Source organism: Streptomyces sp. NPDC006384 (assembly GCF_042870695.1).
In the GTDB taxonomy this organism is placed as follows: domain Bacteria; phylum Actinomycetota; class Actinomycetes; order Streptomycetales; family Streptomycetaceae; genus Streptomyces.
Genome location: NZ_JBIAHR010000005.1, coordinates 282447 through 338668 on the forward strand (window position 1 = coordinate 282447; position 56222 = coordinate 338668).

Genomic DNA, 56222 nt, shown 5'->3' on the forward strand with positions numbered 1-56222 from the left:
GGCCGCCGTCCCGGGCGGGAACGAGACCGCCGCCGACGGACCGGCCTCTGTGGGCGCCGCTCCCTGGCCCGCGGAGGTCGCCGCGGGGGCGGGCGTGGCGGGGACCGGTTCCCCGGGCACGGAGACGGACGGGGTGGGCACCGGGCCGGGGACCGACGGCGACGGTACGGCCGGGCGCGGGGCCGGCGGAGCGGCCGGGCCTGCGGGCCGGTCGGCGGCCGTCCACGGGACCGGCAGCGTGAACAGCACCGCCGCGGCCGCGCAGACGGCGGCGGCTCCGGCGGCGGTCCGCAGCAGACGGCGCCGGGAGGCGGCCCGGCGGATCGCCTCGTAACGGCCGGGGGGCGGGCCCAGGTGGTCGGCGCCCGGACGCAGCACCACCAGGAGCGGGTCGTGCGGATCGTCGTACGCCGGCTCCGGGCCGTCCGGGTCGTCGTCAAAGCGTGTGGTCAAGGCTTCTCCTCAGATGGGCGCGGAGCAGTTCGCGGGCCGCGTGGAGATCGGCCTTGACGGTTCCTTCCCTGCGCCCGGTCAGCACGGACACCTCCCGGATCGGCATGTCGGCGTAGTAGTGGAGGAGGATCGGCACCCGCAGTCGCTCCGGCAGGGACTGCACGAGCAGGCGCACCGAGGGGTCGGTCTGCTCGGTGTGCGGGCGCACGGCGGCCTCCGCGGTCACCCGGCGCACGGTCCGGCGTTCGCGCTCCAGTCTGCGCCAGTGGTCCCGGACCAGGTTGGCGGCGGTGACGTAGAGGAAACCGCGCGGCTCCTCGACGGACGTCCAGCGGGCCCAGAGCCGGGTGAACGCCTCCGAGGCGATCTCGTGGGCCGTCCCGTCGTCGTCGACGAGCCGGCGGCACCAGCCGGCCAGGCGCGGGTAGAGGGCGGCGAACAGTTCGGACGCCGCCCTGTCACGGGACCGTTTCAACGCTCTCCATCGTCGTCGTCGTGGGCCGGGGACCGGCCGGGGCGGGGGGCGCCGGTCATGCCGGCGGGGGTGCCGTGGCCGTGCCGGTCAGCTCGGCGAAGGCGATGACGTTGTCCCGGTAGCCGTCCCCGTCGTGCGGGCCGCCGCACGTGATGAGCCGCAGCTCCGGACGGTCCACGTCCCCGTAGACGTCCTCGGTGGGAAACCGTTTCCTCTCCACCGTCCGTACGGACGTCACGGTGAACACCGCGACCGTGCCGTTCTCCAGGCGCGCCTCGATCCGGTCGCCGCGGCGCAGCCGCGCGAGGTGGCGGAAGACGCCGTCCCCGTGCGGGCCGACCGTGACGTGGCCGAGGACGACGGACGGCCCGACCTGGCCCGGCGTCGGCGAGTGCCGGTACCAGCCCGCTCGGTCGTCGTCCGTGACGGGCGGCACCTGCACCGTGCCGTCCGGTTCCAGCCCGAGGCTCATGACAGGCGTGTCGACGCCGATCGCCGGGATGCGCAGACCGGCCGGGACCGAGCGCGCGAGGGGACGCGCGGGCCCGGCGTGGGGCTCGGGCGCCGTCGTGCGCGCGGAGGAGGCGGGCGGTGCGGAGGATGCCGGCGGTACGGGCGCGGCGCTCCCGGCTCCCCGGCCGCCGGCGCAGCCGGTGAGCAGCGCGGTCAGCGCGAGGGAGGCCGTGAGGGCGGTGAGGGCGCGCCTGGAGAGCGGGGTCACGCCCCGGTCGCCCGGCGGCGGCGTACGACGAGGGCGACCGCGCCGCCCGCGCCGAGCACCGTGGCGGCGCCCGCGCCGACGAGGGTGCCGTCGGTTCCGGAGGACCGCTGCGCGGTGACCCCGGTGTCGGGCGCGCCCACGGGGACGGTGGAGACCTGGCCGCCCTCCGGCGGTGCGGCCGGTGCGGCGGCCGGGGAGCTGACGGACGGCACCGGCCGGGGCTGCTCGCCCGGCACGGTGCCGGGGCTCGGGGTGCCGTCGGCCGGGGAGCTGGGAACCGCGGTCGGGGCGGCGGACGGGGAGCTGGGAACCGCCGCCGGGGTGCTGGGCACCGCGGTCGGGTCGTCCGCGAACGCGGGGACGGCGCTCGCCAGTACGGCGGTGCACGCGAGTGCCAGGGCGCTGAGGAGGGTCCTGCGCATCGGGTCGCTCTCTTTCGTCGGTCGGTCCGCTCTCCCGTCCGCCGTCCGGCGGGCGGGGACGCGTGTCGCGTGGGGTGCGGATCGAGCGGAGAGACGAGGCGGCGGCCCGGCGGGTTGTAAAGAGAGGGCAAAGTCGCCGGTGTCCGGGCATACGTATGAGGGCCCGCACCTCACGGTGCGGGCCCTCATGCGGTACGCGCGTGTTACGCGGGAACGATGTTCTCCGCCTGCGGGCCCTTCTGGCCCTGCGTGACGTCGAAGTTCACCCGCTGGCCTTCCTGGAGCTCGCGGAAGCCCTGGGTGGCGATGTTCGAGTAGTGGGCGAAGACGTCGGCGCCGCCGCCGTCCTGCGCGATGAAACCGAAGCCCTTTTCGGCGTTGAACCACTTCACGGTACCGGAAGCCATTTTTTACTCCTAGGCAGTGCTGGAGGCCCACACCGTGTGGGCCTTCCCATCGCTGCGATGATCACCTGCCCGGAAAAACCGGTAACGCAAAGGGCAACCACAACTGCAACTGATATCGACTCTAGCACGAATTGCACCGGCGGCGCGGGGGGAAATCGCCGCGAAAATCACCGCGGGCAACGGAATACACATTTCTTTCCCGGGCGCCCTGCGTATACCTGTCGCGGCGAATGCAGATATGGGCCGTTTCCCGGCTGATGACGCGAGGGCGACGGCGTGACACCGCCGTCGCCCTCTTCGTCGTCCGCCGCCGTCAGGTCACGACGCCACCGGCGCCGGTCCCACCAGTTCCGTCAGGACGTCCTCCATCGTCACGAAGCCCAGGACCGTGCCCGTCGCGCCGGTGACCGCGGCCAGGTGGCTGTCCTCGGCGCGCAGCGCGGTGAGGGTGTCGTCGAGGGGGGTGTCGATGCGGACCCGGGTGACCCGGTGCAGGGCGCCGCGGGGGAAGGGGCGGTCGCGGTCGGCGACGCCCAGGGTGTCCTTGATGTGCAGGTAGCCGAGCACGGTGCCGCCGGGTCCGGTGACCGGGAAGCGGGAGTAGCCGGCCTCGGCGGCCACCCTCTCCAGCTGGGCCGGGGTGACGGTGTGCGGGACCGTGCGCATCTTCGGGACCGGGACCAGGATCTCGCCGACCGGGCGGGTGCCCAGCTCCAGCGCGTCGCGCAGGCGTTCGCCGTCGGCCGGGGTGAGCAGTCCGGCCTCGCTGGCGTCGACGACCATGCGGGCGAGCTGGTCGTCGGTGAAGACGGCCTCGACCTCGTCCTTCGGCTCCACCCGCAGCAGCCTGAGCAGCGTGTTGGCGAAGGCGTTGATGCCGAAGACGACCGGCTTCAGGGCCCGGGTGAGGGCGACCAGCGGCGGGCCGAGGAACAGCGCGGTGGTCGCCGGGGCGGCCAGCGCGATGTTCTTCGGGATCATCTCGCCGATCAGCATGTGCAGGTAGGTCGCGAAGGCCAGGGCGATGGCGAAGGCGACGGGGTGGACCAGCGCGTGCGGCATGTGCACGGCCTCGAAGACCGGCTCCATCAGGTGCGCGATGGCCGGTTCCGCGACCGCGCCGAGCACCAGGGAGGAGACGGTGATGCCGAGCTGGGCCGTCGCCATCATGGCCGACAGGTGCTCCAGGCCCCACAGGGTCATCCGGGCCCGCTTGTCGCCGGCCTCGGCGCGCGGCTCGATCTGGCTGCGGCGCACGGAGATCAGGGCGAACTCGGCGCCGACGAAGAACGCGTTGGTCAGCAGCGTCAGGGCGCCGATGAGGAGCTGGACGGCGATCACCGGGCCACCTCCGGCTCGCGCCGCGCCGTCCGGTCGGCGGCCGCGGACTCCTGCGCGGCCCGTGCCGCGCCGTCCCGTGCTCCGTCGTCCGGTGCCGCGCCGTCCGGTGCCGCGCCGTCCCGCGCGGGGGCGGTGAGGCGCAGCCGGTCGGCGCGGTGGTGGCCGACGTCGAGGACGTCCAGGCGCCAGCCGTCCAGGTCGACGGTGTCGCCCACGGCGGGAATGCGTGCCAGGCGGGTGGCGACCAGGCCGGCCAGGGTCTCGTAGGGGCCGTCCGGCGCGGTCAGGCCTATCCGCTCCAGGTGGTCCAGGCGGAGCGAGCCGTCGGCCTCCCAGGCCGCGCGGCCGTCCGCCGCGGCGGGGGCGGGCAGCAGGTCGGGGGTCTCGACGGGGTCGTGCTCGTCGCGCACCTCGCCGACGACCTCCTCCACGATGTCCTCGACGGTCGCCACGCCCGCCGTACCGCCGTACTCGTCGATGACGACGGCCATGGTGCGGGTGGCGCGCAGGCGCTCCAGGAGGCGGTCGGCGGGCAGGCTGTCCGGCACCAGGAGCGGCGCGGTGGCCAGCTCGGTGACGGGGGTGGCCGCCCGGTGCTGCGGCTCCAGGGCCAGCACGTCGCGGATGTGCACGGTGCCGACGACCTCGTCCAGGCTGTCCCGGTAGACCGGGAAGCGGGACAGGCCTGTGGCGTGGCTGAGGTTCGCGGCGTCGGCGGCGGTGGCGCGGGCCTCCAGGGCCTTGACGTCCACGCGCGGGGTCATGACGTTCTCCGCGGTCAGCTCGCTCAGGTGCAGGGTGCGGACGAACAGCTCGGCCGAGTCGGCCTCCAGGGCGCCCTCGGCGGCCGAGTGCCGGGCGAGCGCGACCAGTTCCTCGGGGCTGCGGGCGGAGGCCAGCTCCTCGGCCGGTTCCAGGCCGAAGCGGCGGACGAAACGGTTCGCCGTGTTGTTCAGGTGCCGGATGAAGGGGCCGAAGGCGGTGGTGAAGCCGCGCTGCGGGCCCGCGACGACCTTGGCGACGGCCAGCGGGCGGGAGATCGCCCAGTTCTTGGGGACCAGCTCGCCGACGACCATCAGGACGACGGTGGAGACGGCCACGCCGAGCACGGTCGCCACCGTGGAGGCGGCACCGCCCAGCCCGAGGGCCGTCAGCGGGCCGCGCAGCAGCACGGCGAGCGAGGGCTCGGCCAGCATGCCGATGACCAGGGAGGTCACGGTGATGCCGAGCTGGGCGCCGGAGAGCTGGAGGGTCAGGCCGCGGACGGCCTTCAGCGCGCCGTCGGCGCCGCGCTCGCCGGACTCGGCGGCGCGCTCCAGGTCACCGCGCTCGACGGTGGTGAGGGAGAACTCGGCCGCGACGAAGAGGGCGCAGGCCAGGGTGAGAAGGAGGGCCAGCAGGAGCAGCAGGACCTCGGTCACCGTGCCACCCCGCTTCCCTCACGCGCGTCCGGGAAGGGCTGCGGGCCGGCCGGGAGAGGGCCGGTACTGGGGGGCTCCATTACGGAACGGGACTCCTTAACGGGGTCGGTGGGGCCGGGACGACCGGCCGCCCGTGGACTGTCCCCCTCATGGTAAAGGACAGGCAAAACGGGCGGCCAGGTCTCACCGGTGCTTCTGCTCGCTGTGGTGAACGGCCGGACGGTGCCGCTTGTTCCCCGGTCCCTGTTCCCCGCGGGCGCGCGCGTACGCGCGCGCCCGCCTCCCGGCCGGCGGCCCGCCACCGGGCCCGGTCGACCTGTGAAGCCTCGCTGCCGTAGATTCCGTCCGGGTCCGGGCCACGGGCCCGGACCGCACGCCACCTGGGGAGCGCCGTGTTCGGACTGAGCGAGCTCGCGATCATTCTCGTCGTCGTCATAGCCGTACTCGCCGTCAGACGGCTGCCCGGTCTGGCCCGCTCGGCGGGCAAGTCGGCGCGCATCCTCAAGGCGGAGGCCCGGGCGGCGCGGGAGGAGCGGGAACCGGGGACGCCGCGCGTGATCCCCGGTGAGACGGTCCGGCGCGAGGAGACCGGCGGCCCCGGGCCGGCCGGGGACGGCGCCCGGGCCTGACGTCCCGGCCGGGGGCCGTCCGGCGGGCGTGCTCAGCCGTCGTTGTCCCGCCAGCGGCCGCCGCTCGGGGCCGAGTCGAAGCGGGTGGCCGCCGAGGCGTTGCCGCTGAAGTCGTTGCCGGAGACCCGGCCGCCGGTCCAGGTGGCCTCGGGCGCGATCCACAGCGCGTGGGTCTGGGTCCGCGGGTGCCGGTCGCAGCGGATCCGGTTGCCGTGGACGTAGGGGTGGGTCACGGCCGCCGCGGCGGTGAGGCCGGCGCGCGGCGCCGGGGAGCCCGGGAGGGCGTAGGCGGTGCCCGGTGCGGGGACGCCGCCGGGCCAGGCCGTGTCCGCGCCGGGGCGTTCGGGGGCGAGGGTCAGTTCCGTGGCGGTGTTGTCGATGACCAGGGCGGTGCGCTCCCCGGCCGTCAGCCGCTTGCCGCGGTGGCCGCCGGGGAGCCAGTCGGCGTTCTCGTCGGTCATCGACAGCGGGCCGAAGCGGACGCCCTCGCCGCCGCCCTCCGTCGCCGGTGCGGCGCGGCGGCCGTTGTCGCGGACGCGGTTGCCGAGGAACGCCGGTTCGCGCAGCGGGGCGTCGACGCGGATGCCGTCCAGGCCGTTGTCGTGGATGTCGTTGGACTCCAGGACGATGTCGACGGCCGGTTCCTGGTCGCCGCCGGCCAGGTTGTGCTGCCAGTAGCCGTGGCGGCCGTTGCCGCTGACGCGGTTGCCGCGGAAGGCGTAGGGGCCCGGTGTGTTGCCGAGCGCGACGCCGTCCTCCGCGTTGCCGTCGACGACACAGCCGGTGACGATGCCGCCGCGGCCGCCGACGCTCGTCGTGCCCTGCGCGGACACGTCGAAGCCGGCGGTGTGGTTGCCGATCATCGTGCAGCCGGTGACCAGCAGCCCGTCGGCGCCCCAGTCGGAGATGCCGTAGCGGTTGTCCTCGGTGTGACAGGCGGTGATCCGGATGCCGCGGGGCGGCGTCCAGTCCTCCTTCTGCAGCTCCAGGAAGATGCCGTTGGTGCCGTTGCCGACGGCGGTGCAGGCGGTGATCGCGAGCCGTTCCACCGGCCCCCATCCGCCGACGCCGATGCCGATGCCCGCGCCGCCCATCTTCTCGCCGGGGTCCTGCCGCCCGCACCGCTCGGCCAGCACGTCCTCGACGACCGTGTCCTGGAGGAAGTCGCAGCCGAAACCGGTGGCGGCGGTGTCGTGGATGTACAGGTCGGTGAAGCGCCCGCGCAGCACGTACTGCAGGCCGAGGCCCTTGGCCAGCACGTCGTACTCGGGTGTGTGCACCCCGGACCCGTCGATCTCGAAGTGCGCGAAGGTGACGTCGGCGATGTGCCGGTCCCGTCCGGCGCCGTGCTGGGCGGTGGTGAACCACGCCAGCGGGACGGGCTGTCCGGGGGCGCCCGGGTTGGCGAGCACGAAGCAGGTCGCCCCCCGGCCGGCGCCGATGAGCGAGACGCCGCTGCGCCAGAGCACCGGCCGGTCCCGGACCAGGTGGCGTCCGGCGGGCACGAGGACGGTGCGCGGCCGCCCGTCCGCCGCGGTGGCCTCGCCGAGCGTGTCCACCAGCCTCTGCAGGGCCGGCCCGTCGTCGGTGATGCCGTCCCCGACGAGGCCGTGCTCGTGGGCGTCGGCCGTCAACGGCGCAGTCATACGCGCGCTCCTTCCGCCAGTGACGCTGTGGCGCTCGCCGCGGACCGGGTACCAGCCCGCGGCGGGCCTCAATCACGGCGGCCGGTGACACCACGGCCGTGCCACCACAGCTGGTGACGCCATGGCCGGTCGGCGAAGGAAACAACGTGGACAAAACAGACGCTTTATCCCATTTGGGGGTACATAATCAGAACATGAGTGCGGCAATGTACGAACTGCTGGCAGCTTCGGACGCGGTCAACATGACCGCGGCCTTCATCGGCGGGCTGGTGGTGGCCGGGGCGCTGATCCTGGCCGTGCGGCTCGGCATGAGCTCCATGGAACGGGAGTCGCCCCGCCCCCGGGCCGACGAGCACCCCCACCTCCCCGCCACCGGTCCCGTGCACGAGGAACGGGAGATGAGGGAGCCGGACGAGGTCCCCCTCTGCGCGGACGGGAGCCCACGGCTGATGCCGTACCAGCTCCACCACGCGGGCAGCAGGCGGGGCGTGGACCAGAACCGGCGCCGCTGGGTGCCCGGTTCCAGCGGGTCCTTCGGGAGCGGCAGCCCGGGACGCGTCTGACCGTCCCCGAAGCGGCCGCCACGGGCGGGCGGGTCCGGCGGCAGAACGCCGGGCCCGCCCGCCCTCATGCCGTCGCCCCGGTCACCTCACCAGCCACGCCGTCGTGTCCGGCCCCAGGCGGCCCTCCTCCAGCGGCACGCTGGTCAGCACCGTCTCGCCCGCCGGCAGGTCGACCGGCCGGTCCGACAGGTTGGTCACGCAGCGCCAGCCGTCCGAGCGGTCGAACTGCAGCACCCCGGGCGGCACGTCGTCCGCCCAGGTCAGCGACTCGCCGTCGAGCAGTTTGCGGCGCAGGCGCAGGGCCGTGCGGTACAGCTCCAGGGTCGAGCCCTCCACCCCGTCCTGGGCCTGGACGGAGTACTCCGCGAAGCGCGGCGGCTGCGGCAGCCAGGCCGCGCCCGCACCGAAGCCGTACGACGGTCCGCTCGTCGTCCACGGCAGCGGGACCCGGCATCCGTCGCGGCCCTTGCGGACGTGTCCGGTCTGCTCCCAGATGGGGTCCTGGAGGACCTCGGTGGGCAGGTCGGCCACCTCGGGCAGGCCCAGCTCCTCGCCCTGGTAGACGTAGGCCGAGCCGGGCAGCGCCAGCATCAGCAGCGTCGCCGCGCGGGCCCGGCGCAGGCCGGCCCGCTCGTCGATCGCCGGGGCCCGGCCGCCGGACAGCAGCCAGGCGTCCGGGTCGGTGCCGGGCGGCAGGACCAGCCGGGAGGCGTGGCGGACCACGTCGTGGTTGGAGAGCACCCAGGTCGCGGAGGCACCGGCGGCGTGGGCGTCGGCGAGCGAGCCGGCGATGATCTCGCGCAGCTCGTCCGCGTCCCAGCGGCCCTGGAGGTACTCGAAGTTGAAGGCCTGGCCCAGCTCGTCCGGGCGGGCGTACAGCGCGCGCCGGGCGCCCGGGACCCAGGCCTCGGCCACCGCCATGCGGGGCGGGGAGTAGGCGTCGAGGATCTTGCGCCAGTCGCGGTAGATCTCGTGGACGTCGTCGCGGTCGTAGAAGGGGTGGGTGCCGGGGGCGAACGCGGCGAGCGCGGTCTCGCTGCTCAGTTCGGGGGCGCCGAGGTCGCGCAGCGGTTCGGTGAGGTCCTTGGCCAGGGCGTGGGCCACGTCGACGCGGAAGCCGTCGACGCCGCGGTCGCACCAGAACTTCAGCGTGGTGCGGAAGTCGGCGCGGACCTGCTCGTTCTCCCAGTTCAGGTCGGGCTGCTGGGGCGCGAACAGGTGCAGGTACCACTGTCCGTCGGGCACCCGCTGCCAGGCGCTGCCGCCGAAGACGGACTGCCAGTCGGTGGGCGGGAGTTCGCCGTGCTCGCCGCGGCCGTCCCGGAAGACGTACCGGTCGCGGGCGGCCGAGCCGGGGCCGGCCTCCAGGGCCTCGCGGAACCAGGCGTGCCGGTGCGAGGTGTGGTTGGGGACCAGGTCGACGATCACCTTCAGGCCGAGGCGGTGGGCCTCGGCGGCCAGGGCGTCGAAGTCGTCCAGGGTGCCCAGGCGCGGGTCGACGTCGCGGTAGTCGTCGACGTCGTAGCCTCCGTCGGCCAGTTCGGAGGGGTAGAACGGGCTGAGCCACAGGGCGTCGACGCCCAGGGCGGCCAGGTGGGTCAGACGCTGGGTGATGCCGCGCAGGTCACCGAGCCCGTCGCCGTCGGCGTCGGCGAAGCTGCGGGGGTAGATCTGGTAGATGACGGCCTGCCGCCACCAGTTGGGGTCCTTGGACGACAGGTCGGGCGTGCTGGTGGTGCTGCGTACGGTCACGCGGTCTCCTTCGCGATGCGTGCGGGCGACACGAATAGATCTGTCCACATCACCCGAAAAGTGAACCCGCGGGGCGCTGGACGCGCCGGTGACCGGGTTCCGTTCCGTCCGTCACCCGCACCCGTCACCCCTCACCCGCCGTCTCTCCCCCTCACCCGTCGCCGCCGAAGCGGCGGCGGTGGGCGAGGACGTCGCGGGCCGCGGCGTGGGCGGTGCGGTCCCGGGCGAAGGCGTCGGCGCGCAGGCGGGCCAGGGCCTCGTCGGCGCCGACCCCCAGCTGGGCCATGATCATGCCGACGGCCCGGTGGACCTCGTCGTGGTCGCCCGCCAGCCCGCTCAGCCAGGACTCCTCGCCGCCCCCGGTGCCGTACTCCTCGTCGCGCGGCAGCGCCGTCAGGGCCGCAGTCATCGCGCCGGCCAGCAGCCGGGCCGTGTCCAGCTGGTCCCGGGTGAGCCCGCCGGGGGTGTCGCGGTAGAGGTCGAGGGTGCCGACGGAGACTCCGTCGTCGCCCAGCGGCACCGCGTAGACGGCCCGTACGCCGACGGCCGTCGCCTGCTGGGCGAAGACGGGCCAGCGGCACGCGTCGGCGCCGGAGCGCAGGTCGCGGACGAGCACCGGCGTGCCCGTCTCGGCCGCGTGGACGCAGGGCCCGTCGCCCAGGGTGGCCTGGATCTCCGCCAGGCAGGAGGCCCGGTCGCCGCTGGCGCACAGCCGGACCGGGTGGCCGTCGCCACCGCGCAGCGACGCGCTCGCGCCGGTCACCGGCAGCAGTCCGACCGCGATCGCGCACAGCCGCGCCGGCACCTGTGCGGGAGGGGTGCCCCGCACCCCGTCGGCGATCGCCCCGGCGGCGCCCCCGCCGTCCGGGGGCCACCGGGATCCGTCGCTGGGCCGCACGTCCACCGCCTCCTTCGCTCACGCGGCCGGACGCCCGACTACCCGCGCCCGACCGGCGAAAACCCGGCGGCACGGCCGGGCAGGGGCCCGGGTCAGCTCTGGGTCTGCAGGCGGCTCAGTTCCCGCCGCACGTGGTCCAGCGCGCCCTCGCGCCGGCCGGGGACCCGGCCGCGCAGCACGGCGAGCGCGGCGCCCAGTTCGCGGGCGGGCGCGGTGTCGCGGATCCGGCCCCACTGGTGGTGGGCCCGGTCCACGGCGGCCTCCACGGCCGGCGTCCCCGGTTCCTGGCCGGCGCGCAGCCGGTTCTCGGCCACCGTCAGCCAGGCGCGGCAGCTGCGCACCGGGTCCCCGGCGAACATCGCCAGGTCGGCCCGGACCTCCGCCCAGTGCAGCGCGTCCTCGGAGGCGGGCCCGTGGGTGAGGGCCGCGGCCCGCTCGTGGCGCTCGGCGAGCGCGTCGGCGTCCGCGTGCCGTCCCGACCGCACGGCCGCGGCGATGACGGCGTGCGGGTCGCCGGCCACCGGTCCGGGCGCCGTCAGCACCAGGTCCGCGCCGCCGCACCCGCCCTCGGCCGCGCAGCGGGCCAGCGCCTGCTCGTGCAGCCGGTCCGGCGGCGGCCGGTGCCCGCTGCGCAGGATCGTCGCGACCGCGCGCAGGTACGCCGGGGCGGCCACCGTACGCCGCGGGGGCGGCGGTGCGATGCGGCCGTGGACGGCGTTGTTGCGCCCCGAGTCCAGCGGGCGCGTCCGCAGCCACTCCCAGGTCTCCCGGTCGGCGTGCAGGTCCAGCAGCAGCGTCGTCGCGCCGCTCGGCCGCAGCCGCAGTTCCTCGCGGATCCAGTGCCAGGGCAGGGCGGTGTAGCGGACCGTGGAGGGGGTCGTACGGGCGAGCGCCAGGTGGGGCAGGCGCTGGCGCCGGTCCAGCTGGAGCTGCCCGGCGACGTACACGGTCAGCGGGCCGGGGGCCGCCGCGGCCGCGCGCAGCCGGGTGAGGACGGTCTGCGGGTCCAGCGGGTCGGCGAGTTCGACGACGTTCGCGGTGTCGGTGCCGGCCAGCACGGCGGGCGGCACGGCCGCGAGGACGGGGAGCACGGAGGCGGCGTCCACCAGGCGTCCCCGGCCCGCGGGCGACGCCGCGAGCAGCAGCACGGTTCCGGGCATGTCCCCTCCCCCTGTCGATCACGTACGGCAGCACGTTAACCGCTGCGACCGCGCGGCGGGGCCGCTCGGCCGTTCAGCCGCCGTACCGCGAACACCATGGTGTCGTCGGCCAGCCGTCCCCCGCAGTGGCGCAGCGTGCCGTCCCGCACGAGGGCCACGAGCCGTCGCGGCGCGGTGTTGCGCGGGTCGGCGGCGACGGCGCGGGCCACCTCCTCGCCGTGCTTGTAGAAACACCCCTCGGCGTCGCGGGCCTCGGTCACCCCGTCGGTGACCAGCAGCAGCGTCTCGTCCCGGGCGAGGGCCAGCCGGCTCACCGGGGCCGGCGGCCCGGGGACGAGTTCGGCCATGCCCAGCGGCAGCCCGCCGGCCGCCGGCAGCTCCCGTACGCCGCCCGGCCCGACCGCCAGCGGCGGCTCGTGGCCGAGGACCACGGCGTCCACGGCGTCGGGCAGGTCGTCGGAGAAGCCGATCAGCACGGCGGTGGCGAAGCGGTCGCCGCTGGACCGGCCGAGAGCGGCCGTGTGCTCGCGGTGGCGCACCATGCGGGTCTCCAGGCGCTCGGCGACCGTCGAGAGGTCCGTCTCGTGGTAGCCGGCCTCCCGGAACGTGCTGAGCAGCGCGGCCGCGGTCTCCACCGCGCCCAGGCCCTTTCCCTGGACGTCGCCGATGAGGACACGGGTGCCGTGCGGGCCGGGCTGGATGTCGTAGAAGTCGCCGCCCACGCGGGCCTCGGTGTCCGCGGGGAGGTAGACGGCGGCGTGGTCGAGGCCGCCGAAGCCCTCCGGGAGCGGGCGCAGCACGGTGCGGCGGGTGGTGTCGGCGGCGTCCTGCACGTGCAGCATGTGCCGCTCGCCGGCGACCCGGACCGCGGCGGCGACCACGGCGATGAGCCCGCCGACGACGACGAGGATCAGTCCCGGGGTGTCGGTCCGGTCCTGGTGCTGCCAGGTGGTGTCGGCCAGGACGAAGACGGCGACCGCGAGCGCCGCGAACACCGCAGTCCCCCACACCCCGCAGATCGAGGCCGCGATGCCGGGCACGAGCACGGTCCAGGAGATGATCTGGAACGCGCCGGTCAGGTTGTCGCCCGCGACGATGCCGGCGAGCAGCAGCAGCGGGACCAGCCAGGCGACGCTCCGGCCGTGCACGCTCAGCAGCTCGCGCCGGGAGACGGCGTCCCCCTGGCCCGCGGCCCGCAGGAGCCGGCGGAACAGCCGCCACCGGCCGCGCACCGGCCCTTCCGCACGCCCCGTACCGCGAGCCCTCACGGGCCCCAGCGAAGCACGGGCCCCCGCCGCCCGCATCCCGGCCCGTCCTGATTTGCCACCCGCTCCTCCCCGGTGTGCCCTGGTAGTCGGGGGCGAGGAGAGAGGAGTGCTCTCATGGCTCACGCGGTATCCACGCGGGGCACGTCCGGCCGGTCGACGGCGACGTGCCCGCCCACGACACCCGACGTCTTCGGCCCGCGCGTCCACCTGGTGGCGAGGTGGGCGGTGCCCGTCCTGGCCGGGCTGGTCTACGGCTACTGGGCCGCGGCCAACCGGCGCCACGGCGGCCCCGTCACCGGCTGGAACCTGCTGTTCGGCTTCATGACCGCGCTCGCGTTCGTCGTCCTGTTCGCCGTGGTCCGGGCGGTGGCGGCGCGGCTGCCGCGCGAGGGGCGCGCGGTGCTGTGGGGAGCGTTCGCCGGCAGCGCGCTGGGTTTCCTGTACGCGCAGAGCGGCGTCGCCATGTTCACCTGCATCCTGGTGTCGCTGATCCTGGCGGCCGCGGTGACCGCCGCGATGTTCTACCGCTCCTACACGTGCGAGGACGCCGAGGGGAACCGCATCACCTGAGGAGGCCGGTGCCGAGGCCGGGGCGTCCTCCGGCGCCGGCGGGGCGCGACGGGTGAGTCGGGTGAGTCGGGTGAGCCCGGCAGAGCCATATGCAGGCATCCCGCTCGCCCGCCGCGCCCGCCGGTCCTTGTCTGGAACGCGTGTCCCCACCACGTCCGCGGAGCGCCCTGTCGGCCGTCCTGACCGTCCTCGCCTGCCTGCTCGCACCGTGCGGCACGCTGGCCGTCTGGGCGGTGCACGGGCCGGCCGACACCAGCCGGTACGTGGCCGCCATGGCGCCGCTCGCCGCCGATCCGGACGTACGGGAGGCGGTCGCGGACGCGGTCGGCGACGAGGTCATGAACGAGGTGGGCGCCGGACCGCTGCGCTCGGCCGTACGCCCCTACGTGCGGGAGGCGGCCCGCTCCTTCACCCGCACCGCGGCCTACCGCGCGGGCTGGGAGGAGGCCAACCGGTCCGTCCACGACGCCGTGCTGCGCGCCCTGCGCGACGAGGGTGCCGCGGGCCGCCCGGTCACCGTCGACCTGGCCCCCGTCGTCGCCCGGATCCGCTCCCGCCTCGTCAGCGACAACGTGCCGCTGGCGCGGCGCATCCCGGTACGGGACACCCGGGTCACCGTGCTCTCCGCCCGCGAGGCGGACCGGCTCAGGGAGGGCTACCACGTGCTCGACGTCGCCGCCTTCTGGCTGCCGCTCGCGGCCGTCGTCTTCGCCGTCGCCGGGATCGCCGTCGCCGTCCGCCGCCGGCGCGCGCTCGTGGCCACCGGCATCGGCACGGCCCTCGGCGGTGCGCTGCTCGCCCTCGCCGTCCTCGCCGGCCGCCGGCTCACCCTCGCCGGGCTGCCCGGCGCGGTGGACGACCCGGCCGCCGGTGCCGTCTACGACGCCCTCACCGCGACCCTGCGCACGGCCTCCTGGCTGCTGGTCGGGCTCGGCGCGACGGTCGCGGCCGCCACCTGGCTCACCCGCCGCCACGGCCCCCTGCCCCGCCGCCGCCGGCCGCCCGCCGGGGCCGCCGCCGGCACCGTGGACACCGCCGACACCGCGGACGCGTAGCCGGAGGGCAACTTTCCGTACGCGGCGGGCGTTCCCGGAGGGGGATCCAGGCATCGCACCGCGAGCGGAAGGCCGGGACGTGGAGACCGACACGGTGATCGGCGGACGGACGGACGCGCACCGCCGGCCGGGGGCCCGCCGGGACGGGCGGCGGCTCCGGCGGCGGTTCGGGGCCTGGTGCGCCGGGCTGCTGTTCGCCGGGACCGGCGCGGTCGTCGGCTGCCGGGCGGCCGACGTCGACGGGGTCACGCCGGTGCCGCAGCTGCTCGCCTTCCTGCCCTGGCTGCTGGTGCCGACGGGAGCCGGGCTGCTGCTGACGCTGCTCGCCCGGTGGTGGGCCGGTGCGGTGTGGGGGGTGGCGCTGCTCGGGCTGCTGGCCTGGTTCACCGAGCCGTACGGCAAGGAGAGCGAGCCGTCCGGGCCGCCCGTCGCCGAGCTGCGCGTGCTGACGTCGAACGTCGAGTTCGGCCGGGGCACCGGCGCGCTGATCGACGCGGTGCGCCGCGAGAAACCCGACCTCCTGTTCGTGCAGGAGTGCGAGTACGCCTGTGACGCGGCCCTGCGGCGGGAACTCGGCGCCGGCTATCCCCACCGGGCGGCCGTCGAGGGCGGCGGCTCCGAGGGGTCGGTCATCCTCAGCCGCTTCCCGCTCACCCCCACGCCCGGCGTCCCCGGCACGATGGGCATGCCGGGCGCGGTCGCCGACGTGCGCGGCCACGCCGTACGCCTCCAGCTCGCCCACCCCATGCCGCCGCTGCCGGACCAGGTCGGGCTGTGGCGCGCCGAACTGGGCCGGCTGCGCGACGCCGCCGGCGAGGACGACGGCACCCCCACCGTCCTCGCCGGCGACTTCAACGCCTCCCAGGACCACGCCGTCTTCCGGCGCATCCTCGACACGGGGCTGTACGACGCGGCCCGCCTGGCGGGGGCCGCCCGTACGGCCACCTGGCCGGCCCGGACCGCCCCGGCGTTCGGCGTGCAGATCGACCACGTGCTGGTGTCGGAGGAGTTCGCCGCGCGCCGCGCACGCTTCCTCGACCTCGCCGACACCGATCACCGCGCGCTGGTCGTCGACCTCACGCTGCACGCGGGCGGCTGATCCCCGGGGGGGTGTTCGGGTGGCACCCCCCCGGGGCTTCCGGGGCTCCCGGAGGTCCCGAGGGTCCCGGGGCGCCTCAGACGCCGATGTCGCGGCCGTCCTCGCGCCACACCGCGACGACCGCCGGGCGCACGATCCTGCCGGGACCGTCGGGCCAGGAGCTGGCCGGCCGGTCCACCGAGGCGCCGTCGACCTCGCCCGGGTGCTGGACGGCGACCAGCACGCGCCGGTCCTGGATGATCGGGCCGCAGGTCTCCGCGCCGATCGGCACGGTCAGGAACTGCTTCAGCTCACCGCGCCGGTCCCCCTTGGTCGCCACGCCGAAGAGACCGTCGTGGGTGCCGAGCGCGTTGCCGTCGGTGGACAGCCACAGGTTGCCGTGGGGGTCGAAGGCCACGTTGTCCGGGCAGGAGATGGGGCTGACCCGGTCCTTCGGGAAGCCCGCGAAGTAGGTCGCCGGGTCCTCCGGGTCACCGGCGACGAGGAACAGCGACCAGGCGAAGCTGGTGGCGTCGGCCCGGTTCCAGCGCTCGGTCAGCTCCAGGACGTGGCCGTGCTTGTTGCTCCGGCGCGGGTTGGCCTCGTCGGGGCCGGCGTAACCGGTCTTGCCGCGGTTGGAGTTGTTGGTGAGGGCGACGTACACCTTGCCGGTCTGCGGGGACGGCTCGATGTCCTCGGGGCGGTCCATCTTGGTCGCGCCGACCTTGTCGCCGGCGAGGCGCGTGAAGACGCAGACCTCCTCGGCCGTCATGCCCTCGACGTGCGAGACGGCGCCCTCGGAGGTGGCGGTGACCAGCGGGATCCAGCGGCCGCTGCCGTCGAACTCGCCGTCGCGCGGCAGCTTGCCGGTGCCGTCGATGTCCTCGGCCGGGGAGTCGCCGCTGAGCTTGGCGACGTACAGGGTGCCCTCGTCGAGCAGCGACAGGTTGTGCTCGCGCGCCCAGCGGCTGTTGCCGTGCCGCATCCGCTTGCTGCCGACGAACTTGTAGAAGTAGTCGAAGCGCTCGTCGTCGCCGGTGTAGACGACCGGGCGCCCGTCGGAGGTCAGCCGCACGGTCGCCGCCTCGTGCTTGAAGCGGCCGAGCAGGGTGTGCTTGCGGGGCGTGGAGTCGGGGTCGTACGGGTCGAGCTCGACGACGTACCCGAAGCGGTGCACCTCGTTGGGCTCCTGGGCGACGTCGAAGCGCTTGTCGAACCGCTCCCACTTGCGCTCGGTCGCGCCGGTGCCCAGGCCGTAGCGCTTGTCGGTGGCGCGGCTGCCGTGGGCGAAGTACTGGTTGAAGTTCTCCTCGCCGTGCAGCGTGGTGCCCCACGGGGTGGTGCCGCCGGAGCAGTTGTTGAGGGTGCCGAGCACCTTGCGGCCGGTGCGGTCGGCGGAGGTCCTCACCAGGTCGGAGCCGGCGGCCGGGCCGGTCAGCCGGAACTCGGTGGTGGCGGTGACGCGCCGGTTGAGGTGGTGCCGGGGGACGGGCTTCAGCCTGCCGCTCCTGCGGTCCTCCTCCACGACGACGACGGACAGGCCGTGCGCGGCCCACGCGATCTCGACCTGCTCGCGGGTCGGGTTCTCGGGGTCGTAGCCCCGGAACATCAGCACCTCGTCGCTGTACTCGTGGTTGGCGACCAGGAGCTGGCGGCCGCGCTCACCGCGCAGGGGCAGCAGCGCGAGGAAGTCGTTGTTGTACCCGAACTGTCCGGCCTGCGCCTTCGCGGTCTGGTTCTCCGGGTCGAAGGCGGGCGCCCCGCGCAGGATCGGCTCGCCCCACCGGATGACGACGTCCTGCCGGTACCCCTCCGGTACGACGACGGCGTCCTCGGTGTTGGGGGGCACCGCCGTGAACCGCAGCCCGCGGGCGCCCTGCGGTTTCCCGTGGTGCCCGTGGCCCCCGCCGTGGCCCTTTCCGGCCGCCGGCGCGGCCTGCGCGGAGGGCGCGCCCGCCACGCCCACGGCGCCGGCACCCGCGGCGGCGACGGTGACGACGGCCGCGGCGCGCATCATGGAGCGGCGGCTGAGCGCGCCGGCGATGACGTCGCCGACGTACTCGTTGGAGCTGGTGTTGGGCACCTCGTGGAAGCAGGCGTCACCACACCGGAAACGGCAGGTCATGGCGGACCGGCCACCCGGATGCGATCCGGACGGCGTTCCGATCAACGGCAGCAGCTTGCGCACTTTTCGTTCTCCCCTGGGATGCCCTGTGATGCCCTTGGTGTCAGCGCGACCGTAGGTGCACATACGTGCGGGAGGCGGGCGTCGGAATGAACGCCGGGTGAACCCGTGGCAGCCGACCGGGAATCACCGGCGGCCGGATCCCGCCCTTGACGCGCCAGGGGTACAACGACCAAACCCTGCACAAGATCACAATGCGGGGCCGTTAACCTTACGTGTCCGTCCTGGCCAGGGATTGACGGGCACCAACTCACGTGAAGGGTTGCGCACATGGGCATTCTCACTCTCCTGCGGAACGCGTTCGGCCGGTCACGCAAAGCACAGGCCGCCCAGGAGGCGGAGGGTGCGGCGCAGGAGACGGCGGCCCCCGCCGCCACTCCGGAGCCGAAGCTCCCGACCCAGCCCACCGCGTCCGCGGCTCCGGCCCAGCCTTCCGCGCCCGCGGAACCGGCCCGGTCCGCCGCACCCGCGGAACCGACGGAGCCCGCCGCGTCCGCCGCGCCCGCGGAGGCCGCGGAGCCCACCGCACCTACCGCGCCCACGGAGGCCACGGAACCCACCGCCTCCGGAGCCTCCGAGCCTCTCGGGACCTCTGCGGAACCCACAGCGCCCGCCGCGCCCACCGCGTCCGCAGAGCCCGCGGAGCCCGCCGCGTCCACGGAGGCCACCAGCCCCGCCGAACCCCTGGAGCAGCCGGAGCAGCCGGAGAAGCCGGAGCGACCGGAGCGACCGGAGCCCGCCCAGGTCCCCGAGCCCCGCACCGAGGCGCCGGCCGAGGAGCACGAACTCGTCAGGGCGGCCTTCGCCAACATCACGGTCCCCAAACCGACCCGTTCCCCGGACGAGGCACCCCCGGCCCCCGAGCCGGAGGCCACCACCCCGGAACCCGCAGCCGCCGACGGCGAGCCCGCCCCGCAGGGGCCACCCGCACCCGACGACGAAAGCGCCACGGATGGTGCGGGCGGGAACACGAAGGCCGAAGGCGAAGCCGAGGCCCGCAAACCGGCGATCCCAGCGGCGCGCCTCCGCTCCCGCGCCCCCGGCCTCTCCACCGCCTACAAGGCCGCCGGCGCCGTCCTCAGGAAGCACGGCCTCACCGGCACCCGCGCCCGGGTCCACCTCGTCCTCGACCGCTCGGCGTCCATGCGTCCGTACTACAAGGACGGCTCCGCCCAGGCCCTCGCCGAGCAGACCCTCGCCCTCGCCGCCCACCTCGACCCCGAGGCCACGGTCCACGTCACCTTCTTCTCCACGGAGGTGGACGGCACCGGCGAGCTGACCCTCACCGACCACGAGAACAGGATCGACGAGCTGCACGGCACCCTCGGCCGCATGGGCCGTACCAGCTACCACGCCGCCGTCGAGGCCGTACTCGCCCGGCACGAGAAGGAAGCCGAGCCGGGCACCCCCGCCCTGGTCGTCTTCCAGACCGACGGCGCCCCCGACGCCAAGACCCCGGCCACCCAGGCCCTCACCGGCGCGGCGGCGGACCACCCGGAGGTGCACTTCTCCTTCGTCGCCTTCGGCGACCCGGAGAACAAGGCCTTCGACTACCTCCGCAAGCTCAAGACACCCAACACCTCCCACTTCCTCGCCGGCGAGACCCCGAAGGAGCTCACCGACAAGGAGCTCTACGAGGGCATCCTGTCCACCTGGCGCCCGTAACCGGCCCTCCCCTCGGAACGCCCCTTCGGGGGGTGGCCCGGGAGCAGCACCGGAATCTCCCGGTCCGCCCCCGGTCCACCCCCCGAAACGCGTGTGAGCCGATCCCCACCGGACCAGTAGGATTTCGCCCATGGCGGCCACTGGAACCGAGAAGCAGGGGACGAAGGCGTTCTACGTCTCGACCCCCATCTACTACGTCAACGACGCTCCTCACCTGGGCCACGCCTATACGACCGTCGCAGGCGACGTGCTCACCCGCTGGCACCGCCAGCGTGGCGAGAAGGTGTGGTACCTCACCGGCACGGACGAGCACGGTCAGAAGATCATGCGCACCGCGGAGGCGAACGGCGTCAGCCCGCAGCAGTGGGCCGACAAGCTCGTCGACGAGGCCTGGAAGCCCCTCTGGGAACACCTCGACATCGCGAACGACGACTTCATCCGCACCACGCAGAAGCGGCACACCGACCGCGTCCAGGAGTTCGTGCAGGACCTGTACGACAAGGGCGAGATCTACAAGGGCGGCTACGAGGGCCCGTACTGCGTGGGCTGCGAGGAGTACAAGCTCCCCGGCGAGCTGCTCGACGGCGAGGGCGAGTACGCGGGCCAGAAGCTGTGCCCGATCCACAAGAAGCCGGTGGAGATCCTCAGCGAGGAGAACTACTTCTTCAAGCTGAGCGAGTACAGCGAGAAGCTGCTCGCCCACTACGAGGCGAACCCGGGCTTCATCCAGCCCGAGTCCGCGCGCAACGAGGTCGTGAACTTCGTCCGCCAGGGCCTGCAGGACCTCTCCATCTCCCGCTCGACCTTCGACTGGGGCGTGCCGGTCCCCTGGGACGACAAGCACGTCATCTACGTGTGGATCGACGCCCTGCTGAACTACGCCACGGCGGTCGGCTACAACGAGAACCCGGAGAAGTTCGGGGACACCTTCCCGGCCGACGTCCACCTGGTCGGCAAGGACATCCTCCGCTTCCACGCGATCATCTGGCCGGCGATGCTGATGGCGCAGGGCCTGCCCCTGCCCGGGAAGATCGCCGCGAACGGCTGGCTGATGGTCGGCGGCGAGAAGATGTCGAAGTCCAACCTGACCGGCATCAAGCCGCAGGACCTGACCTCGCACTTCGGCGTGGACGCGTACCGCTGGTACTTCCTGCGCGCGATCGCGTTCGGCCAGGACGGCTCGTTCTCCTGGGAGGACTTCTCCGCCCGCTACACCAGCGAGCTGGCCAACGACTACGGCAACCTCGCCTCCCGCGTGGCCGCCATGGTCAACAAGTACTTCGGCGGCGAGCTGCCGGCCTCGGCGGCCGACGGCGAGGCGGAGCAGGCCATCCACGACGGCCTGGCCAAGGCGGTCGCGGAGGCCGACCGGAAGATCGGCGAGGAGCTGGACTTCCAGGGCGGCATCCTGGCGGTCTTCGACTTCGTCAAGCAGGTCAACGGCTACATCACCGAGCAGGAGCCCTGGAAGGTCGCCAAGGACGACTCACCGGAGGGCAGGGCCCGCCTGGCGACGATCCTCTACACGGCCGCGGAGTCCCTCCGCGCGGTGGCGGTCCTGCTGAACCCGGTCATGCCGGACACGTCCCAGAAGCTCTGGGACTCCCTCGGCGCCGAAGCCTCCCTGGGCGCACTCGCGGAGCAGAGGGTCCAGGAGGCGGCGGACTGGGGCCGGCTGCCGGCCGGTTCGACGATCACCAAGGGCGCGGTGCTCTTCCCGCGTCTCGAGGAGAAGCCGACCGCGTAACGCGCTCGCTACAGGACGGGGCCCGGGAGGGGGTGCGCCTTCTCCCGGGCCCCGCGCTTTGCGAAGATCGAACCCACAGCAAGCACTATGTGGGGGGATCATCCATGGGACTGTTCGGCAACGCGCACAGCATCGACCCGGCCCAGGCGCAGCAGGAGTACGCCCGTCTGCTCGGCCACGGAGAGCAGGTGCACGCCGCCTACCTGCTGATCCGCGACACCATCCTCTTCACCGACCGGCGTCTGATCCTGGTCGACAAGCAGGGCATCACCGGCAAGAAGACCGAGTACCACTCCGTCCCGTACCGCAGCATCACCCACTTCTCCGTCGAGACGGCCGGCACCTTCGACCTCGACGCCGAACTGAAGATCTGGCTCTCCGGCTCCCAGACGCCCATCCAGAAGACCTTCACCAAGGGCGTCGACATCTACGAGGTCCAGGCCATCCTGACCCAGTTCGTGGCGCGCTAGGACTTCCGCCCCTCGCGGGCACTCGGTTGATATATTGGCAGCCCTGATATATCAACCGAGTGCTTCGACGTGGAGGTCACATGTCCAGGACCCTGGTCGACATCGACGACGACATGCTGGCCTTCGCCCAGCAGCAGCTCGGCACCAAGACCAAGCGGGACACCATCAACCGCGCGCTGACCATAGCGGCGGCGATCAGCGCCGACGACCGGGCCCGGGCGCTGCGCTGGCTCCAGGAGAACGCCGACGCGTTCCTGGACTTCGACGTCCTCCAGGAACGGGAGCAGCGCGGGCTGTGACGTATCTGGCCGACACCTCCGCCGTCTGGCGACTGCTGCGTGGCCGCATCGGCACCCCCTGGCCCGGCCGCGTGGCGCGTGGTCTCGTCGCCATCTGCCCTCCGGTCGAGGCCGAGCTGATGCCCGGCCTTCGAGCCGACCGTGACTACGAGCCCTTCTTCACCATGCTCGGCCAGACCTTCGGCTGGGTACCGGCGCTCGACGACCCATGGCCGAAGATCACCGCTGTGCAGAGGGATCTGGTGAGGATCGGACACCATCGCGGCCCCTCACCCATCGACATTCTGATCGCGCTCACCGCCGAGCACTACCGCCTGACCCTGCTCCACGTGGACGACGACTTCGCCGCCATCGCCAAGGTCCGGCCCGGCCTGTCGATGATCCGAGCACAGCCGGAGAGCGACTGACCCGGCCGGCCGGAGATCAGCTCCCGGACGCGTACCTCACGAAGTCCGCCCACGCCTCCGGCGCCAGCGCGAGGCGTGGGCTCGCGTCGCGGTACTTGGAGTCACGGACGTGGACGGTACCGGGGGTGGCCGCCACCTCGACGCAGGAGTCGCCCTCGTTGCCGTCGCTGTAGCTGCTCTTGAACCACGCCGGTTCGGAGGCATCCCCGGCGGAGGCCTTGCGGATCATTTCTCTCCCAGCAGTTGTTCGATGAAGGCGAGTGACTCCCCCGGCGGGAGGGCCTGCGCCCGGATGGTGCCGAACCGCAGCTCAAGGATGCGGAGCTGCCTCGGGTCGGAGATCGGCCGCCCGTTGAACGCGCCGTCAGAGCGTCCCACGGCCGTACCGTCCTCGAACTTCAGCAACTCGATCCTGCCGTCCAGGCCAGGATGGGTCTCGCGGTGCGTCGGCATCACCTGGAGGGTGACGTTACGCAACCGCCCTACCTCCAACAACCGTTCGAGCTGCTGCCGCCACACCATTGTGCCTCCGAGAGGCCGCCGCAGCGGCGCCTCTTCCAGGACGAAGCTGAGCGCAGGGGCAGGGTCCCGGTCGAAGATCGACTGCCGGGCGATGCGGGCGGCCACCATCCGCTCGACCTCCTCCTCGGAGTACGGAGGCTGCCGTGACTCGAAAGCCGCCCTGGCGTGCTCGGGTGTCTGCAACAGCCCACTGATGCTGTGGCAGACATACACCCCGAGCTCGACCGCACGCGCCTCCATCTGGGCAAGATCCCGCACCTTCTTCGGATAACGGACCTTCGCCACGTCCTCCTTCATCGCGGCGAGCAGCCCGCCCGCGCCCAGCACCTCGTCCGCCCTGTCCAGGAACTCCGGCCGGGGAATCCGCTTCCCGCCCTCGATCTTGTAGACGAGGTCCTCGCCGTACCCGACCGCCTTGCCGAAGTCGCCGGCCCGCATCCCCACGGACTCCCGGCGCAGTCTCAACTGCCGCCCCACGGTGGTGATGACCGCCACGCCCCACTCGTCGTCCGGGTCCACCTCCCACCCCGGCTCGTCAGTCTCGGTCCTGAGCTGCCGAACCTCGCTGTCCACCGACATGCGCGCGCCCCTCCGTCGTACCGCCTCGTACCAGCGACGCCCTACCCGCTCGTGCCGCCTCGACAAGCCCGGACGCCGCCGGACAACGACCAGACAGTCACTGTGAGCAATGACGTCGTCACTCTTCACGGTACGCAGGTCCGGCCACACTGAGTGACGAGAATCAGAAAGTCGTCCTGTCGGGACAGGAAGCGCCGGAACGTGGCGGCGCGGGTTCCGGTCGTACCTGCGCCCCCTATGCACCACCCACTGGGGAGAAAGAACCCCACCAAGCCCCTCCCCTCCCTCCCGCCGGGCATATTCACTCCGGCGGGTGAATATGCCCAACTGGGCTGGATTCGGCACCTGTTGTCTGGCTTACGCTCAGCGCGACAGCCCCCAAGACATGCGACGGCCCTCGCCGGGACTCGGAATCCCAATGCGAGGGCCTGACCACCAAGGAAGAAGAGACCTTCCCGATGGATACCCAAAACCCTAGCGCGCCCCCGCGCGCCCAGTCCCGTAACCGCGGCAAGAACCGCGCCGACGCACGGCCGTCGGCCGGCGTCATCCACGACAACGTCCGCCACACCGAGAACTTCACGGTGGTCGGCAACGACCTGCTCCAGCACCCGGAGCTGTCCCTGCTCGCCATCGGCCTGGGCGGGTACATCCAGTCCGTGCGCCAGGGCACGCCCGTCGACATCAAGTCCCTCGCCGCCCGCTTCCCCGAGGGCCCCACCCGCATCGCCGCCGCCCTGCGCGAGCTCGAAGCCCACGGCTACCTGCACCGCACCCGCGAGCGCACGCCCACCGGGCGGGTCGTCACCCGCACGGTCTCCCGCAACAGGCCCGGGCACCGTGCCGCCCGTGAGACGCCCTCCCCGCGGCCCGCCCGACGCGCCGCCCAGGAGAAGCCGCCGTCGCGCAAGCGCCTCCCCGCCGTGCCCCAGCCCTCCTGCTCCTCACCCGACCTCCTCCAGGCAGCCCTCGACGTCCTCACCGGCCTGCGCCGTCACGACCCCCGCCTGCTCCTCTCCGCCACCGACGCCGAACACCTCGCCCCCGGCGTCGCCGCCTGGCTGGAGCGCGAGGTCGGCCCCACCGCCGTACGCCACGCCCTGACCGAGAACCTGCCGCTCGAACCCCTGATCCGGCCGGCCGCCCTCCTCGCCCACCGCCTGACCGCCCAGCTGCCGCCCCCACCACCGTTCCGGCCCCCGGCCCCGCCGCTCCCCGAGCCCCGGCACCCGTTCCAGACCTGCGACGGCTGCGACCGCCCCTTCCGGGCCCCGGCCCCCGGCCGCTGCCGCGACTGCCGAACCGGTCACCTGGAGGACGGACGCCTAGCATGAACTCGACGATCCTTGCCCGAGCCCGTGGGCACACACGACGAGGAGCGAGCGCCATGACCATCGCACCCGACAACGCGCGGCGGGGCGCCTCCCACCCCTACCGGGCCATGCGCGACTTCGTTCAGTCCTCGGACGACACGCTGCCCGGCAAGTTCGAGATCACCAAGGAAGGGATCGTCCACGACATGATGTCGCCCAGCGGTCGGCACGAGCTGACCACACTGCGGCTCCGGAAGCGCCTGGAAAAGGTGATGCCGGAAGAGATCGTGGCGCACACCGGTGAGCCGGACGTGGAGGACGAGCCCGAAGGCGTCATGCGGCGGCCCGATCTGATGGTGATCGCCGAGGAGGACATGGACATCGAGGGGCCGTTCGACCCCCGTTCGCTCATCGCCGCCGTCGAGGTCGTCTCCCGCTCCAACCCGGACAACGACTGGGTGGGCAAAGCGCGCGACTACCCCCTGCTCGGCATCCCCGTCTACGCGGTCTTCGACCCCCGCACAGGCACCGGCGCCGTTTTCACGGACATCCACACCACCCCCGACGGCCCCCGCTACGCCACCCGCAAGGATTTCGTCTACGGCGAGGACGTCACCATCGCCGACTGGACCATCTCGACCCGGAACCTGCCGCTCTACCGCAGCGAGGACGGCGAGCAGCACTGAGGAACCACGAGGCCGACCGCACACGAACAACGTCGTCACCCACTTCCCGGACCCCGGGACCGAGCCGGCGTCCGGCGGCTGCTGAAGCGGGACGGTGACGGTGACGTCGCCGGGAACGGCAGAGGGGCCCGGCACCGACCGGTCGGATCGGTGCCGGGCCCCTCTGGCGCGGACGTCGGCGGACTACTTCGGCTGCGGCTTGCGCACCGACAGGTGCAGCTCGCGCAGGCGGGACTCGTCCAGCTCGGTCGGGGCGCCCATCATCAGGTCCTGGGCGTTGCCGTTGAGCGGGAAGGCGATGGTCTCGCGGATGTTGGGCTCGTCGGCCAGCAGCATGACGATGCGGTCCACGCCCGGGGCGATGCCACCGTGCGGCGGGGCGCCGAAGCGCAGCGCGCGCAGCATGCCGGCGAACTCGCGCTCCACGGTCTCCGCGTCGTAACCGGCGATCTCGAAGGCCTTGAGCATGATGTCCGGCTCGTGGTTCCGGATCGCGCCGGAGGACAGCTCCACGCCGTTGCAGACGATGTCGTACTGCCAGGCGAGGATGTCCAGCGGGTCCTGGTTCCGCAGCGCGTCCATGCCGCCCTGGGGCATCGAGAAGGGGTTGTGGGAGAAGTCGATCTTCCCCGTCTCCTCGTCCTTCTCGTACATCGGGAAGTCGACGATCCAGCAGAAGCGGAAGACGTTCTCCTCGAAGTACCCGGCGCGCTTGGCGGCCTCGACGCGCACCGCACCCATGATCTTGGAGACCTCGTCGAACTCGCCGGCGCCGAAGAACACCGCGTGGCCGGGGGCCAGCGCGAGACGCTTGGTCAGCTCGGCGACGTTCGCCTCGGTGAGGAACTTGGCGATCGGGCCGGACAGCGTGCCGTCCTCGCCGACGCGGACCCAGGCCAGACCCTTGGCGCCCTGCGAGACGGCGTAGTCACCGAGCTGGTCGAAGAACTTGCGGGGCTGCGCCGAGACGTCCGGGACGGGCAGCGCGCGCACGTGCTTGCCGGCGAAGGCCTTGAACTCCGAGCCCTCGAAGACGTCGGTGATGTCGACCAGCTCCAGCTGGGCGCGCAGGTCCGGCTTGTCGGAGCCGTACTTCAGCATCGCCTCGCGGAACGGGATCCGCGGGAACGGCGAGGTGACCTCGCGGCCGTTGCCGAACTCCGTGAACAGCTCCGTCATCAGCTGCTCGATCGGCTGGAAGACGTCCTCCTGCTCGACGAAGCTCATCTCGACGTCGAGCTGGTAGAACTCGCCCGGCGAGCGGTCGGCGCGGGCGTCCTCGTCGCGGAAGCAGGGCGCGATCTGGAAGTACCGGTCGAAGCCGGAGATCATCAGCAGCTGCTTGAACTGCTGCGGCGCCTGCGGCAGCGCGTAGAAGCGGCCGGCGTGCAGGCGGGAGGGGACGACGAAGTCGCGGGCGCCCTCGGGGGATGTGGCGGTGAGGATGGGCGTCGCCATCTCGTTGAAGCCCAGCGCCACCATCTTGCTGCGGATCGAGGAGATGACCGCCGTGCGCAGCATGATGTTGCGGTGCATGCGCTCGCGGCGCAGGTCCAGGAAGCGGTACTCCAGGCGCCGCTCCTCGTTGACCCCGTCCTCGGTGTTGATGGTGAAGGGCAGCGGCTGGGCGGCGCCGAGCAGCTCGACCTCGCCCACCTCGACCTCGATCTCGCCGGTGGGCAGGTCGGGGTTGACGTTCTCGGCGCCGCGCGAGACGACCTTGCCGTCGACCCGGACGGTCGATTCCTTGGTCAGCCTGTCGAGCGCCTCGTACGCCTCCGTGCCCGGACGGGCGACGAGCTGGGTGATGCCGTAGTGATCGCGCAGATCGATGAAGAGGATGCCGCCCAGGTCGCGCCGATTGTGCAGCCAGCCACTCAGCCGGACGTCGGTGCCGACGTCAGAGGAGCGGAGCTCGCCGCAGGTGTGGGACCTGTACCGATGCATCGTCGTTCATCCAGTCTTCGCTGATCGGGGGTGTGTCCCACGGCTCTCACGGGGCCCACGTCGTGTGCCCCCGCCGTCCGTGTTTCACGTGAAACAACCCCAGCGTACCGGGGACCCGCCGCTCGCTTCCTCACCATCGCGGCGAGGGCGAGCGGTGGCAGTGTCGGAACACCTCTTCTTAGAGTAGGGAAATGCGCACTGGTGAGCCCCTGCCGGAGGTGGGGGACGTCCTCGCCGTCCTGGCGACCGGCCTGTGGCACTGGGACACCGCCACCGGGCAGGTCACGGTCGACGCCGAGGCAGCCCGCCTGCTCGGTCTGCCCGCGAAACGCGCGACGCTCACCGAGGCACAGGTGCGTGCACGTTTCCACCCGGTCGACTGGAACGAGATCACCGGCGTCGTCCGGCTCGCCGCCTCCGAGCACACCCTCGCCGAGGTCCGGATCCGCATCATGGACGAGCACAAGCAGGTGCTCCGCGTCGTCCGCAGCCGTTCCAAGCCGACCTTCGATCCGGCCCGCAAGGCGTACGAGCTGATCGGCACGCTCCAGGAGGTCACCGAGCCGGCCCCGGGGGCGTCCGCCGAACGCCCCGCGGTCACCGGCGACTGGCGCCGCTCCCGGGAGGCGTTCCTGCTGGACGCGGGGCGGGCGCTGGCCGAGGCGCGGTCGACCGAGGAGGTGCTGCGGGTCGCGGCGGGCCTGTCGATGCCGGGCTTCACACCGGACGGGCTCGCCGTGTTCGGGGTGTCGGGCGACCGCCTCACGGTCGTCGGCCACCACGGTCAGCCGCAGAACGACAAGGACCCGTTCGTGGACATGCCGCTGGACACGGACTACCCGGCCGCCGAGGTGGTCCGCACCGGCCGTGCCGTCTATCTCTCCTCCCCGGAGGAGTACCGCTCCCGCTACCCGATCACCTGGACGCTCGCCGAACGCTTCGGACGCCGTTCCTGGGCCTTTCTGCCGCTGACCGTGGCGGGACGCACGATGGGCGCCTGGATGGCGGCCTTCTCCTACCCGGTGGCGTTCACCCCCGACGAACGGTCGGTGCTGACCACCGTGGCGCGGATGCTGGCCCAGGCGCTGTCCCGGGCCGGGGCCGCCGAGACCCAGCGGGAGCTGGCCGAGGGACTGCAGCGCAGCATGCTGCCGGTGCTGGGCCCGGAGATCCCCGGCATGGGCATCGCCGCCCGCTACGTCCCCACCGGCGGCGGACTCCAGGTCGGCGGCGACTGGTACGACATGATCCCGCTGCCCGCGGGCCGGTTCGCCCTGGTCATCGGTGATGTGCAGGGCCACGACGTCCGGGCGGCCGGGCTGATGGGCCAGCTGCGCATCGCCCTGCGCGCCTACGCCTCGGAGGGCCACCGCCCCGACGCGGTGCTCGCCCGCGCCTCCCACTTCTTCCACGGCCTGACCTCCGAGGACGATCCCGCGGACTCGCGCTTCGCGACCTGCTACTACGCCGAGGTCGACCCCGCCACCGGCACCGTGGAGAGCGCCCGCGCCGGACATCTGGACCCGGTCGTACGCATGGCGGACGGGACGGCGCTGATCCTGGCCACGGAGGGCGGCCTGCCCCTCGGCATCGACCCGGACTCCGACTACCCGACGACGCGGATGGCCCTGGAGCCCGGGGACACCCTGATGATGTGCACGGACGGCCTGGTCGAGACCGGCGGCCACGATCTGCAGACCGGCTGGCACCGCCTCCGCGTGGTCCTGGAGGAGCACGAGGGCGGCCTGGAGGAGCTGGCGGACGCCCTGGTCCAGGCCGTGCACGGGCCCTCCTCCCACCACACCACGGGCCCGCTGGCCGACCGGCGCGAGGACGACATCGCCCTGCTGCTGCTGTGCCGGCAGGGCGAGGGCTGCGGCTTCGGCACGAGCACCGTCGCCCCGGCGCCCGTACGGCGCACGATGCTCACCGTCGCCCAGGCCGAGCCGGAGCGCATCGCCACCGCCCGGCAGCTGCTGCGGGACCTGCTGCACGACTGGCCCGACGAGGAGCAGCGCGACGCCGCGGTGCTCCTGCTCTCCGAGATGCTGGCGAACGTCCTGGTCCACACCGACGCCGACGCGCTGCTGGTCGCCGAGGTCGCCGGCGAGCCGGGCGAGCGGCGGATCCGGGTGGAGGTCACCGACAACGGCGACGACCTGCCGCACAAGCGCCGGCCCGGGGAGATGGCGTCCTCCGGCCGCGGTCTGATGCTGGTCGAGCTGCTCGCGGACGCCTGGGGCGTCGCCCCGCGCGGCAAGGGCAAGAGCATCTGGTACGAGCTCTACGAGCCCGGACCCGAGCCCGGGGGCGCCTTGGGGGGCGGCGCGGCGGGCGCTCCGCCGGCCGCGTAGTGCCCCCGCAGCTCGTGGACGATCCCGAACGCGGCGGCGGTGAGGGGCACGGCGAGCAGCATGCCCAGGATGCCCGCCACCGACGCCCCGGCGGTGAGCGCCAGCAGCACGACGGCCGGGTGCATCTGCACGGTCCGGCTCTGGACCATCGGCTGGAGCACGTGCCCCTCCAGCACCTGCACGGCCAGCACCACCCCGAGGGCCCACAGCGCGATGGCGAACCCGCGGTCGGCGAGCGCGACCAGCACGGCGACCGCCCCGGAGATGAAGGCGCCGAGGTAGGGGATGTAGGCGCCGACGAAGACCAGCGCGCCGAGCCCGACCGCGCCGGGCACGCGGAGCACCAGCAGGCCGACGGTGATGCAGACGGCGTCGATGAGGGCGATGAAGGTGGTGCCCCGCATGAAGCCCTCGACGGCGCCGAAGGCCCGCCGGGCCATCGCCTCGGTCATGTCGGCGCTGTGCCGGGGGACGAGCGAGCGCACCGTGCCGACGGCGCGGTCGGAGTCGCGCAGGAAGAAGAAGACCAGCAGCAGCGCGAGGACCGCCATGGCCATCATCTCGCCGGCCACGCTCACCCCGCTGATCACCCCGGAGGCGGCCGTGCCGCCGAACTTGCCGAGCAGTTCGCGCGCGTTGGACGCGAGGTCGTCCAGCGATGTGCCGGCCGTCCCGAAGTGGTCGGCGACGCCCCGCGCCGCGTCCCTGAGGGAGGCGATGATCTGGTCGCCGGTGTCGATGAGCGCGGCGACGACGATGTACACGGCCCCGCCGACCACGGCCAGCACGGCGACGCAGGTGATCCCCGCGGCCAGCGACCGCTGGACGTGCGCCTTCACCAGCCGCCGGTACAGCGGCCGGAGCAGGGCGGTGCCGAGCAGGGCGAGCAGCGCCGGTGTCACCGCGGTGCGGAGCTCGACGCACAGCCGGACGGCGACGTAGCCGACGCCGGCGGCGAGCAGGACGACGACGCACCAGGCGGCGAAGCGGCGTACCGGACCGGGGAGCAGGTGCACCGCTCCAGCCGATCACGCGCCGGGCGGGCTGTCCTGTGCGGACGGCCCGCCCGGGTGAGACCGCGCCCGCCGTACGCCGGTCAGGCGCCGGGGCCCTCGGCGGTCATGCCGTGCACCGCGGGGACGGTGCCCAGGCGGCCCTTCTGGAAGTCCTCGAAGGCCTGCATCAGCTCGGCCTTGGTGTTCATCACGAACGGGCCGTAGTGGGCCATCGGCTCCCGGATGGGCCGGCCGCCGAGGAGGACGATCTCCAGGTCCGGGGTGTGGGAGTCCTGCTTCTCGTCCGCGCGGACGGTCAGGGAGCCTCCGGCGCCGAAGACCGCGGTCTGGCCGAGGCGGATCGGCCGGCGCTCGGCACCGACGCTGCCGCGTCCGGCCATCACGTACGCGAGCCCGTTGAACTCCTCCCGCCAGGGCAGGGTGACCTCGGCGCCCGGCGCGAGCGTGGCGTGGACCATGGTGATCGGCGTGTGCGTGATGCCGGGGCCCTCGTGGCCGTCCAGCTCACCGGCGATGACGCGCAGCAGCGCGCCGCCGTCGGGGGAGGTGAGCAGCTGGACGCTGCCGCTGCGGATGTCCTGGTAGCGCGGGGCCATCATCTTGTCCCTGGCCGGGAGGTTCACCCACAGCTGGAGGCCGTGGAAGAGGCCGCCGGAGACGACCAGCGACTCCGGCGGGGCCTCGATGTGGAGGAGGCCCGAGCCCGCGGTCATCCACTGGGTGTCGCCGTCGGTGATGGTGCCGCCACCGCCGTGGGAGTCCTGGTGGTCGAAGATCCCGTCGATGATGTAGGTGACGGTCTCGAAGCCGCGGTGCGGGTGCCAGGGCGTGCCCTTGGGCTCTCCGGGCGCGTACTCCACCTCACCCATCTGGTCCATCATGATGAACGGGTCGAGATGGCGGTAATTGATCCCGGCGAACGCGCGGCGCACCGGGAAGCCCTCGCCCTCGAAACCGCTGGGCGCGGTCGTGACGGTGAGCACGGGGCGTGCCACGGCGTCGGCGGGTGCGGATACGCGGGGCAGCGTCAACGGGTTCTCGACGGTCACGGCGGGCATGACGACCTCCTCGGGCGGTGTACGCCCACTTTAGTTGAGCGTTGAACTTCTTGTCACCCCGAACGACGAAAGCCCGGAGGGAATTCCCTCCGGGCCCGTCGGCCGTGCGTAGACGGCGCAGTCAGCCGAGGCCGAGCGCGTGGACGACCGCCCAGACCATCAGCCCCGCCGCCGCGGCGACCATGGGCACCCCCACCGCCAGCAGCAGCGCGGCCCCGGTGAGCCACCCGGCGGTGCCGCGGTGGACCTTGTTCGTGCGGGGGTCGCGGGGGTCGTAGAGGATGTCGGCCCGCTCCACGCCGCCGACCGGGCCCGAGCGCTCGTGCTCCCGCCCCTCGGCGTCGGTGAAGACGTACCGGTGGCTCACGTGGATCTGCGCCCAGTCGGCGACGGCGACCGCTTCCGACGTGCCCGCCGGCCGGCCCTCGGCCACGACCCCGCGCCGCCGCAGGACCCACGCCGTGCGGCCCACCCGCAGCCCGCCGCCGGCCGTCACCGCGCCGAACCCGCCCACGACCGGGCCCAGCAGCCAGCACACGTAGGACCGGGCGTCCGCGCCGCGGACCGCGAAGAGCACGAGCACGAGGACGAAGACGAGGGCGGCGCCGACCGCGATCCCGCCGCCGGGCGACATGCCCGTCGGACGCGGGGCGGCGGAGGACGCGGCCGTACTCCTGGGGGTCACATCGGCACGATAGGAGCCTCCCCCCGGCGGAGGGAACCGCTCCGCCGGGTCCGGCCCCGGAGAGCGGCGAGACACGGCCACGCCCTCCGCGCGGAGCCTCGGCCGCCCGCGGAGCGACGAGGAGCGGCGTCTAGCCGTACATCCGGCGCATCGCGAAGTCGACCATCTGCTCCACGGCCTTGGCGTCGAAGACCATCCGGTGCTCGCCCTCCATGTCGAGGACGAAGCCGTAGCCGGTCGGCAGCAGGTCGATCACCTCGGCGCCGGTGATCACGAAGTACTTGGACTCCTTGCCCGCGTACCGGCGCAGCTCCTTGAGCGAGGTGAACATCGGGATCACCGGCTGCTGGGTGTTGTGCAGCGCCAGGAAACCGGGGTTGTCGCCGCGCGGGCAGTAGACCTTCGAGGTGGCGAAGATCTGCTGGAAGTCCTCGGCGGCCAGCTGCCCGGTGGTGAAGGCGCGCACCGCGTCGGCGAGCGAGGGCGGGGACGGCTCGGGGTACAGCGGCGGCTGCTGCCCGTACCCGCCGGACATCGGCTGCTGCGGCGGGGCGTACTGCTGCTGCTGTTGGCCCGCGGTCTGGTCGTAGCCGTACATGCCGCAAAGAGTAGCGAGTGACGGGTCACAGAGGGGCGGTGCGGGGTTGCTTCTTATTACCGGCGGGTAGCATCATCGGAGCTACTAGTTGGTACGTGTACAGGACGCGAGGATCCAGTGCCTCGCCGATCTATCGACGGAGCCGTCGCCATGGGGCACTACAAGCCGAATCTCCGGGACATCGAGTTCAACCTCTTCGAGGTGCTCGGCCGTGACAAGGTGTACGGCACGGGCCCGTTCGCGGAGATGGACACCGACACCGCCAGGAGCGTTCTCGAGGAGCTGTGCCGCCTCTCGGAGAACGAGCTGGCGGAGTCCTTCGCGGACGCCGACCGCAACCCGCCGGTCTTCGACCCGGAGACCAACACCGCACCGGTCCCCGCGTCCTTCAAGAAGAGCTACCAGGCCTTCATGGACTCCGAGTACTGGCGTCTCGGCCTGCCCGAGGAGATCGGCGGCACCACCTCGCCCCGCTCCCTCATCTGGGCCTACGCGGAGCTGATCCTCGGCGCCAACCCGGCCGTGTGGATGTACTCCTCCGGCCCCGCCTTCGCGGGCATCCTCTTCGAGGAGGGCAACGAGGTCCAGAAGCACATCGCCAAGATCGCCGTCGAGAAGCAGTGGGGCTCGACGATGGTCCTCACCGAGCCGGACGCCGGCTCGGACGTCGGCGCCGGCCGCACCAGGGCCGTGCAGCAGGAGGACGGCTCCTGGCACATCGAGGGCGTGAAGCGCTTCATCACGTCCGGCGAGCACGACATGTCGGAGAACATCCTCCACTACGTCCTCGCCCGCCCCGAGGGCGCCGGCCCCGGCACCAAGGGCCTGTCCCTCTTCCTCGTCCCGAAGTACGAGTTCGACTTCGAGACCGGCGAGCTGGGCGCGCGCAACGGCGTCTACGCCACCAACGTCGAGCACAAGATGGGCCTGAAGGCCTCCAACACCTGCGAGATGACCTTCGGCGACCGCCACCCCGCCAAGGGCTGGCTGATCGGCGACAAGCACGACGGCATCCGCCAGATGTTCCGCATCATCGAGTTCGCCCGCATGATGGTCGGCACGAAGGCGATCTCCACCCTCTCCACGGGCTACCTCAACGCCCTGGAGTACGCCAAGGAGCGCGTCCAGGGCCCCGACCTGGCCAACTTCATGGACAAGACGGCCCCCAAGGTCACCATCACGCACCACCCGGACGTCCGCCGCTCGCTGATGACGCAGAAGGCGTACGCCGAGGGCATGCGCGCCCTGGTGATGTACACCGCCTCGATCCAGGACGAGATCCAGATCAAGGAGGCGAACGGCGAGGACGCCACCGCCGCGCACGCCCTCAACGACCTGCTCCTGCCCATCGTCAAGGGTTACGGCTCCGAGAAGGCCTACGAGCAGCTCGCCCAGTCCCTGCAGACCTTCGGTGGCTCCGGCTTCCTGCAGGAGTACCCGATCGAGCAGTACATCCGCGACTCCAAGATCGACACCCTGTACGAGGGCACCACGGCGATCCAGGGCCAGGACTACTTCTTCCGGAAGATCGTCCGCAACCAGGGCGCCGCGCTGAACACGCTCGCCGAGGACATCAAGAAGTTCCTGGCGCTCGCCACCGGCGGCGAGGAGCTGGCCGGCGCCCGCGAGCACCTGGCCAAGGCCGCCGTCGAGCTGGAGGCCATCGTCGGCCTGATGCTCACCGACCTCGCGGCCACCGAGCAGGACGTCAAGAACATCTACAAGGTGGGTCTCAACACCACCCGCCTGCTCATGGCCTCCGGTGACGTGATCGTCGGCTACCTGCTCCTCAAGGGCGCCGCCGTGGCCGCCGAGAAGCTGCCGACCGCCTCCGCCAAGGACAAGGCCTTCTACACCGGCAAGATCGCCGCGGCGAAGTTCTTCGCGGCCAACGTCCTGCCCGGCGTCACCCTGGCCCGCAAGGTCGCCCAGGGCGTCGAGCTGGACCTGATGGAGCTGGACGAGGCCGCCTTCTAGGCCCGCCGGGGCTCCGCCCCCGCCCACTTCGCAAGGGCCCGCTCCCGGTACACGGGTAGCGGGCCCTCGTACGTCGTTAAGGTGATCCCATGAGCGCACCCTCCCGTTTCGGCCAAGGCCACACCGACGATCTGATGTCCTTCCTGGCGGCGAGCCCCACGCCGTACCACGCGGTGGCGAACGTCGCCCAGCGGCTGGAGAAGGCCGGTTTCCGGCAGGTCGTGGAGACGGACGCCTGGGAAGGGACGACGGGCGGCAAGTACGTGCTGCGCGGCGGCGCGATCGTGGCCTGGTACGTCCCCGAGGGCGCCGCGCCGCACACCCCCTTCCGCATCGTCGGCGCGCACACCGACTCCCCCAACCTGCGGGTGAAGCCGCGGCCCGACAGCGGCGCGCACGGCTGGCGCCAGATCGCCGTGGAGATCTACGGCGGACCGCTGATGAACTCCTGGCTCGACCGCGACCTGGGCCTGGCCGGCCGCCTGAGCCTGCGCGACGGCTCCACGTGCCTGGTCGACGTCGACCGGCCGCTGCTGCGCGTCCCGCAGCTCGCCATCCACATGGACCGCAACGTGTCCACGGAGGGCCTCAAGCTCGACAAGCAGCGCCACCTCCAGCCCGTGTGGGGCCTCGGCGACACCGTCCGCGACGGCGACCTCATCTCCTTCCTGGAGGAGGAGGCGGGGCTGGAGCCGGGCACGGTCACCGGCTGGGACCTGATGACCCACTCCGTGGAGCCGCCCGCCTACCTCGGCCGCGACCGGGAACTGGTGGCCGGCCCCCGCATGGACAACCTGCTGTCCGTGCACGCCGGAACCGCCGCCCTGGCCGCCGTAGCCGCATCGGGCGCGGACCTGCCGTACATCCCCGTGCTGGCCGCCTTCGACCACGAGGAGAACGGCTCCCAGTCGGACACCGGTGCCGACGGCCCGCTGCTCGGCGGTGTCCTGGAGCGCTCGGTGTTCGCACGCGGCGGCTCCTACGAGGACCGGGCGCGGGCCTTCGCCGGCACCGTCTGCCTGTCCTCCGACACCGGCCACGCCGTCCACCCCAACTACGCGGAACGGCACGACCCCACGCACCACCCGCGCGTCAACGGCGGCCCCATCCTCAAGGTCAACGTCAACAACCGCTACGCCACGGACGGTTCGGGCCGCGCGGTCTTCGCCGCGGCCTGCGAGAAGGCGGACGTCCCCTTCCAGACCTTCGTCTCCAACAACTCCATGCCCTGCGGCACCACCATCGGCCCCATCACCGCGGCCCGGCACGGCATCCGCACCGTCGACATCGGCGTGGCCATCCTGTCGATGCACAGCGCACGGGAGTTGTGCGGCGCCGAGGACCCGCACCTGCTGGCCGACGCGCTGGCGGCATTCCTGCGGGGCTGAGCCCGCCGCGCGTCCGGGCGGGAACGGCCTTGCTCCGCATGGCCGTTCCCGCCGGGGGTACCCGAACGGAACCGGATCGACCGGAAGACCGGACAGACCGGATCTACAGGGAGGCGACACTCATGGGCCTCGGCGGGTGCATCATCCTCATCGCCGTGGGAGCCATCCTCACGTTCGCGACCGACTGGGACATGCAGGGGGTCAACCTCGACCTGGTCGGCGTCATCTTCATGATCGTCGGCCTGATCGGTGTCGCGACGTTCAGCAGCATCGCCCGGCGCCGCCGCGTCGTGATGCCGCCGACGACCCCGGTCGTCGAGGAACGTCCCCACGGCACCCGGAACGGGTACGACAACGGCTACGGCGTCTGAGCGGCACCGCACGCACCGCACGCACCGCACACGCCGGGCACGCCGGACGTACCCGGCCGGGAGCGCCCACTCGGCCTGTCGGCCTACCGTCCGCGTCCCGGCGAGCTCGGCGGGGAAGCGGTTACGGCATGAGATTCCTCGTGTACGACCGGCTCCTCGGCTTCGGTGACGACTACTGGATCGAGGACGCCGACGGCAACAAGGCGTTCCTCGTCGACGGCAAGGCGATGCGGCTGCGGGACACCTGGGAGCTGAAGGACACCCAGGGGCGGGTGCTCATCGGCATCCGCCAGAAGATGTTCGCCCTGCGCGACACCATGGTGATCGAGCGGGGCGGCGAGCCGCTGGCGACCCTGAGGCGCAAGCGCCTGTCGTTGCTGCGCAACCACTACCGGGTCGCCCTGGCCGACGGCACCGAGCTGGACGTCAGCGGCAGGATCCTCGACCGGGAGTTCGCCGTCGAGTACGACGGTGAGCTGCTGGCCGTCGTCTCCCGGCGGTGGCTGACCCTCCGGGACGCCTACGGCGTGGACGTCGTCCGGGACGACGCGGACCCGGCACTGCTGATCGCCCTGGCGGTGTGCGTGATCCACCTGGCGGAGAAGGAACGGGAAGCCCGGGAGGAGCGGGAGGACCGGTAGGAGCGGGAGGCCGGCAGGAGCGGGGGCCGGCCGGGCCGGACGCGCCGCCGGTGCTCAGCGTCGCGGTTCCGCCAGGCCCAGCACCCGGTCCTTCAGGGCCGGGAACCGCTCGCGGGTCCGCGCCACCTCCACCGGGTCGAACTCCACGGTGAGGACCTCCTCGTCCGCGCCGGCCTCCGCCAGCACCTCGCCCCACGGATCGACCACGAGCGAGTGACCGGCCTGCACAACCCCGGCGTGGGTACCGGCCGTTCCGCAGGCGAGGACGAACGCCTGGTTCTCCACCGCCCGGGCCCGGGCCAGCAGCGTCCAGTGGGAGCGGCGTCGCTCGGGCCAGCCCGCCGGGACGACGAGGGTCTCGGCACCGGCGTCGACGAGGCCGCGGAAGAGCTCGGGGAAGCGGAGGTCGTAGCAGGTCGCCACGCCCAGGGTGGTCTCCGGCAGACGGACCGTCACCAGCTCGCTCCCCGCGCCCATCAGCACCGCCTCGCCCTTGTCGAAGCCGAAGCGGTGGATCTTGCGGTAGGAGGCGGCCAGGTCGCCGGAGGGGGAGAAGAGGAGGGAGGTGTTGTAGAGCAGCCCGTCGGGGGCGCGCTCGGGGACGGAGCCCGCGTGCAGCCACACGCCGGCGTCGCCCGCCGCCCGCGCCATCACCTCGTACGTCGGTCCCCGGAGCGGCTCGGCACGGGTGCCGAACTCCTCGAAGGCGAAGGCGCCCGTGGTCCACAGCTCCGGCAGCACGACGAGATCGGCGCCCGCCTGCTCCCGGACCATCGACGCGGCACGGCGGCGGCGCGCTTCGACCGGTTCGTCCTCGTTCACGGCGATCTGAAGCAATGAGGCGCGCACACTACCACCGTCCTGGTATCCGACCCATCCGCTCGGGCCTACGATCGTCACACGAAAGCACTGCCGAGGTGCCGCTCAGCAGCGTAACTTGGCGTCTCAAGACGCCCGCCGACCGCAGCCACCTCCCACTGGCACCGCCGCCACCACCTGCCCGTGCACCGACCGCCGAGGGGTCCCGTTCCGTGAGTCTGCATCCCACCCTCCAGCCCTACGCCGACGCCTGGACTCACTCCATCGAGGCGATATCCGAGCTGGTCCAGTCGCTTGTGGAAGCAGAGTGGAACGGCCGCACCCCCTGCCCCGGCTGGTCGGTGCGGGACATCGTCTCCCACGTCATGGGGCTGGACTCCGAGATGCTCGGTGATCCGCGTCCGATCCACACGCTCCCGCGCGACCTGTTCCACGTCACCAACGAGCACCAGCGCTACATGGAGATGCAGGTCGACGTCCGCCGCCACCACACGGCACCCGAGATCACCTCCGAGCTGGAGTACATGATCATCCGGCGCAACCGCCAGCTGCGGAACGAGTCGCGGGACCCGGGCGCGAAGGTGCGCGGCCCGTACGGGACGGAGCTGACGCTGGAGGAGTCCATGCGCCGGCACGCCTTCACCGTGTGGGTGCACGAGCAGGACCTGCGCACGGCCCTGGGCCGCCCCGGCAACCTCGACTCCCCCGGCGCGCACGTCACCCGTGACGTGCTGCTCGCCGAGCTGCCGGGTGTCGTCGCCGAACGCGCGGACGCGCCGCGCAGCTCCGCGGTCGTCTTCGACGTGCACGGCCCGGTCGAGTTCCTGCGCACGATCCGCGTCGACATCCAGGGCCGCGGCACCCTGGAGACGGTCCCCGCCCTCGGCCCGGCCGCCACCCTCACCCTCGACTGGGAGACGTACGTCCGTCTGGCCTGCGGCCGGGTGACCCCGGCGGCCGTCGCGGACCGCGTCAAGACGGAGGGCGACCCCGACCTGGCGGCGGCGATCCTGCGCAACTTCGCGGTGACGCCGTGACGCCCTGACGCCGGGTGGGGGATCAGCCCGTGCGGCCGTCGGGGACGAGGCCGTTCAGGCCGAAGCGGGGCCCGGGGGCGGCAGCCCCCGGCCGGCCCGCACTCGTGCCCGGCGCCTACACCGGCACGTGCACCGTCTCCACCCGGCTGACGACCGACCGCTCCCGCTCCCTGCGCGCCGCCCGCCTCCGCAGCCGCAGGATCTGCGACACACCCAGCGCCTGCAGCACGAACACCGACGCGAACGCCACGGCGTAGTCGTCCCCGGTCGCGTCCAGCAGCACCCCGATCGCGAACAGCGTGGTCATCGACGCCACGAACCCGCCCATGTTCGTGATCCCGGACGCCGTCCCCTGCCGCTCCGGCGGGTTCGCCGGCCGCGCGAAGTCGAAGCCGATCATCGACGCCGGCCCGCAGGCACCGAGCACCGCGCACAGCACGACCAGCAGCCACATCGGCGCGTGCTCGGCCGGGTAGACGAGCGTCGCCGCCCACAGGAGCGCCGTCGCCCCCACCGTGCCGAGGGCCAGCGGCAGCCGCGCGCCGTGGTGCCGGGCGATGATCTGGCCGTAGACGAGGCCGACGGCCATGTTGGACAGCACCACGAGGGTGAGCAGTCCGCCGGCCGTGCCCCGGGACAGGCCCTGCGCCTTCACGAGGAACGGCATCCCCCACAGCAGCAGGAACACCATGGCCGGGAACTGGGTGGTGAAGTGCACCCACAGCCCCAGCCGGGTGCCGGGCTCCCGCCAGGAGGCGGCGATCTGCCGGCGTACGTACGCGGCCCCCTGGTGCCCCGAGGGCTCCGGTTCGTGCCCCTCGGGGTGGTCCTTCAGGAAGAGCACCAGCAGGACGAGGACGACCACGCCGGCGAGCGCGCTGCCCGCGAAGGCCGCGGTCCAGCCGATGCCGTGCAGCAGACGGGCGATGACGAGCGTGGAGACCAGGTTGCCCGCCATGCCGGCGAGACCGGCGAGCTGGGCGACCATCGGCCCGCGCCGGGCCGGGAACCAGCGGGTGCCGAGCCGCAGCACGCTGATGAACGTCATCGCGTCGCCGCAGCCGAGCAGGGCGCGGGAGGCGAGCGCGGTGCCGTACGTCGGCGAGAGGGCGAAGCCCAGCTGTCCCACCGTGAACAGGACGGCGCCGATGCCCAGCACCTTCTTCGTGCCGAGCCGGTCGACCAGCAGGCCGACGGGTATCTGCATGCCGGCGTAGACCAGCAGCTGGAGGATGGAGAAGGTGGACAGGGCGGAGGCGCCCACGTGGAAGCGGTCGGCCGCGTCGAGACCGGCCACGCCCAGGGACGTGCGGAAGATGACGGCGACGAAGTAGACGGCGACGCCGATGCTCCACACGGCGATCGCGCGCCGGCCGCCCGGAGGCTCCCCCGGAGGGGGAGGATCCCCGGGCAGGGTGTTCTCTCCCGGCGCGGCCGGACTCATCGGGCCTCCCCCCGGGCCAGGTGCGAGAACCAGCCCACGTGACGGTGGACCACACCGACGGCCGCCTCCGCGTCCCCGGAGCGCAGCGCGTCCAGGATCTCCCCGTGCTCGGCGAGGGTCTTGGCGATCCGGTCGGGGTGGGAGTGCATGACGGCGACCCCCATGCGCAACTGACGGTCGCGCAGCTGGTCGTAGAGACGGGACAGGATCTCGTTGCCCCCGCTGCGGACGATCTCCGCGTGGAAGCAGCGGTCGGTGACGGCGGCGGCGGCGAAGTCCCCGGCGGCGGCCTGCTCGTGCTGGCGCACCAGCAGCTCCTCCAGCCGCTCGACGAGCCCGGGCGGGGCGGGTACGGCCTTGCGCGCCGCGTGCTCCTCGACGAGGAGCCGGGTCTCCACCACGTCCGCGATCTCCTGGGCGGAGACGGGCAGGACGAGCGCGCCCTTCTTCGGGTAGAGCCGGAGCAGGCCCTCCACCTCCAGCCGGAGCAGCGCCTCGCGCACCGGCGTGCGCGAGACGCCCACGGCCTCGGCGAGCTCGCCCTCGGTGAGCAGGGTCCCGCCCTCGTAGCGGCGCTCGAGAACGGCCTGTTTGACATGGGCGTACACGCGCTCTGCGGCAGGGGGTCGTTTCACGGCCGTGGTCATGTCCACAGGATAGATACAACAGGGACGCAAGAGGGCGCCCGTCCAGGATGCGGACGCGCTCCACCCGTCAGGGGGACGCGCCCGCCGGCGCCGCAACCATCCGCGCCCTCCACGTGTCCCACAGACGCGGCCCATGCTGTGACGACCGCAACGGGGCCCTGCCGCAAGGGCTTTCACGACAAACGGGGTACTTCACTTGATGAACGGCATTCAGGACATCCGCCTTCGCCGGGCCGTCGCCGCCGCCGTGACCACCGGCGCCGTGCTCGCCTCCACAGCCCTCACCACCGCACCCGCCCGGGCCGCCGCGCCTGCCGCACCCGCCCAGGCTCCCGCCGCACTCGCCCAGACTCCCGCCACGCCCGCCGCCCTCGCCCGGGCCGCCGCCGTGCCGTCGATCGCCGCCAAGGGCGGGTTCGTGATGAACGGCGCGAACGGCAGGGCGCTCTACACCAAGGGCGCGGACACCAGGCGTCCCACGGGATCCACGACCAAGATCATGACCGCCAAGGTCGTGCTCTCGCAGCCCAAGCTGGATCTGAACGCCAAGGTCACGATCCAGATGGCGTACAGCGACCACATCGTGAAGCACAACGCCTCGTCCGCCCGCCTGATCGTCGGCGACAAGGTGACCGTCCGGCAGCTGCTGTACGGCCTGATGCTGCCGTCCGGCTGCGACGCCGCGTACGCGCTGGCCGACAAGTTCGGGACGGGGAGGACACGGGCGGACCGGGTGAAGTCGTTCATCGGCAGGATGAACTCCACCGCCAGGAGCCTCGGCCTGAAGAACACCCACTTCGACTCGTTCGACGGCATCGGCAACGGCAGGAACTACTCGACGCCGCGGGACCTGACGATCCTGGCGAACAGCGCAATGAAGAACTCCACCTTCCGCACGATCGTCGGGACGAAGAAGTACACGGCGAAGACGGTCACCAGGAAGGGCGGCACCCGCACGATGGCGCCCTGGAACAACACCAACACCCTGCTCGGCAGTTACCGCGGCGCGACCGGCGTGAAGACCGGCTCGGGCCCGGAGGCGGGGTACTGCCTGGTCTTCGCCGCGACCCGCAAGGGCAGGACGGTGATCGGCACGGTCCTGGCGTCCTCGTCCGCGGCACAACGCGCCAAGGACGCGACCAAGCTGCTGGACCACGGCTTCGCCAAGGCGGGATGACACCGGCGCACCCGCGCCTCCCCGCGCCCCCGCCCCGCACTCCGCGCCTCGGGAAAGGGCCCGTCGCCCTCGCGACGGGCCCTTTCCGCTGCCCGAATGGAATTAATGGTGATAGCTTCAGTAGCACCATGCTGCTGAGTCTGGACAAGACCGACACCCGTCCCCTGCACGAGCAGGTCGCCGGCGCTCTCCGGCGCGCCATCGCCGAGGGAGAGTGCGGCCCCGGCGACCGCCTGCCCTCGGCACGCGACCTCTCCGAGGCCCTGGACGTCAACGTCAACACCGTGCTGCGCGCACTGCGCGGTCTGCGCGACGAGGGGCTGCTGGAGTTCCGCCGGGGCCGGGGGGTGACGGTGGCCCAGGACGCGCCCCGGGACTCGGGGCTGCGGATCCGGGTGCGGGAGCTCGTCGCCGAGGCCGCCCGGCTGGGTTACAGCAGGACCGATGTCATCGACATGATCAGGGGGATGCCGTGAGGAACACGACGGGGACGGCCGGGGCGACGGTGGCGGCCAGGGCCACGGCGGTGGTCTGGACGGCCGGTGTCACCGCCGTCCTCGTGGGACTGCCGTTCGTGGCGCGGGACCGGCTGCCCGACCGCCTGGCGACCCACTGGGACCTGGACGGAGGGGCCCCCGACGGCTCGATGCCCCTGTGGGCGGCGGCCTTCTTCCCGGCACTGCTCTGGCTGGTGACGGCGGCGGCCACGGCCGTACCGCTGCTGCGGAACGGCCCGCGGGCGGCCCGGCCGTGGGCCACCACGGTCCTGCTGCCCGTCGGTGTGGTCCTCGGCGGCGCGCAGGCCGCCGTCGTACGGGCCAACCTGGACCGCGCGGACTGGCACGAGGCCCGGCAGCCGACCGCGTGGCTGTTCGCGCTCCTCGCCGCGGCCGTGCTCGCGTCGGTGGCGGGGTGGCTGGCCGCCACCCGGCGGCCGGCGGCCCGGGGAAACGGCGCGGAGGGTGCGGAGGGCGCGGAGGGCGCGGAGCCGGAGACGGAGGCCCCCGCACTGGAGATTCCCGAGGGGCGGCGGCTGGTGTGGTTCTCCCGCACGGCCAACCCCTGGCTCCAGCTGCTGGCGGCGGCGACCGGCCTCGTCGCCGCGGGCGCGCTCGTCGCCCTGATCGGCGGACTGGGCGCGCCGAGTGCCCTGTGGCCCCCGCTCACCATCTGCGCCGTCGCCTCCCTCTCCTGCGCCGTGTTCTCCTCCGTGCAGGCCCGTGTGTCGGAGCGCGGTCTGGAGGTGTCCTTCGGCCCGCTCGCCTGGCCCCGGCGCCGCTGGGCGCCCGGTGACATCGACACGGCGTACGCCGAGGTCCGCCTGCCCTCGCAGGTCGGCGGCTGGGGTTACCGCTTCAGCGGCCTCGGCACCACGGTGATGCTGCGCGCCGGGGACTGCCTGGTCGTACGGGCCCGGGGCCGCCGTACGGACTTCGCGGTGAGCGTCGACGACGCGGAACGCGGCGCGGCCCTGCTCAACACCCTGCGCGCCGGAGGGCGGTGACACCCGCCGAGCACACCACGCCGGCCGGTGCCGCGGTTTCCGTTCAGCTTCGCTCGCAGTCGTGAACATCCGCGCACCGGCTGGCATATGCCTTCGGCTCCGCTCTACGTTCCGCGGCGGAGGTGGTTCACGTGAACGAACCCAGCAAACGGCAGAACTCCGCCGAGCGGCACGAGGCGATCGACATCAGCGACTTCGTGTACGCGGCCACCGGCGCCCGGGTGCGGAGACTGACCATGCCGGACGGAAGCCACTGGTTCCCGGCTGTGGACGTCTGCAAGGAGTTGGGCTACACCACGACCCGTAAAGCACTTCTCGACCATGTCCCGGAGGAGCATCGAGACAATCTCGAGACAGTGACTGGAAGTCACTGTCTCAGCATTCCCGCAGGTAGGAGCTGGCGCCGAGACCTTCAACTCATCGACCTCCAAGGTCTGATCCTGCTCGTCAACGCCTGTACCAAGCCGGCCTGCGCACCCTTCAAGCAGTGGGTCGCCGAGGTCATCGAGACCGTCCAGCGCGACGGTTCCTACACTCTCGACGAGGCCGAGGTGCAGCCTTCCGTGCCGGGTGCTCCGGTCGCCTACGCCATGCCGGAGCAGGTCGCGGAGGCCATCGTCCGGCTGGAGGCGCACAACCTCCAGCTCGACGAGGAGCTGGCCGACGGGCAACGCACGTCGATCGCGCTGCAGAGGGAGCTTCTGAGCTCGCAGAGAGACGCGCTGGACGTCCAGAAGGAGACACTGGACGTCCAGAAGGCCGCGCTCGCCGTGCAGCGGGAGACACTGGCCGTGCAGCGGGAGACACTGGCCGTGCAGCAGGCCACCCTCGCCGTGCAGCAGGCCATGGTCCGGGCGTTGGAACGCATCGCGGACCGGTTCGACACGCTGGTCCTCCGGCGTCACGCGCCCCGGAGCCGCGTCGCCGCGCTGCCCACCACGGAGTCGGTGCTGGCCGACTGGCGGCAGCGGCTGTCCGTGACCGAGGACGTGTGGGCGGTGGCCGTGGTGATCGCACCGGTGCTCGTCGAACAGGGCGAGCTGCGCGTGCCGTCGGCATCGCTCTCCGCCCGCACGGGACTTTCCGCGCGCCGTGTCGACGAGTGCCTCCGGCTGCTGCGCGAGCACGCCTGCATCCACGTACGGGACGGGGCCGAGGACGGGGCCCCGGTGTACGTCCTCCCTCAGGGCTGAGTACGGCACAGGAAGGCAGCGGGAGGGGCGCCGCAGAACGAACGTGCGGCGCCCCTCCCGCTCGCGAGCCTGCTCAGATCACGGGACTCACGCCCAGGTGATCAGTCGCCTCGGCTGTTCCAGGACCGCCGCGACGTCGGCGAGGACCTTGGAGCCCAGTTCGCCGTCGACCAGGCGGTGGTCGAAGCTGAGGGCGAGGGTGGTCACCTGACGCGGCTTCACCTTGCCCTTGTGGACCCACGGCTGGGGCTTGATCGCACCGACCGCGAGGATCGCGGACTCGCCCGGGTTGAGGATCGGCGTGCCGGTGTCGACGCCGAAGACGCCGACGTTGGTGATGGTCACCGTGCCGCCCTGCATGGCGGCCGGGGACGTCCTGCCCTCCCTGGCCGTCGCCACCAGCTCGCCCAGCGACTCGGCCAGCTGCGGGAGCGTCTTGGTGTGGGCGTCCTTGATGTTCGGCACGATCAGGCCGCGCGGGGTCGCGGCGGCGATGCCCAGGTTCACGTAGTGCTTGACCACGATCTCCTGCGCCGCCTCGTCCCAGGACGCGTTGATGTCCGGGTTGCGTTTGATCGCGACCAGCAGGGCCTTGGCGATCAGCAGGAGCGGATTGACCCGCAGGCCCGTGAACTCCTTGTCCTGCTTCAGCTCCTCGACCAGCTTCATCGTGCGCGTCACGTCGACCGTCACGAACTCCGTGACGTGCGGCGCCGTGAACGCCGAGCCGACCATCGCCACCGCCGTCGCCCTGCGCACGCCCTTGACCGGGACGCGGGTCTCGCGCGCCGTGTCGTACGACACCGCGGGTGCCGGGGCCGCGGGAGCGGAGGCGGGAGCCTGCGCGGGAGCGGCGGGGGCCGCCTGCGGCGCCTCGGCCGGTGCGGTGGCGGGAGCGGGGGCGGGGGCGGGTGTCACCGCGGCGTGGACGTCCTCGCGCGTGATGACGCCGTCCGGGCCGGAGGGCACCACGGTCGTCAGGTCGACACCGAGGTCCTTGGCCAGCTTGCGCACCGGCGGCTTGGCGAGCGGGCGTCCGCGGGTGACCGCGCCGGCCGGTCCGCGGCCGTTCATCTCGGCCTGGATCGCGGCCGACGCCTCCTGCGCCGGCGCCTCCTGGGACGGGGTCCCGGGGCTCTTGCGCGGGCGGCGGCGGGTCGAGGAGGTGGCGACTCCGTAGCCGACCAGGACCGGCTGGCGGGCGGCCGGCTTCTCCTCCTCCGCCCCGGGCGCTCCGGGCGTCCCGGCCGGTGCCGGTTCCGGTGCGGCCTCCTGCACCGGGGCTGCGGCGGCCGCGCCGTCGCCGACGGCGACCGCGATGATCGACGTGCCCACGTCGACCGTGGTGCCCTCGGGGAAGTGCAGCTCGCGGACCACCCCGTCGTAGGGGATGGGCAGTTCGACCGCGGCCTTGGCCGTCTCGACCTCGCAGACGATCTGTCCGTCGGTGACCGTGTCACCGGGCCGGACGTACCACTTGAGGATCTCGGCCTCGGTGAGTCCCTCGCCCACGTCGGGCATCTTGAACTCGCGTACGGAGCCTTCAGTCATCGTCGTCAACGCCCTCTCCCTCAGTACGCCAGCGAGCGGTCGACGGCGTCCAGCACCCGGTCCAGGTCGGGCAGGTACTCCTCCTCCAGACGCGCCGGCGGGTACGGCGCGTGGTAGCCGCCGACCCTCAGCACCGGGGCCTCCAGGTGGTAGAAGCAGCGCTCGGTGATCCGCGCCGCGATCTCCGCGCCCGAGCCGAGGAACACCGGGGCCTCGTGGACCACGACCAGGCGACGGGTCTTCTCCACCGACGCCTGGACCGTGTCGAAGTCCAGCGGGGAGACGGACCGCAGGTCCAGCACCTCCAGGGACCGGCCCTCCTCCGCCGCCGCGTCGGCGACCTCCTGGCAGAGCTTCACCATCGGGCCGTAGGCGACCAGCGTGAGGTCGGTGCCCTCGCGCACCACCCGCGCCTTGTGCAGCTCGCCCGGGATGGCCTCGGTGTCGACCTCGGCCTTGTCCCAGTAGCGCCGCTTCGGCTCGAAGTAGATCACCGGGTCGTCGCTCTGGATGGCCTGCTGCATCATCCAGTACGCGTCCCCCGCGTTGGAGGGGGAGACCACCTTCAGGCCCGCCACGTGCGCGAACAGCGCCTCGGGCGACTCCGAGTGGTGCTCGACCGCGCCGATGCCGCCGCCGTAGGGGATGCGGATGACGACCGGCAGCTTGACCTTGCCCAGCGAGCGGGCGTGCATCTTGGCCAGCTGCGTGACGATCTGGTCGTAGGCCGGGAACACGAAGCCGTCGAACTGGATCTCCACCACCGGCCGGTATCCGCGCAGGGCGAGGCCGATCGCGGTGCCGACGATGCCGGACTCGGCCAGCGGGGTGTCGATCACCCGGTCCTCGCCGAAGTCCTTCTGCAGCCCGTCGGTGACCCGGAAGACGCCGCCGAGCTTGCCGACGTCCTCTCCCATGATCAGGACCTTGGGGTCCGACTCCAGCGCGTGGCGCAGCGACTCGTTGATCGCCTTGGCCAGCGCCATGCTTGTGGATGTCACGGTCTCCGCAGCCATCTCAGACCCCCTCGGTCTCGGCGAACGACGCCTGGTAGGCGGCGAACTGAGCCCGCTCCTCGTCGACGAGCGCGTGCCCGTCCGCGTACACGTTCTCGAAGATGGCGAACCGGTCCGGGTCGGGCATGGCTCGGACCACCTCGCGCACTCGTCTGCCCAACGCCTCGCTCTCGGCCTCCAGTTCCCCGAAGAATCCCTCGTCCGCGTGGTTTGCGGACTCCAGGTAGCGGCGCAGGCGCAGGATCGGGTCCTTCGCCTCCCAGGCGGCCCGCTCGTCGTCGTGCCGGTAGCGGGAGGGGTCGTCCGAGGTGGTGTGCGCGCCCATGCGGTACGTGTACGCCTCGATCAGCGCCGGGCCCTCGCCGCGCCGGGCCCGGTCCAGGGCCCACCGGGTGACCGCGAGGCAGGCCAGCACGTCATTGCCGTCGACGCGGACGCCGGGGAAGCCGAAGCCCTGGGCGCGCTGGTACAGCGGCACCCGGGTCTGCTTCTCGTTGGACTCGGAGATCGCCCACTGGTTGTTCTGGCAGAAGAAGACCACCGGGGCGTTGTAGACCGCCGCGAAGTTGAAGGCCTCGCTGACGTCGCCCTGGCTGGAGGCGCCGTCACCGAAGTAGGCGATCACACCGGAGTCCGCGCCGTCCTTGGCCACGCCCATCGCGTAGCCGGTGGCGTGCAGCGCCTGGGAGCCGATGACGATGGTGTAGAGGTGGAAGTTGTTGCTGTTGGGGTCCCAGCCGCCGTGGTTCACGCCGCGGAACATGCCGAGGAGGTTGGTCGGGTCCACCCCGCGGCACCAGGCGACGCCGTGCTCGCGGTAGGTGGGGAAGACGTAGTCGTCCTCGCGGGTGGCGCGGCCGGAGCCGATCTGGGCGGCCTCCTGGCCCAGCAGCGAGGCCCACAGGCCCAGCTCGCCCTGGCGCTGCAGCGCGGTGGCCTCGGCGTCGAAACGCCGGGTGAGCACCATGTCGCGGTACAGACCGCGCAGCTCCTCGGGGGTGATGCCGACGACGTACTCGGCGTACTGCGCGTAGGCCGCCTTCCTGACGCGCTTGCCCTCGGGCGTCAGCAGCTGCACGAGCTCCGTCGCGGAGCCCTTCCCGGCAGCGGTGCGGGTGGTGCCGGTGGTACCGGCCTTGGTGCCGGCCGCCTTGGTGCCGGTGGTGCCGGCCGCCTTGCTTCCGGCGCTGCGTCGCGGCTTGCGCGCGGCAGTGCTCTCCACGGTCACGTGTGCTCCTCCGTCGGTCCGGCCCCCGGGTTCGCCGGGTGCCAGTGCGGCTCACCTGCGCCCCGGCGGTCGCACAGGGTGGGTGCGGCCGATCGGGAACAGGCGTGACAGGTGCCCCGGCGAGCATTCCTGCAAAAGGCACGTTACCCAGTGCTTCACATTTCTGTGAAACCCCTCCTGACCTGCGTTTTTACTCGGATTTCCAAGTAAATCGACAAAGCGGGGAGGTTTTACTGGTCACAGCCTCGCAGGGGGCCGGAACAACGGCACGTTATCCCGGTCACCCCGGGCGCGGGAAGAGTCGGTGTGTGACACTGAGCGCGTGCGCGAAGAAGGAAAAATCCGGGTATTCCTCCTCGACGACCACGAGGTGGTACGCCGGGGTGTGCACGATCTGCTGGCCGGCGAGTCCGGCATCGAGGTCGTCGGCGAGGCCGGCACGGCGGCCGACGCGCTCGCCCGGATCCCGGCCACCCGCCCCGACGTCGCGGTGCTCGACGTCCGGCTCCCCGACGGCAGCGGCGTGGAGGTGTGCCGCGAGGTCCGTTCCCGCGACGAGTCCGTCCACTGCCTGATGCTCACCTCCTTCGCCGACGACGAGGCCCTCTTCGACGCGATCATGGCCGGGGCGTCCGGGTACGTCCTCAAGGACATCCGGGGCGCCGAGCTGCTGTCCGCGGTGCGGGACGTCGCGGCCGGCAGGTCGCTGCTCGATCCGGCGGCCACCGCCCGCGTCCTGGAGCGGCTGCGCGAGGGGGGCACCCGGGGCGACGACCGGCTCGCCCGACTGACCGAGCAGGAGCGCCGGATCCTGGAGCTGATCGGCGAGGGCCTCACCAACCGCGCGATCGGGGAGCGCCTGCACCTGGCCGAGAAGACGATCAAGAACTACGTGTCGAGTCTGCTGGCCAAGCTCGGTATGCAGCGGCGTTCCCAGGCGGCGGCCTTCGTGGCCCGCATGCAGGCGGAGAACCGCTGACGGCACCCGCCGCCGAGCGACGCGGAAACGCCCCGCGCGCGTGCGCCCGTTCTCGGGGCGCACGCGCGCGGGGGTGGTTTTCGGTCAGTTCTGGAGGCCGCCGGGGTCCGTCGGCTGCCCGCCGCCCGTCGGCTGCCCGCCGCTGCCGCCGCTCGTCGGGTCGGTATCACTGCCGCCCGTCGGGTCGGTGTCACCGCCGCCCGTCGGTTCGGTGCCACCGGTCGGTTCCCCACCGTCCGTCGGTGTGGACGGATCCGTCTGGCCTCCCGTCGGCTCGCCCGTCGGGTCTTCCGTCGCGGTCTGCGTCGGCGTGTACTCCGGCGTGGACGGCCGCTCCCAGTTCCCGCCGGTGCCGCCGCCACCGCCGGTGCTCTGGTCCGTGTCCGGGTCGCTGGTCTCCCGCGTCGCCTCGTCGCTGGGCGAGGAGCTGGGGGACTCGGTGCCGGTGCTCTGCGACGTGGTCGCCGTCGGGCTGGGGTCGGTCTCCCCGCCCTCGCCGCCTCCGGCGTTGTTCATGGCCAGGGCGACGCCCGCGACGACCGCGATCACGGCGAGGACGGCCAGGACCCACAGCTTGCCCCGGCCGCTGCCCTTGTTGCCGTGTCCCTCGAAGCCGCCGTCGTCACCGCCGCCGTAGCCGCCCGGCAGGACCTGCTGGGGGATCTGCGTGGTGCCCGAGCCGTGGTCGGGGTGCGGCAGCACCGCCGTGCCCGCCATCCCGGCCGCCGGGGTGTGCCGGCCGTCGTGCGTGTCGACCGGGCCGGTGTTCCAGGTGCCGGTGTGGCTGCCGTGGTCGTAGAGCATCTGCAGCCCGTACTGGACCAGGCCGCGCATCTCCTCGGCGGTCTGGAAACGGTCGTCGGGGTCCTTGGCCAGTGAGCGCATCACCAGGCCGTCCAGCTCCGGCGGGGCGGCGTCGGAGACCTCGGACGGGGGCGTCGGGATGTCCTGGACGTGCTGGTAGACCACCGACAGCGGGGTCTCGCCGGTGAACGGCGGACGCAGCGCGAGCAGCTCGTACAGCAGGCAGCCCGTCGCGTACAGGTCGGAGCGGTGGTCGACGGCCTTGCCGAGGGCCTGCTCCGGGGAGAGATACTGCGGGGTGCCCATGACCATGCCGGTCTGCGTCATCGTCGTGGACGCGCCGTGCAGGGCGCGGGCGATGCCGAAGTCCATCACCTTCACCGCGCCGTTGTGCGTGATGATCACGTTGGCCGGCTTGATGTCGCGGTGCACGATGCCGTGCTGGTGCGAGTAGGCGAGCGCCTCCAGGACGCCCGAGACGATGATCAGGGCCTGCTCGGGGCCGGGCGCCTCGGCGTTGAGGAGGAGGTCGCGGATGGTGCGGCCCTCGACGATCTCCATCACGATGTACGGCACGGACTGGCCGCCGACGAAGTCCTCGCCGGAGTCGTACACCGCGACGATGGCGTGGTGGTTGAGCCCGGCCACCGACTGTGCCTCGCGTGTGAAGCGGGCCTTGGAGACCGGGTCCTCGGCGAGGTCGGCGCGCAGCAGCTTGACCGCCACGGTGCGGCCGAGGCGGACGTCCTCGGCGGCGAACACCTCGGCCATGCCGCCCCGCCCGAGCCTGCGGGTCAGCCGGTACCGGCCGTCGCCGACCAGGCCGCCGTTGCCCCAGGTCTCCGGCGCGTCAGACATACCGCCGCCGGTGGCCTCGGGTTCGGACGGGCCCTGGGCGCGCTGCTGCTGTGCCATCAGTCCTCGCCGTCGTTTCTGCCCGCGGTGCGCGCGGTGTTGTTACGGTCTCCGTCGGCCACGCTACAGCCTTCGCGGGGGCCTCCGGTCCGAGAAGTACGCCGGGACCGGCATCGAGACGGACCGGTCATCAAACCGTGGTTCCGTACTGTCGTGCAAATTCCGTGCACCGGCCATGGGTCCCCTGTAACGCTTGCGCGACGCTTCCTTCGCGTACGGTCACGGAACGGGCACCGCGCTTGACGTGTCAGTGCCCTGGGGCAGACTTGGCCGGGAATAGCACTTTCGATCACCACGCGCTCGCGCCGCTGCCGCTGCCGCCGGCGCCTACGGGGGAAGCAGAGACATGAGCCAGGACGCCGGACAGGGCCGGTACGCGGGGCGCGCGCTCGCCGGCGGACGCTACCAGCTGCGCGACTTGCTCGGCGAGGGCGGCATGGCCTCGGTGCACCTGGCGTACGACTCGGTGCTGGACCGTCAGGTCGCGATCAAGACACTCCACACCGAGCTGGGGCGCGAGCAGGCCTTCCGCGAGCGGTTCCGCCGCGAGGCCCAGGCCGTGGCCAAGCTCACGCACACCAACATCGTCTCGGTCTTCGACACCGGCGAGGACGATCTGGGCGGCGCGACGATGCCGTACATCGTCATGGAGTACGTCGAGGGCCGGCCGCTGGGCTCGGTGCTCGACGAGGACGTCAGGCAGTTCGGCGCGATGCCCGCCGACAAGGCGCTGAAGATCACCGCGGACGTGCTGGCGGCGCTGGAGATCAGCCACGAGATGGGCCTGGTCCACCGGGACATCAAGCCGGGCAACGTGATGATGACCAAGCGCGGTGTGGTCAAGGTGATGGACTTCGGCATCGCCCGCGCCATGCAGTCCGGTGTGACGTCGATGACGCAGACCGGCATGGTCGTCGGCACTCCCCAGTACCTCTCGCCGGAGCAGGCCCTCGGCCGCGGCGTCGACGCCCGCTCCGATCTGTACTCGGTCGGCATCATGCTGTTCCAGCTGGTCACCGGGCGGCTGCCGTTCGACGCGGACTCGCCGCTGGCCATCGCGTACGCGCATGTGCAGGAGGAGCCGGTGGCGGCCTCCTCCGTCAACCGCGCCCTGCCGCCGGCCGTGGACGCGCTGATCGCCCGCGCGCTGAAGAAGAACCCCAACGAACGCTTCCCCAGCGCCGCGGCCATGCGCGACGAGTGCCTGCGGGTGGCGGCCTCCTTCCAGCCGGCCCCGCCGAGCATCGTGCCGGGCACGCACCCGGCGAGCGGCGCGGGCGTCGGCTCGGCGGTGTTCCCGCCGGTCGACCAGAGCGGCCAGGTGCCCACGGGCCCCGTGCAGACGCCGTACCAGCCGACGCCGGCCCCCGGACCGGCCGCGTACGGCACCCCGGCACCGGCGACGCCCTCACCGGCGTACGGCTATCCGCAGCAGGGCGGCTACCAGGCGCCGTATCCGCAGCAGGGCGCGCCGACGCCGCCGCCGTACAACCTCACGCCCTCCTCCCAGGGGGCGGGCCCCTCGGGCGGCGGCAGGGGCAACAAGAAGGTGATCATCGGCTCGGCGGTGGTCGCGGTCGTGGCGGCGGGCGCCCTGGTGGGGACGCTGCTGATGAACGGCGACGACAAGGACCCCCAGGCCGGCGGCGGCTCCAGTTCCTCGGCGTCGCCCTCCAGGGCGGAGGGGTACCGCGGGCCCGATCTGACGAAGACGATCGAGAAGGAGGAGTGCACGGAGCCGACGGAGTCGTACAACGACCCGGACAAGATCCAGGTGCCCGACTTCACCTTCAAGTACATCGGTTCCGTCAAGGAGTGCTTCCAGGCCGCCGGCTGGAGGATGAAGGTCGTGCCGGTCGACGAGAACACCTATGGCGAGGGCTCGGTCAGGGACCAGTTCCCCACGGCGGGCACGGACGTCGACCCCGACAACATGCCGCAGATCCAGCTCAAGGTGTCGACGGGCAATCCTCCGACCTCCTGACCCCGCGCGTACGGCGAAGGGCCCGGCAGCCGATGGTGCTGCCGGGCCCTTCGCCGTGCGCTGTTCCTGGAGGGACGGGCCTGGAAGTACGGGTCTAGAGGTACGGGCCGCCCGAGCGGCCGGTGCCCGGGTGCGGCTCGTCGCCGTCGTTCCCGGCACCCGACGGGAGGGCGCGGCGCATCTGCTCCAGCTGGGCCCGCGCGGCCATCTGCTGGGCGAACAGCGTGGTCTGGATCCCGTGGAACAGACCCTCCAGCCAGCCGACCAGCTGTGCCTGGGCGATACGCAGTTCCGCGTCGGTGGGCGTCGCGTCGTCCGTGAAGGGCAGGGAGAGGCGTTCCAGCTCCTCGACCAGCTCGGGCGCGAGGCCGTCCTCCAGCTCCTTCACCGAACTGGCGTGGATCTCCTTGAGCCGTACCCGGCTCGCCTCGTCCAGGGGAGCGACGCGGACCTCCTCCAGCAGCTGCTTGATCATGCTGCCGATCCTCATGACCTTGGCAGGCTGCTCCACCTGCTCCGTCACCGGGATCTCGCGGGATTCCCCGTCCCCGTCACCGCCTCCGCCCAACGCCATTCCGTCCTGGCCGACGACCAGGATCTGGGGGTTCTCCGGCGACCTGTCGTTCCTCGGCATCTCCATGCGGCCATTCTCTCGTACCGGTGCGGCTCCTCCGGGTGGTGCCCCCGGAGAAGCGGGCTCCACCGCGTACGGCGGAGTCCGGAATGCCGGTGTCGTGAGCTGATGTGAGGCTTGTTCCGCCGATTTCGGCGCCGTCCGCCCTGACGACCGCCGAGCGGACGACTTGGTTCTGACGACCGCACAACACCGGGAGGGGGTCACCGACGTGACTCCATGGCTGCGCACCGTGCGCGTGACGGGGCTGGCGGGGGTACTGGGGGCAGGGGTGCTGGTGTCGCCCTGCGCGGCCGGGGTGGCGCAGGGGGCCGGGGCCGGTTCCGTGGCTCCCGGAGACCTCGTGGCGGTCTCCGCCCCGGTGCCCGCGCACGCCGGTGCGCGGGCGGCGGGGTTCGGTCCGGACGCCCCCGGCGGCTCCGGCGTCTCCCGTGCCCCCGGTGGCCCTGGCCGGGCCGAGCCGCCGGAGCGGCCCGGCGGGGGCGGCCGTTCCGACGGCCCGCACGGACCACACGGGCCGGGCGGTACCGGGGCGGGCCCCTCGTCCGCCTCCTCGCCGGCCTCCGAAGAGCCGGACGGGGGCCGCCCGACGGCCGGTCCGACGGCTGCTCCGTCGTCCGGCCCGGGGGACGGCGAGGCTTCCGGCTCCGCGAAGCCCTCCCCCTCGGCCTCGCCCGGCACCGCCTCGGCCGGGGAGCCGTCCCGGGCGGGCAGCAAGGCGGGCGAGGGACGGCGCCGGCCGGGACGCCCGGAGAAGCGCGGGCGGGAGGAGGACCGCGGGAAGCATCACGCCGACGAGGGCGGCGGGCTCTCCGACGGCCCGGCCGGGACCGCGCCGGCCGGGCAGTTCACCCCGGCCCCCTCGGCCTCCCCGTCCCCGTCGCGGACCGGCTCGCAGGCCGGCGTGCGGACCGGGAGTGCCGCGGAGCCCGTCCTGAAGGTCCTGCCCCTGGGCGGTGGGCTGGTCCTCATCGGCCTGGGACTGGCCCTGGCCTACGTCGGCCTCCGACTGCGCCGGAGCGGGGCGTAGTACGCCCGGGCCGTCTCCACGGTCCTACGGCGCGGCGATCAGCAGCACCTTGCCGATGTGGCCGCTCTCCTCCACCACGCGGTGCGCGGCGGCGGCGTCGCTCAGCGGGAGCTCGCGGTCGACGATCGGGCGGACATGGCCTCCGGCGAGCAGCGGCCAGACGTGTTCGCGCACGGCCGCCACGATGGCCGCCTTCTCCTCCCGCGGCCGGGCGCGCAGCGAGGTCGCGCTGACGGCGGCACGCTTGGCGAGGAGCGTGCCGATGTCCAGCTCGCCCTTCCGCCCGCCCTGCATGCCGATGATCGCGAGCCGCCCGTTGACGGCCAGGGCCTGCACGTTGCGGTCCAGGTACTTGGCGCCCATGTTGTCCAGGATGACGTCGGCGCCCGCGCCGCCCGTGGCCTCCTTCACCTCGGCGACGAAGTCCTGCTCCCGGTAGTTGATCAGGATGTCGGCGCCCAGCTCCGCGCAGCGCTCCAGCTTCTCCTCGGTG

General features: G+C 72.7%; 54 protein-coding genes (2 of these 54 cut by a window edge). 25 read left to right on the forward strand and 29 right to left on the reverse strand.

The annotated features are described in order from the left end of the window. The 7 genes from ACFYOJ_RS08885 to ACFYOJ_RS08915 form a co-directional block, all read right to left on the reverse strand. Positions 1–453 carry the 5' portion of a hypothetical protein gene (locus tag ACFYOJ_RS08885; RefSeq protein WP_356558646.1) on the reverse strand. It extends 51 nt beyond the left edge of the window, so the window shows 453 of its 504 coding nt (coding positions 1–453); the start codon lies at positions 451–453; its stop codon lies beyond the left edge, outside the window. Continuing rightward, positions 437–928, reverse strand: coding sequence for an RNA polymerase sigma factor (locus ACFYOJ_RS08890; protein ID WP_356558645.1), 492 nt, complete (start codon positions 926–928; stop codon positions 437–439). Before ACFYOJ_RS08890 ends, ACFYOJ_RS08885 begins: the two co-directional genes overlap by 17 nt. Positions 929–983: 55 nt before the next feature. Then, positions 984–1649 (reverse strand): class F sortase, encoded by a 666-nt coding sequence (locus ACFYOJ_RS08895; RefSeq protein ID WP_356558644.1) that lies wholly within the window; start codon positions 1647–1649, stop codon positions 984–986. After that, complete coding sequence (locus tag ACFYOJ_RS08900; protein WP_356558643.1) at positions 1646–2071, reverse strand: sortase-dependent protein; 426 nt, start codon at positions 2069–2071, stop codon at positions 1646–1648. Before ACFYOJ_RS08900 ends, ACFYOJ_RS08895 begins: the two co-directional genes overlap by 4 nt. A gap of 203 nt (positions 2072–2274) precedes the next feature. Beyond that, entirely contained in the window at positions 2275–2478 is a 204-nt protein-coding gene (locus tag ACFYOJ_RS08905; protein WP_003975194.1) for a cold-shock protein, read from the reverse strand. Positions 2479–2796: 318 nt separating this feature from the next. Beyond that, a complete protein-coding gene (locus ACFYOJ_RS08910) occupies positions 2797–3819 on the reverse strand; it encodes a hemolysin family protein (RefSeq protein ID WP_356558642.1) in 1023 nt (340 codons plus the stop codon). Beyond that, entirely contained in the window at positions 3816–5240 is a 1425-nt protein-coding gene (locus ACFYOJ_RS08915; protein ID WP_388596399.1) for a hemolysin family protein, read from the reverse strand. Before ACFYOJ_RS08915 ends, ACFYOJ_RS08910 begins: the two co-directional genes overlap by 4 nt. A 392-nt stretch (positions 5241–5632) precedes the next feature. Here ACFYOJ_RS08915 and ACFYOJ_RS08920 point away from each other — a divergent pair, with 392 nt between their 5' ends. After that, on the forward strand, positions 5633–5869 hold the full coding sequence (locus tag ACFYOJ_RS08920) for a twin-arginine translocase TatA/TatE family subunit (protein ID WP_356557544.1): 237 nt from the start codon (positions 5633–5635) through the stop codon (positions 5867–5869). A gap of 32 nt (positions 5870–5901) precedes the next feature. Here the strand turns inward: ACFYOJ_RS08920 and ACFYOJ_RS08925 are convergent, their stop codons facing one another. Beyond that, the gene (locus ACFYOJ_RS08925; RefSeq protein ID WP_356557543.1) at positions 5902–7515 is read right to left on the reverse strand and encodes a right-handed parallel beta-helix repeat-containing protein; all 1614 of its coding nucleotides are present in this window, start codon (positions 7513–7515) and stop codon (positions 5902–5904) included. 194 nt (positions 7516–7709) lie between these two features. Here ACFYOJ_RS08925 and ACFYOJ_RS08930 point away from each other — a divergent pair, with 194 nt between their 5' ends. Then, positions 7710–8078 (forward strand): DUF6479 family protein, encoded by a 369-nt coding sequence (locus ACFYOJ_RS08930; protein ID WP_356557542.1) that lies wholly within the window; start codon positions 7710–7712, stop codon positions 8076–8078. Positions 8079–8159: 81 nt separating this feature from the next. Here ACFYOJ_RS08930 and ACFYOJ_RS08935 read toward each other — a convergent pair whose 3' ends face one another. From ACFYOJ_RS08935 to ACFYOJ_RS08950, 4 genes are all read right to left on the reverse strand, one after another. Continuing rightward, entirely contained in the window at positions 8160–9830 is a 1671-nt protein-coding gene (locus ACFYOJ_RS08935) for an alpha-amylase family glycosyl hydrolase (RefSeq protein ID WP_356557541.1), read from the reverse strand. 151 nt (positions 9831–9981) lie between these two features. After that, complete coding sequence (locus ACFYOJ_RS08940; protein WP_356557540.1) at positions 9982–10728, reverse strand: GAF and ANTAR domain-containing protein; 747 nt, start codon at positions 10726–10728, stop codon at positions 9982–9984. Positions 10729–10820: 92 nt separating this feature from the next. After that, positions 10821–11888 carry a hypothetical protein gene (locus ACFYOJ_RS08945; RefSeq protein WP_356557539.1) on the reverse strand — a complete coding sequence of 356 codons (1068 nt, stop codon included), beginning with the start codon at positions 11886–11888 and terminating at the stop codon, positions 10821–10823. A 35-nt stretch (positions 11889–11923) separates the two neighbouring features. Beyond that, the gene (locus tag ACFYOJ_RS08950; protein ID WP_356557538.1) at positions 11924–13120 is read right to left on the reverse strand and encodes a PP2C family protein-serine/threonine phosphatase; all 1197 of its coding nucleotides are present in this window, start codon (positions 13118–13120) and stop codon (positions 11924–11926) included. Between the two features lie 150 nt (positions 13121–13270). Here ACFYOJ_RS08950 and ACFYOJ_RS08955 point away from each other — a divergent pair, with 150 nt between their 5' ends. The 3 genes from ACFYOJ_RS08955 (at position 13271) to ACFYOJ_RS08965 (ending at position 15880) form a co-directional block, all read left to right on the forward strand. Beyond that, positions 13271–13726: a hypothetical protein gene (locus ACFYOJ_RS08955; protein WP_356557537.1), complete on the forward strand. Its 456-nt coding sequence runs from the start codon at positions 13271–13273 to the stop codon at positions 13724–13726. 140 nt (positions 13727–13866) lie between these two features. Then, positions 13867–14781 (forward strand): hypothetical protein, encoded by a 915-nt coding sequence (locus ACFYOJ_RS08960; protein ID WP_356557536.1) that lies wholly within the window; start codon positions 13867–13869, stop codon positions 14779–14781. A gap of 79 nt (positions 14782–14860) precedes the next feature. Next, positions 14861–15880, forward strand: coding sequence for an endonuclease/exonuclease/phosphatase family protein (locus ACFYOJ_RS08965; protein ID WP_388596404.1), 1020 nt, complete (start codon positions 14861–14863; stop codon positions 15878–15880). A 76-nt stretch (positions 15881–15956) separates the two neighbouring features. Here the strand turns inward: ACFYOJ_RS08965 and ACFYOJ_RS08970 are convergent, their stop codons facing one another. Then, positions 15957–18047: a PhoX family protein gene (locus ACFYOJ_RS08970; protein WP_356557535.1), complete on the reverse strand. Its 2091-nt coding sequence runs from the start codon at positions 18045–18047 to the stop codon at positions 15957–15959. 267 nt (positions 18048–18314) lie between these two features. On the opposite strand from ACFYOJ_RS08970, the gene ACFYOJ_RS08975 reads away from it, so the two are divergent. The 5 genes from ACFYOJ_RS08975 to ACFYOJ_RS08995 all read left to right on the forward strand — a co-directional run bounded on the left by ACFYOJ_RS08975 (position 18315) and on the right by ACFYOJ_RS08995 (position 22632). Then, the gene (locus ACFYOJ_RS08975; protein WP_356557534.1) at positions 18315–19709 is read left to right on the forward strand and encodes a VWA domain-containing protein; all 1395 of its coding nucleotides are present in this window, start codon (positions 18315–18317) and stop codon (positions 19707–19709) included. A 130-nt stretch (positions 19710–19839) separates the two neighbouring features. Beyond that, positions 19840–21456, forward strand: a complete 1617-nt coding sequence (gene metG / locus ACFYOJ_RS08980) for a methionine--tRNA ligase (RefSeq protein ID WP_356557533.1) — start codon at positions 19840–19842, stop codon at positions 21454–21456. A 104-nt stretch (positions 21457–21560) separates the two neighbouring features. Beyond that, positions 21561–21926, forward strand: a complete 366-nt coding sequence (locus tag ACFYOJ_RS08985; protein ID WP_356557532.1) for a PH domain-containing protein — start codon at positions 21561–21563, stop codon at positions 21924–21926. Positions 21927–22006: 80 nt separating this feature from the next. Next, positions 22007–22225 carry a type II toxin-antitoxin system VapB family antitoxin gene (locus ACFYOJ_RS08990; protein ID WP_356557531.1) on the forward strand — a complete coding sequence of 73 codons (219 nt, stop codon included), beginning with the start codon at positions 22007–22009 and terminating at the stop codon, positions 22223–22225. Then, positions 22222–22632, forward strand: coding sequence for a PIN domain-containing protein (locus ACFYOJ_RS08995; RefSeq protein WP_356557530.1), 411 nt, complete (start codon positions 22222–22224; stop codon positions 22630–22632). Before ACFYOJ_RS08990 ends, ACFYOJ_RS08995 begins: the two co-directional genes overlap by 4 nt. Before the next feature lie 16 nt (positions 22633–22648). On the opposite strand, the gene ACFYOJ_RS09000 is transcribed toward ACFYOJ_RS08995, so the two are convergent. Together ACFYOJ_RS09000 and ACFYOJ_RS09005 are read right to left on the reverse strand one after the other, a co-directional pair. Next, positions 22649–22861 carry a DUF397 domain-containing protein gene (locus tag ACFYOJ_RS09000; RefSeq protein ID WP_356557529.1) on the reverse strand — a complete coding sequence of 71 codons (213 nt, stop codon included), beginning with the start codon at positions 22859–22861 and terminating at the stop codon, positions 22649–22651. Next, positions 22858–23733, reverse strand: coding sequence for a helix-turn-helix transcriptional regulator (locus ACFYOJ_RS09005; RefSeq protein ID WP_356557528.1), 876 nt, complete (start codon positions 23731–23733; stop codon positions 22858–22860). The genes ACFYOJ_RS09000 and ACFYOJ_RS09005 overlap by 4 nt, the downstream gene beginning before the upstream one ends. Positions 23734–24191: 458 nt before the next feature. On the opposite strand from ACFYOJ_RS09005, the gene ACFYOJ_RS09010 reads away from it, so the two are divergent. After that, complete coding sequence (locus ACFYOJ_RS09010; protein WP_356557527.1) at positions 24192–25067, forward strand: helix-turn-helix domain-containing protein; 876 nt, start codon at positions 24192–24194, stop codon at positions 25065–25067. A gap of 53 nt (positions 25068–25120) precedes the next feature. Then, positions 25121–25732, forward strand: coding sequence for a Uma2 family endonuclease (locus ACFYOJ_RS09015; RefSeq protein ID WP_356557526.1), 612 nt, complete (start codon positions 25121–25123; stop codon positions 25730–25732). A gap of 183 nt (positions 25733–25915) precedes the next feature. Here the strand turns inward: ACFYOJ_RS09015 and aspS are convergent, their stop codons facing one another. Continuing rightward, on the reverse strand, positions 25916–27679 hold the full coding sequence (gene aspS, locus ACFYOJ_RS09020) for an aspartate--tRNA ligase (RefSeq protein WP_356557525.1): 1764 nt from the start codon (positions 27677–27679) through the stop codon (positions 25916–25918). Between the two features lie 191 nt (positions 27680–27870). Between aspS and ACFYOJ_RS09025 the strand changes: the two genes are divergently transcribed. Then, positions 27871–30033, forward strand: a complete 2163-nt coding sequence (locus ACFYOJ_RS09025) for a SpoIIE family protein phosphatase (RefSeq protein WP_356557524.1) — start codon at positions 27871–27873, stop codon at positions 30031–30033. On the opposite strand, the gene ACFYOJ_RS09030 is transcribed toward ACFYOJ_RS09025, so the two are convergent. From ACFYOJ_RS09030 to ACFYOJ_RS09045, 4 genes are all read right to left on the reverse strand, one after another. Then, positions 29964–31049 (reverse strand): AI-2E family transporter, encoded by a 1086-nt coding sequence (locus tag ACFYOJ_RS09030; protein ID WP_356557523.1) that lies wholly within the window; start codon positions 31047–31049, stop codon positions 29964–29966. The genes ACFYOJ_RS09025 and ACFYOJ_RS09030 overlap by 70 nt on opposite strands. Positions 31050–31129: 80 nt before the next feature. After that, the gene (locus ACFYOJ_RS09035) at positions 31130–32107 is read right to left on the reverse strand and encodes a pirin family protein (RefSeq protein WP_356557522.1); all 978 of its coding nucleotides are present in this window, start codon (positions 32105–32107) and stop codon (positions 31130–31132) included. Between the two features lie 121 nt (positions 32108–32228). Next, entirely contained in the window at positions 32229–32792 is a 564-nt protein-coding gene (locus tag ACFYOJ_RS09040) for a hypothetical protein (RefSeq protein ID WP_356557521.1), read from the reverse strand. 130 nt (positions 32793–32922) lie between these two features. Next, the gene (locus ACFYOJ_RS09045; RefSeq protein ID WP_356557520.1) at positions 32923–33390 is read right to left on the reverse strand and encodes an SseB family protein; all 468 of its coding nucleotides are present in this window, start codon (positions 33388–33390) and stop codon (positions 32923–32925) included. 150 nt (positions 33391–33540) lie between these two features. Here ACFYOJ_RS09045 and ACFYOJ_RS09050 point away from each other — a divergent pair, with 150 nt between their 5' ends. The 4 genes from ACFYOJ_RS09050 (at position 33541) to ACFYOJ_RS09065 (ending at position 37767) form a co-directional block, all read left to right on the forward strand. Next, the gene (locus tag ACFYOJ_RS09050; RefSeq protein WP_356557519.1) at positions 33541–35367 is read left to right on the forward strand and encodes an acyl-CoA dehydrogenase; all 1827 of its coding nucleotides are present in this window, start codon (positions 33541–33543) and stop codon (positions 35365–35367) included. A gap of 89 nt (positions 35368–35456) precedes the next feature. After that, positions 35457–36755: a M18 family aminopeptidase gene (locus ACFYOJ_RS09055; protein ID WP_356557518.1), complete on the forward strand. Its 1299-nt coding sequence runs from the start codon at positions 35457–35459 to the stop codon at positions 36753–36755. A gap of 122 nt (positions 36756–36877) precedes the next feature. After that, positions 36878–37126, forward strand: coding sequence for a DUF6458 family protein (locus tag ACFYOJ_RS09060; RefSeq protein WP_356557517.1), 249 nt, complete (start codon positions 36878–36880; stop codon positions 37124–37126). Positions 37127–37254: 128 nt separating this feature from the next. After that, positions 37255–37767: an LURP-one-related family protein gene (locus ACFYOJ_RS09065; protein WP_356557516.1), complete on the forward strand. Its 513-nt coding sequence runs from the start codon at positions 37255–37257 to the stop codon at positions 37765–37767. A gap of 54 nt (positions 37768–37821) precedes the next feature. Here ACFYOJ_RS09065 and ACFYOJ_RS09070 read toward each other — a convergent pair whose 3' ends face one another. Further along, positions 37822–38616 (reverse strand): carbon-nitrogen family hydrolase, encoded by a 795-nt coding sequence (locus tag ACFYOJ_RS09070; RefSeq protein ID WP_356557515.1) that lies wholly within the window; start codon positions 38614–38616, stop codon positions 37822–37824. Positions 38617–38798: 182 nt separating this feature from the next. On the opposite strand from ACFYOJ_RS09070, the gene ACFYOJ_RS09075 reads away from it, so the two are divergent. Then, positions 38799–39623, forward strand: coding sequence for a maleylpyruvate isomerase family mycothiol-dependent enzyme (locus ACFYOJ_RS09075; protein ID WP_356557514.1), 825 nt, complete (start codon positions 38799–38801; stop codon positions 39621–39623). 115 nt (positions 39624–39738) lie between these two features. Here ACFYOJ_RS09075 and ACFYOJ_RS09080 read toward each other — a convergent pair whose 3' ends face one another. Beyond that, positions 39739–41067 (reverse strand): MFS transporter, encoded by a 1329-nt coding sequence (locus ACFYOJ_RS09080; RefSeq protein WP_356557513.1) that lies wholly within the window; start codon positions 41065–41067, stop codon positions 39739–39741. Continuing rightward, positions 41064–41714: a GntR family transcriptional regulator gene (locus tag ACFYOJ_RS09085; RefSeq protein ID WP_356557512.1), complete on the reverse strand. Its 651-nt coding sequence runs from the start codon at positions 41712–41714 to the stop codon at positions 41064–41066. The genes ACFYOJ_RS09080 and ACFYOJ_RS09085 overlap by 4 nt, the downstream gene beginning before the upstream one ends. 199 nt (positions 41715–41913) lie before the next feature. Between ACFYOJ_RS09085 and ACFYOJ_RS09090 the strand changes: the two genes are divergently transcribed. The 4 genes from ACFYOJ_RS09090 to ACFYOJ_RS09105 all read left to right on the forward strand — a co-directional run bounded on the left by ACFYOJ_RS09090 (position 41914) and on the right by ACFYOJ_RS09105 (position 45588). After that, positions 41914–42891, forward strand: a complete 978-nt coding sequence (locus tag ACFYOJ_RS09090) for a D-alanyl-D-alanine carboxypeptidase family protein (protein WP_388596415.1) — start codon at positions 41914–41916, stop codon at positions 42889–42891. Positions 42892–43019: 128 nt separating this feature from the next. Beyond that, complete coding sequence (locus ACFYOJ_RS09095) at positions 43020–43367, forward strand: GntR family transcriptional regulator (protein WP_356557510.1); 348 nt, start codon at positions 43020–43022, stop codon at positions 43365–43367. After that, a complete protein-coding gene (locus ACFYOJ_RS09100; protein WP_356557509.1) occupies positions 43364–44395 on the forward strand; it encodes a DUF1648 domain-containing protein in 1032 nt (343 codons plus the stop codon). The genes ACFYOJ_RS09095 and ACFYOJ_RS09100 overlap by 4 nt, the downstream gene beginning before the upstream one ends. 131 nt (positions 44396–44526) lie before the next feature. Beyond that, positions 44527–45588, forward strand: a complete 1062-nt coding sequence (locus ACFYOJ_RS09105; RefSeq protein ID WP_356557508.1) for a Bro-N domain-containing protein — start codon at positions 44527–44529, stop codon at positions 45586–45588. A gap of 87 nt (positions 45589–45675) precedes the next feature. Here the strand turns inward: ACFYOJ_RS09105 and ACFYOJ_RS09110 are convergent, their stop codons facing one another. The 3 genes from ACFYOJ_RS09110 to pdhA are packed head-to-tail and all read right to left on the reverse strand — an operon-like array spanning position 45676 to position 49383. Beyond that, positions 45676–47139 carry a dihydrolipoamide acetyltransferase family protein gene (locus ACFYOJ_RS09110; RefSeq protein ID WP_356557548.1) on the reverse strand — a complete coding sequence of 488 codons (1464 nt, stop codon included), beginning with the start codon at positions 47137–47139 and terminating at the stop codon, positions 45676–45678. Positions 47140–47159: 20 nt separating this feature from the next. Continuing rightward, positions 47160–48125: an alpha-ketoacid dehydrogenase subunit beta gene (locus ACFYOJ_RS09115; protein ID WP_356557547.1), complete on the reverse strand. Its 966-nt coding sequence runs from the start codon at positions 48123–48125 to the stop codon at positions 47160–47162. A 31-nt stretch (positions 48126–48156) separates the two neighbouring features. Further along, complete coding sequence (pdhA, locus tag ACFYOJ_RS09120) at positions 48157–49383, reverse strand: pyruvate dehydrogenase (acetyl-transferring) E1 component subunit alpha (protein WP_356557507.1); 1227 nt, start codon at positions 49381–49383, stop codon at positions 48157–48159. Between the two features lie 322 nt (positions 49384–49705). Between pdhA and ACFYOJ_RS09125 the strand changes: the two genes are divergently transcribed. Continuing rightward, entirely contained in the window at positions 49706–50362 is a 657-nt protein-coding gene (locus ACFYOJ_RS09125; protein WP_356557506.1) for a response regulator transcription factor, read from the forward strand. A gap of 84 nt (positions 50363–50446) precedes the next feature. On the opposite strand, the gene ACFYOJ_RS09130 is transcribed toward ACFYOJ_RS09125, so the two are convergent. After that, on the reverse strand, positions 50447–52081 hold the full coding sequence (locus ACFYOJ_RS09130; protein WP_356557505.1) for a protein kinase: 1635 nt from the start codon (positions 52079–52081) through the stop codon (positions 50447–50449). Between the two features lie 346 nt (positions 52082–52427). Here ACFYOJ_RS09130 and ACFYOJ_RS09135 point away from each other — a divergent pair, with 346 nt between their 5' ends. Further along, positions 52428–54065: a protein kinase gene (locus ACFYOJ_RS09135; protein WP_356557504.1), complete on the forward strand. Its 1638-nt coding sequence runs from the start codon at positions 52428–52430 to the stop codon at positions 54063–54065. Positions 54066–54159: 94 nt separating this feature from the next. On the opposite strand, the gene ACFYOJ_RS09140 is transcribed toward ACFYOJ_RS09135, so the two are convergent. Then, positions 54160–54705, reverse strand: a complete 546-nt coding sequence (locus ACFYOJ_RS09140; RefSeq protein WP_356557503.1) for a bacterial proteasome activator family protein — start codon at positions 54703–54705, stop codon at positions 54160–54162. A 205-nt stretch (positions 54706–54910) separates the two neighbouring features. Here ACFYOJ_RS09140 and ACFYOJ_RS09145 point away from each other — a divergent pair, with 205 nt between their 5' ends. Next, the gene (locus ACFYOJ_RS09145; RefSeq protein ID WP_356557502.1) at positions 54911–55729 is read left to right on the forward strand and encodes a hypothetical protein; all 819 of its coding nucleotides are present in this window, start codon (positions 54911–54913) and stop codon (positions 55727–55729) included. Positions 55730–55753: 24 nt separating this feature from the next. Here ACFYOJ_RS09145 and ACFYOJ_RS09150 read toward each other — a convergent pair whose 3' ends face one another. Further along, positions 55754–56222: the final stretch of an NAD(P)H-quinone oxidoreductase gene (locus ACFYOJ_RS09150; protein WP_356557501.1), read on the reverse strand. The gene runs 515 nt beyond the window's last position; only the last 469 of its 984 coding nucleotides appear in the window; the start codon falls outside the window, past its right edge; the stop codon is at positions 55754–55756.

Coding starts and splice junctions, on each gene's coding strand:
- ACFYOJ_RS09035 (WP_356557522.1), bottom strand. CDS start 32,107: ATGCCCGCCGTGACCGTCGAGAACCCGTTGACGCTGCCCCGCGTATCC.
- ACFYOJ_RS09140 (WP_356557503.1), bottom strand. CDS start 54,705: ATGGAGATGCCGAGGAACGACAGGTCGCCGGAGAACCCCCAGATCCTG.
- ACFYOJ_RS09130 (WP_356557505.1), bottom strand. CDS start 52,081: ATGGCACAGCAGCAGCGCGCCCAGGGCCCGTCCGAACCCGAGGCCACC.
- ACFYOJ_RS08905 (WP_003975194.1), bottom strand. CDS start 2,478: ATGGCTTCCGGTACCGTGAAGTGGTTCAACGCCGAAAAGGGCTTCGGT.
- ACFYOJ_RS09135 (WP_356557504.1), top strand. CDS start 52,428: ATGAGCCAGGACGCCGGACAGGGCCGGTACGCGGGGCGCGCGCTCGCC.
- ACFYOJ_RS08900 (WP_356558643.1), bottom strand. CDS start 2,071: ATGCGCAGGACCCTCCTCAGCGCCCTGGCACTCGCGTGCACCGCCGTA.
- ACFYOJ_RS09060 (WP_356557517.1), top strand. CDS start 36,878: ATGGGCCTCGGCGGGTGCATCATCCTCATCGCCGTGGGAGCCATCCTC.
- ACFYOJ_RS09085 (WP_356557512.1), bottom strand. CDS start 41,714: ATGACCACGGCCGTGAAACGACCCCCTGCCGCAGAGCGCGTGTACGCC.
- ACFYOJ_RS08990 (WP_356557531.1), top strand. CDS start 22,007: ATGTCCAGGACCCTGGTCGACATCGACGACGACATGCTGGCCTTCGCC.
- ACFYOJ_RS08975 (WP_356557534.1), top strand. CDS start 18,315: ATGGGCATTCTCACTCTCCTGCGGAACGCGTTCGGCCGGTCACGCAAA.
- ACFYOJ_RS08930 (WP_356557542.1), top strand. CDS start 7,710: ATGAGTGCGGCAATGTACGAACTGCTGGCAGCTTCGGACGCGGTCAAC.
- metG (WP_356557533.1), top strand. CDS start 19,840: ATGGCGGCCACTGGAACCGAGAAGCAGGGGACGAAGGCGTTCTACGTC.
- ACFYOJ_RS08925 (WP_356557543.1), bottom strand. CDS start 7,515: ATGACTGCGCCGTTGACGGCCGACGCCCACGAGCACGGCCTCGTCGGG.
- ACFYOJ_RS09050 (WP_356557519.1), top strand. CDS start 33,541: ATGGGGCACTACAAGCCGAATCTCCGGGACATCGAGTTCAACCTCTTC.
- ACFYOJ_RS09095 (WP_356557510.1), top strand. CDS start 43,020: ATGCTGCTGAGTCTGGACAAGACCGACACCCGTCCCCTGCACGAGCAG.
- ACFYOJ_RS09110 (WP_356557548.1), bottom strand. CDS start 47,139: ATGACTGAAGGCTCCGTACGCGAGTTCAAGATGCCCGACGTGGGCGAG.
- ACFYOJ_RS09005 (WP_356557528.1), bottom strand. CDS start 23,733: ATGTCGGTGGACAGCGAGGTTCGGCAGCTCAGGACCGAGACTGACGAG.
- ACFYOJ_RS09010 (WP_356557527.1), top strand. CDS start 24,192: ATGGATACCCAAAACCCTAGCGCGCCCCCGCGCGCCCAGTCCCGTAAC.
- ACFYOJ_RS08955 (WP_356557537.1), top strand. CDS start 13,271: ATGGCTCACGCGGTATCCACGCGGGGCACGTCCGGCCGGTCGACGGCG.
- ACFYOJ_RS09015 (WP_356557526.1), top strand. CDS start 25,121: ATGACCATCGCACCCGACAACGCGCGGCGGGGCGCCTCCCACCCCTAC.
- ACFYOJ_RS09090 (WP_388596415.1), top strand. CDS start 41,914: ATGAACGGCATTCAGGACATCCGCCTTCGCCGGGCCGTCGCCGCCGCC.
- ACFYOJ_RS08985 (WP_356557532.1), top strand. CDS start 21,561: ATGGGACTGTTCGGCAACGCGCACAGCATCGACCCGGCCCAGGCGCAG.
- ACFYOJ_RS09115 (WP_356557547.1), bottom strand. CDS start 48,125: ATGGCGCTGGCCAAGGCGATCAACGAGTCGCTGCGCCACGCGCTGGAG.
- ACFYOJ_RS09025 (WP_356557524.1), top strand. CDS start 27,871: ATGCGCACTGGTGAGCCCCTGCCGGAGGTGGGGGACGTCCTCGCCGTC.
- aspS (WP_356557525.1), bottom strand. CDS start 27,679: ATGCATCGGTACAGGTCCCACACCTGCGGCGAGCTCCGCTCCTCTGAC.
- ACFYOJ_RS09000 (WP_356557529.1), bottom strand. CDS start 22,861: ATGATCCGCAAGGCCTCCGCCGGGGATGCCTCCGAACCGGCGTGGTTC.
- ACFYOJ_RS09080 (WP_356557513.1), bottom strand. CDS start 41,067: ATGAGTCCGGCCGCGCCGGGAGAGAACACCCTGCCCGGGGATCCTCCC.
- ACFYOJ_RS09065 (WP_356557516.1), top strand. CDS start 37,255: ATGAGATTCCTCGTGTACGACCGGCTCCTCGGCTTCGGTGACGACTAC.
- ACFYOJ_RS09045 (WP_356557520.1), bottom strand. CDS start 33,390: ATGTACGGCTACGACCAGACCGCGGGCCAACAGCAGCAGCAGTACGCC.
- ACFYOJ_RS08945 (WP_356557539.1), bottom strand. CDS start 11,888: ATGCCCGGAACCGTGCTGCTGCTCGCGGCGTCGCCCGCGGGCCGGGGA.
- ACFYOJ_RS09055 (WP_356557518.1), top strand. CDS start 35,457: ATGAGCGCACCCTCCCGTTTCGGCCAAGGCCACACCGACGATCTGATG.